The organism is Acetobacter sacchari (genome assembly GCF_017377715.1).
GTDB lineage: Bacteria > Pseudomonadota > Alphaproteobacteria > Acetobacterales > Acetobacteraceae > Acetobacter > Acetobacter sacchari.
Genome location: NZ_JAFVMF010000007.1, coordinates 1 through 57,671, shown reverse-complemented (window position 1 = coordinate 57,671; position 57,671 = coordinate 1). Strand labels below are relative to the sequence as shown.

The following is a 57,671-nucleotide window of genomic DNA, read 5'->3' as shown; positions in this document are numbered from 1 at the left end:
ACGCACCAGCACCTGACCGTTCACCATCGTCAGCGCCGCACGCACCGGCGAGCAGAACAGCAACGCCGCGAGCGGATCGCACTGCGCCCCCGCGTGCTCGATCCCCGAGATATCGAACGCCGCGAGGTCCGCCGCCATACCGGGCTCAATCGTCCCGACGTCATCGCGGCCAAGCACCCGAGCCCCTCCCCGCGTCGCGATCTCCAGCACCTCGCGCGCACCCAGCAACGGCCCGTTCGTCTGATCCAGCACGCGGCCCAGCAGCATCGCCTGTCGCGCCTCGCCCAGCATGTGGCCGCCGTCGTTCGACGCCGAACCGTCAACGCCTAGCGCCACCGGCACTCCCGCCGCGCGCATCCTGCGCACCGGCGCAATGCCCGAGCCCAGACGCATGTTCGAGCAGGGGCAATGCGCGACGCCTGTTCGCGTCGCCGCAAACCTCGAAATGCCGTCCTGATCGAGTTTCACGCAATGCGCGTGCCACACGCCCTCGCCAAGCCAGCCGAGATCTTCCGCGTAACGGGCAGGCGTCTTTCCGAATTTCTCCAGGCTGTAGGAGACGTCGCTATCGTTCTCGGCGAGATGCGTGTGCAGGGTCGTGCCTGTGGCGCGGGCGAGCAACGCCGCGTCGCGCATCAGCCCCTCACTGACCGAAAACGGCGAACACGGCGCGACGACAACCCGTCGCATCGAGAAGCGCGAGGCGTCATGCCACCGCTCGATCACGCGTTGCGTATCGGCCAGAATCGAACGCTCGTTCTCGACCAGCGCGTCCGGCGGCAGGCCCCCGTCGCTTTCGCCAACGCTCATGGAGCCGCGCGCGGCGTGGAAGCGCATGCCCATCTCCTCGGCTGCCTCGATCTGGTCGTCCAAGCAAGCGCCATTGGGAAACAGATAGAGATGATCGCTGCTGGTCGTGCAGCCCGACAGCAGAAGTTCCGCCATTGCTGTGCGTGTAGAGGCCCGGATCATCTCCGGCGTCAGACGCGCCCAGATCGGATACAGCGCACGCAGCCAGCCGAACAGCGACACGTCCTGCGCCTCCGGCACGGCGCGGGTCAGAGTCTGGTACATGTGGTGGTGGGTGTTGATCAGGCCGGGCAGCAGCACGTGCCCGGCGAGATCGATGCGCTCCGACGCCTCGGGCTCCGGGTCCGTGGCGGCTCCCACTGCCGTAATCTGATTGTCCGTGACCAGAACCCAGCCGCCGGGCAACTCCCGGCGCTGGCCGTCCATGGTCGCCACATAGGCGTTAGAAAGCAGGACGGTTTTCGTCACGACGGGGCCTCCGCAGGCTGCTTGCTTTTTCTACCGGAACGCAGGCCCGCGTCGCTCGAGACGAAAAGGCTGTTTCAGCGCCGTCCTGCCGGAGCCGATGCGGGCGTGCTGTGCACCGCGGGCGGCGGCAGAAGCGACTGCACGAAATACAGCGTCCCGTTCGACTGCGGCGCGCCTGTGACCCACAGCCGCGTCACGACGCCCGCTCCGTTGGACAGCACGATCTGACCGCTCGACGCCTCGACCGTAGCAACGATGGAGGCGCCGCCAATGGTCGGCAGCGCAAACGCACCGTTCGGCGAATGCGCGATCTCCTGTGCGATCTTCACCGCGGGCCAATTCCCCTCGACGATCGTGTAGGACAGAAGCGCCTTCAGGGCCGGAGCGTTCGCCGGAGCCAGAATTCCGCCCGGGAACTGTGTGGAATAATGTTCCAGTGGGCTGTTCGGGATGGCGAACACCGTGAATGGCCCATTGCGCTGCAGGAGCCTGAACAGATCCGCGTCCTGCAGGGCCTTGCGATAATCAGCCAGTTCGATGGCGGCCATCAGCGATTCGGAGATCGGACGGTCGCAGTAGATCGGCGTTTCAGGGTCCGGATACGCGATCGCGCTGTCTGGCGCGGCGCCTTTGGGGGCGTAGGTTCTGGCGCCGGACACCGTGGGGGCCATGAAGGAGCAGGTGCCGGTGGGCTTCGTATAAGGGTCCTGCCTCGCGGAACTTTCGCATCCTCCAAGTGACAGAGCCGTTCCGAGGACGAGCCCCGCCACGCCGAACCGTCCAGCCAGACCTGGCAGCATCCCGTTCCTCACGTTTTCAATCATTGATATTCAACCGCATCACAACCGACACGGCTCACGCCGAGTGTATTCGCGCCCGGTTTCGAAGACGTAAAGCCGTCTCCGGAGCGAAAGTCGCACATGGCGTCCAGTTTCAAACCGCAGACCTAGCAACCATCGCCGCGCATCGTCCAACCGGACACTACGCCGTTGGCGAGTTCAAAAGTCGTCTGGCAGGAGCTGTTGTAGTAGCTGGGCGGCATTCCGCCGCCGCCGCCCCAACCGCCGCCCCAGCCATTACCCCAGCCGCCCATGCCGCCGCCCCAGCCCCAGCCGCCGCCGCCCCAACCGGGGCTACCGCCCCAGCCCCAGCCCCAGGCGCTGCCGGTTCCTGGCGAGTAACTGGTCTGGTTGTCGATGTAGGCGAGGAAGGTGTGGCCAGATGCCTGGAAGGTTCGCGTCGGTACGCCATAGGCGCGGATCACGTCGACCTCGGTCTTGCCGATCAGCGTATTGAGCTGGGCGCGCTGTTCGGCGCTCGGGCCGGATGAACAGGCTGTGAGGACGGCCGCCGCCGCCACTGCGCAGAGACGCTTGGATTTCATCAGCTCGCCCCTCACTGGTTGTCTATGCTCAACGCCGGCGCGCCCGTCCGGCGGAGCCGCGCCGGTAGCGGCTCTGAATTTCCTAACGACTGGCGCGCGCCTAAGTTACGCGAAATCCCTAAAGCCACAAGATATCAGCAAGTCGTGGCGCTCCGGTCGCGAGCATAACCAGCCGGTCGAAGCCGAGCGCGATGCCGGAGGTCGGCGGCATATCTGGCAGCGCGTCGAGAAGGGCTTCGTCGAGCGGCCAGTCCGGGCGTGATGGATAAAGCGACCTGCGACGCCCTCGGTCGATACCGAAGCGACGTCTCTGCTCTGTCGCATCAGTCAGCTCTTCAAAGGCGTTCGCAAGCTCGACCCCGCCTATATAAAGCTCGAAGCGCAGGGCCGCGCGCGGATCGTCAGGACAGACACGCGCCAGCGCCGCCTGACTTACCGGCCAGTGGGTCAGAAAGGTCGGACGGTCACGCCCGATGACAGGCTCCACACGTTCGAGAAGCAGACGGAAAAACAGATCCTCCCACGTCTCCCTGTCCCGCAGGACGCAACCGGCCTGCGCCGCAAGCCCCGCCGCATCCTCGGCCGTTTCGAGCACGTCGGCGCCGACATACTGATGAAACGCCTCCGCGACCGTCAGCCTCTCGAATGGCAAGTCGATGGGAATGTCCCGACCGCCCCGATGGATCGTCAGCGGCAGAGCGAGGCGCGTCAGCGCCTCCGTCTCATCCATTAGCGAAGCGAGAGAGGCCCCCGGCCGATACCATTCCAGCATGGTGAACTCGGCCGCGTGCAGATCGCTTCCTTCGCCATTCCGCCATACGCGAGCGAGCTGAAAGACCGGCAGCCCTGTCGCCGCGACGATGCGTTTCATCGCAAATTCGGGGCTGGTGTGGAGGAACAGATCCTCCACGCCGCCGTCCGGAAACTCACGCCGCGTAGCGAACGGGTATAGATGCGTCTCCTCGCCCGGCGCCGGAACGGCATAGGGCGTCTCGACCTCCAGATATCCGCGCCCATCGAAGAACGCCCGGACCGCGCGCACCAGCAGGGCGCGCCTGCGGAGCAGAGGAAGGCGCTCGGCGATCCTGTCCGGGGCTGTTCGCGCTCCGACCGCGGCTGGAGACCGTCCCTTCTGGCCTGCGCCGCCGCTTTCCATGACTAGCCCCCCTGCTCTCCGGCGCTCGCAATAATTACGCGACGCCACCGATCCCACTCAGGTTTTCCTTGCGCCAGATGCCCCCGGCCCACGTCGACCCACGGCCGCACGCCTCGTATCTCCTTACGCCAGAACGACCGAAAGCAGACTAGTGAAAGACGCCTGCTGCGCAGGCGCAGGTCTCGAAACCGCCCCTTATCGCCGCAGCCTCAAGCGACCGCAACGCCGCCTTTCGTCCGCGCGGTTGCGCGCGCGGGGCCGGGAACGGTAAAGACCGCTCATGCCCGAGGCCTCCATATCTCCCGACGCCCGTCACGAGGCGCCGACGCAGTCGCACGCCCGCAACGCCGCCCGCGCGCAACGGACGTTGCGCACACCGGGGGACCTGCTCGAATCGGGGCTGATCGACCGCGACGCCCTCGCGGACGTAACCCGAGTGTCCCAACGCTACGCCACCGCCATTCCGGACACCTTTCGCGCCCTGATCGAGCGTCCGGACGATCCGATCGGCCTGCAGGTCATACCGCACGCCGACGAACTGATTCTGTCTCCCGACGAGGACGCCGATCCTATCGCCGACGACGCGCTGTCGCCTGTGCCGGGCATCGTGCGACGTTACGCCGACCGAGCGTTGCTCAAGCCGCTTCTGGTGTGTCCGCTTTACTGCCGGTTCTGCTTCCGCCGGGAACATGTCGGCCCGGATGGCGGCCTGCTCGGCGACGAAGATCTGGATCGCGCTCTTGGCTGGCTGTCCGATCACGCCGAAATCCGCGAAGTGATTCTGACCGGCGGCGATCCGCTGATGCTGTCTCCACGGCGCCTCTCGACCATCATGGCGCGACTGAACGCAATTCCGCACATCACCACCATACGCATTCACAGCCGCGTTCCCCTCGCCGCGCCCGAACGGATCAACGGCGAGTTGCTTGACGCGCTGGAGACCGACCGCGCGCTTTGGCTGGCGCTGCACGCCAATCACGCCCGCGAATTCACGCAGGCTGGCGACGTCGCCATACGCACGATCATCCGCCGAGGCGTTCCCGTGCTCGGTCAGTCCGTGTTGCTGCGCGGAGTCAACGACAGCAGCATGGCGTTGGAAGGCCTGTTCCGAGCCATGGTCGAGCGGCGCGTCAAGCCTTACTACCTCCACCAGCTGGACCGGGCGCCCGGCACCGCGCGGTTTCATGTGCCCATCGAGGAAGGACGTGCGTTGCTCGCATCGCTGCGTGGTCGCGTGACGGGTCTCGCATGGCCCACTTACGTCCTCGATATCCCGGGCGGCCATGGCAAGGCGCCGCTCGGGCCGGATTATGTCGACCTCGAATCCGGCGTGATCGTCGATCCGTCCGGGCAGACTCACGCTCTGGGAGCGGCGTGAGAGGGATCTGGCGACCTGCATGTGTAAGCGCCCTGCGGCCAATAGCGCTCATGCTTGACTGAAACCCGGAGTAGATTGAAAATCGATACTCATATTCTATAAACATCCATAAATATAAATTTTTATACAAATATTATTAATGATACAATTCCGTTTCCCCCTTCCCAATGTTCAATAATGTGCCCAAGAGCAGTCCCTGCCCTCTTTGACGCTTTATCTCTCCAGGATTTTAAATGACGAAAGTCGCTGCCGTCCTTTTCGTAAAAAACGAAGTGGAGGACATCGTCTGGTGGCTCGCATGGCACTTCGCCATCGGTTTCGATACCGTATTCGTCTACGACGACGACTCAACCGACGGAACACGTGAACTCGTGCAAGCGGCGGCGTGGTCGGTGGACGTCCGCTGCCGCAAAGCCCTTCCGGCGCTGCGCTTCAATCAACGCCAGAATTTGACGTATATGGCCGCACTGGAAGAGGTGCGCGCCGAATTCGACTGAGTCGCCTTCCTCGACGCCGACGAATATCTCGACATCAAATCAGGCGAGAACGTTCACGATTTCCTCGCCCGTTATCCGGACGTTGACGGAATCGCCATCAACTGGACCTGCTTCGGCAGCGGCGGCCACGTCCTCAAACCGTCAACGCCGAACGTATTTGAAAGCTACCTGAGTCATTCGACCGAGGATCTGGAAGAGAACAGTATCGTCAAATCCTTCATTCGCCCGAAAGCCACGGCGACCGAATACATGAACCCCCATCGCTTTCATGTGCGCGGTCGTTACGTGCTTCCTTCCGGCGAAGACGTGGAGTGGTCGGGCGAATATCCCGAACGCATTGCCGGACGCCCGGACTGGAGCGTCGCAACGGTCCGCCATTACATCGTCCGCAGTGCTGAGCACTACGTAAGGAAGGTGGCGCGACGCAGCGATCTGCGAGAAGCTCGGGTCAATATCGGACTCTTCGTCTATCACGACACAAACAACGTGTTCTCCCCGGGCCTCGACGCACGACACTGGCGAATGTTCCAGATCGTCCACAGCGTGCAGAACTCTCTCGCACGACGCGCCCTCGCCCTCGTCTTCCCGCACCGCATGACGGATCAGGCAGTCGTCGCGACCTCGTCTCTCTCGCCCGCCTTCCGTCAATTGGAGTTGCATACCGGCGAGGGAATGCAACTGTGCTACGACGCCCGCACCGGAAGCATCGTCCAGACGCGATCCCCCAAAGCGGAAACAGGTCTGGTCACACTCTCCGCCCTCATCGTCGAAGCGCAGCCAGACGTTGTCTATCTGGTCGCAACGGAGCCTGTCGTCTCCCTGCACCTTACCCGCGATTGCCGCGTTTCTTCGGTTCTGTCATTCAGGCTTTCGCATGGTGAACAAGGCGATATCGGATTGCGCAGCCCGCATTCCGGCAAGGCTGTCTGCTGCCTGCCGCCAAAGCCCGGCCAATCCATATCGTCACATGTGGAGCTTGATCGCGAAGCCATTTTGGGGTGGGAGGGCTTCAGGTTCATCAAGCGCGCAACGCCGCCCACAGTGCTTGCACTCATCGTGGCGGACATTGCCCAGAGACAGGCGCGGGGCGAAGATATTCCGCACTATGCGGACGCTGGCGAGAAGTTCGTCGCCGACGCCTATGTCGCGACGATTTCAGCCTTGGACAGAACAGCCATAGACGCATGGCGCGCGGCCCACGGCGTCCCGGATGTTCCCTGGCTGGACAACGCACAACCCCATACACTGTAATCGCCAAAGAGTGGCATTTAAGGGGCCATGCCGTCTGCGGCGCGACGCCCTGGGCGACGCAGATTCGATCACCGTACGCGGAGACCGGCGATTACGGAAAAAGGTCGGAGGCTGCGTCAGAGCAAGCCTCCTTGATGGGACCCCGTAAGCAACCCTCTCCACCGTCTCCGGATCTTTGAGACCCAGCCACGATGGAGCAGCTACGCGGGAAAAAGATCCACCCGCGTCTCGACGCTTACAATTTTACATATGTGTCGACGTCGTATCCGCCCCTGGCCCGGGCGACGACTGGACGCCCGGTTGAGCCGCCGAGCCCATGTTTCCAGGCTGCGCCGAGTGCTCGACGTCGTAGGCGGTCGCCTTCTGAGCGTACGACCCTTTCACGCCCGGATGCTCCTGATCGTACAGAGCGGCCTTCGCCTTCGCTTCCTTGCGGTATTTGTGACGGACATACATGCCGGTCACGCAGCCGCCGACGGCCCCGAGCACGCCGTGATTAGCCAGATGACCGCCAACAGCGCCCGCCGCGCCATATTTGATGCAGCCGCCGGGTTCGGCGTTGGCGACGGAAAGTGAACCCGCCATCATGGTTACGGCGAGAGTCGCCGTCAGAACTTTACGCATCGATATAATCCTAAACTGCCAGGACGCCGTGACCCGGCGCATGCGCATCATGCCGCCGAATTGTGGCGACAGCCAGTACAGCGGGAAGCGAGCCATCGTCGCGCAGTCTTGACGCTCCCCTCCCGGTGCGGCCATGAGCTAAGCCAGTTTCGCCAGCCCCCCCGAACGGACGCGACCGCCGCGCCCGAGAACCGTCTACGCCGGAGCCTGAATCCATGCAGCTTTCCCGCCGCGTCCTTCTCGCCGCCAGTCTGTCCGCGCCCGCAGCTACGCTTGCGCCACGATTCGCACTGGCCGACGCCGTCGATCCGCGCATGGCCCAACGCTCGTTCGGCTCCGCGAACGCCAAGGTCGTGGTGGAGGAATGGTTCTCCCTGACCTGTACTCACTGCGCGCGCTTCGCGATGGACGTGTTCCCCGACATCCGTAAGAAGCTGATCGACGCGGGCCGCATCCGCTATGTCTTCTGCGATTTCCCGCTCGATCGCGTGGCGTTGATGGCTGCGCAGGTCGCGCGGGCGCTGCCGCCGGAGCGTTACGAAGCGTTCGTTCTCTCTCTCTTGTCCAACCAGGATCGCTGGGCGTTCGTTCAGGATGGCAACCCCGAGGACCAGCTTCGCAAGATGTCGGCGCTCGCCGGGATGTCGGCCGATAATTTCGACCGCGTCGTCAACGACGTCACCCTGCAAAACGCCATCCTCGCCGAGCAGAACCGGGCCGAAGCCGCGTACAAGATCGACAGCACGCCGACCTTCCGCTTCAACGACGACGTGTACCGTCAGGGCGAGCTGACCTATGACGCGTTCGCCCAGAAAGTCGCCGACGCCGAAAAGGCCGTCGGCGTCCACGCGGCGCAGTAAGGCTCGCGCGCCCCTTGAACGCTCCCCGCACGTCGCGCTCGCCCGCCCTGCGCACCGCCGCATTCCAGCTTTGTGGCGGACGGTGATTTCCATCCATGAGCGCGCGTTTCGTCCAGCTCCGCATTGCGGGATTCAAGAGTTTCGCTGAACCGATCAGCGTCGATATCCTTCCCGGCCTGACCGGGATCGTCGGCCCGAACGGGTGCGGCAAATCAAACGTCGTGGAAGCCCTGCGCTGGGCGATGGGCGAAACCTCCGCCCGCTCCCTGCGCGGCGGAGAAATGGACGACCTGATCTTCGCAGGCACCGCCAATCGCCCGGCCCGCAATCTGGCCGAAGTCACGCTGACGCTCGAAAACGCCAAGGGACTTGGCCCCGGAGCGTTCGCTGACGTGGACGACCTGCAGGTCACCCGCCGCGCCGAACGCGGCTCAGGCAGCGATTATCGCCTGAACGGCAAAACCATCCGTGGCCGGGACGTACAGACGCTTTTCGCGGACCTCGCCTCCGGCGCACGATCGTCGGCTATGGTCAGTCAGGGCCGCGTCGCCATGCTGGTCGGCGCGCGCCCGGAAGAACGCCGCACTATCCTCGAAGAAGCGGCGGGCATCACCGGCCTGCACGCCCGCCGCCATGAAGCCGAACTGAAGCTGCGCGCGACCGAGACGAATCTCACCCGTGCAGAGGATCTCCGAACCCAGCTTGAATCCCGCCTCGAAGGGTTGACCGGACAGTCGGAGCAAGCAGCCCGTTATCGGGATATTTCGGCGTCGCTGCGCGAATCAGAAACCTCGTTGCTCGCCCTGCTCCATGCCCGCGCGCGCCAACAGGTGGAGCGCGCCATCGAAGCGACGGCCGCAGCCCGCAAGGGGCTGATCGCCGCCGAGGAAGCCGCCGAAACCTCCGTCATCGGCGACTTCGAAGCAGGAAAAGCCCTCCCCGCCCTGCGCGAAGCCGCCGACGCCGCGCGAACCGCGCTGGAGCGCCGCCGCGTCGCCGCCGAAGGCGTCGCCCGGGAAGAGGAACGCGCCGCTGAAACCGCTCGCGCCGCCGCCGAAAGACTGAAGCAGAGCCAGGCTGACCATGACGCCGCGCTGGCCCGCCACAACGACGCGCAAGAAACACTGCAGCGCCTGACCGCCGAGATCGCTGACACCGAAGCAGCCACCGCGGCTCTGCCAGAAAAGCAGGCAGACGCCGATCGAGCGACGGCGACCATGCAGACGGCGATCGCCGAAGCGTTGGACACACTTGAGCGCGCTACAGGAGAGGCTTCCGCCGCACGCGCCAGACTGGATCAGGCGCAGGCCGGGCTGCAGGTCGCCACCGTGCGCCATAACCGCCTTGTCGAGACTCGCGCGACTTTGGATAGCGATTACGAAAGTCTCAAAGCCGACCTGCCCGATGCGGGAAGTCTGACGGCGCAGGAAGAGGCTATCGCTGCGGCCATCGCCACGCTCGCCGCCCAACGCGGGGCGCTCGAAGAAGCAACCCAACGTCGCAGTGACGCGCAACTTGCACTGTCCATCGCCCGCAACGCGGCGGAAACCGCCCGCGCCCGACATGCGGAACGCAGGACTGCGCGCGACAGCGCCGCCGCGCGGTTGAAGACCCTGCAACAGGATCGGGATACGCTGGCGCGCCGCAAGGCGGAAACCGAAGCCGGATTGGTCCCGGAAGAGGCCCGCGCCGCGTTTGCCACAGCACTCGCCGAAGCGGAATCGCAACGCGCCGCCGCCGGAGCTGCGCTGGAGGCCGCCGAGGTTGAGCGCGCAGCCGCGGGCGCGGCGCTGGTCGAGGCGCGCGCTCGCGCACAGGAAGACAACACGATTCGCGCGGCGGCTGCGGACGCTCTGCGCGCCGCCGAAGCTGCGCTGCGACGAGCTGAGCAGGAGGCGGCGACCCTGTCGCGCGACTTGCAGGTCGCCATCCGCGACGAGGTTCCCGACGATGTCCTCTCCACAGCCCAGACGGCGCGTGCAGCGGAAGAGCAGCGCCTGAGCGAGATCGAGCAGACGCTGGAGGCCGCCGATCGCGCCCAGAGCGAAGCGACGACGACTGCCCGAGAGCACGACGCCGCTCTTGGCGCGCTGAAGGCTGAACAGACCCGTGTCCGTGCACAGGCCGAAGGTCTTGCCGAAGCGCTGAAGGGCGGAGAAGAACAGGACGCGGGTGGTGCGCCAGTCTCCGACCTGCTGACTGTCCCGGACGGGCTGGAAGCTGCGCTGGCGGCTGCACTCGCGGAAGGGCTCGACGCCCCGGAGGCGCTGGCCTCTCCGAACGCCCCACGCAACTGGCGCGACCTGCCGCCGCTTGCGGCTCCCCCGCCCCTTCCTCCCGAGGCCACGCCGCTCGCTGCGCTTGTCACGGCGCCGGACGTGCTGACGCGCGCCCTGTCGTTGGCGGGCCTGGTCGAAGACGCCGACGCTGAACGCCTCGCTTCAGGCCTCGCGGCAGGCCAGTGCCTGGTCACGCGCGCCGGAGCGTTGTGGAGATGGGACGGGCTGCATATGCGGGCGGGCCTGCCCAGCGCGGCCGCACTACGCCTCGCCCAGCGCCGCGTCTTGCGGGAAGCCGAGCAGCGGCTTCAGGATCTCGCCGCGTCATTGCCGGAGGCCGAACGCCTGGCCGCTGACGCCGTCCGCACGGCGCAAGACGCGTCCGACGCGGTCAAAGCCGCTCGCGCCACGCGCGCAGCCGTCGAGGCTGCGCTGGGCAAGGCCCGCTCACAGGAGGCCGACGTCGCCCGACGTCATGGCGCAGCGAAGGCGCGGCTTGACGCCGTGCGCCCACAGCATGAGCGCGCGACGCAGGCTCAGGAAGCGGCGAGACAGACGCTCGCCGAGGCGCAGCAAACTCAGGGCGCTCTGCCTGATCCGGCTGCGCTGCGTGCCGCACATGACGGCGCGCGCGAGCGCGACCAGCGCGCCGCGCAGGCCGAAACCGCACGCAGAACGGAGCGACAGCGTGCGGAGCAGGCGCTCGACGCGGCCCGCAAACGCGCACAGGAAACAGAGGCGCGGCACGGTTCGGCTGAAGCGCGCCTCGCCACCATTCTCCCGGAACTGGCTCGACTGAGCGATGAAGTCGCCACCGCCGAGGCAGCCATCGCCGCGGCGGAGAGTGCGCTTGGCGAAGCCGCTGACCCGCAGGCTGCGGCGACCGCGCTTCAGGCCGCCGAGGCCGAGACGCGTGCAGCCGACGTGGCGCTTACGGAAGCCCGCGCCGCCGCAGAAACTGCTGAAGCCTCCGGCGAAGCAGCGCGCGCGACCCACCGCGCGACGCAGGAGCTCTCCCTCGAACTCGGTGCAAGAATTTCCGCGCTCGAGCCTCGCCGCGCGGCGATGGAGCAGGAACTGCTCGAAGCGCGCGAGGCGCTTGAGGCCGCCCGCCGCGACGTCGCCACATCTGAAGCCTCGGCAGTCGATCCGGCGAACGTCGAAACTCTGCGCGAGCGGGTGACGGCCCTTCGCGCCGAAGAGCAGGCGGCGCGGGAGCTACGCGCGACACTCTTGGCGGAAGCAGGTTCGCTCGCCACGCGCGTGACCGCCCTCAAGGCGTCAATCTCTGAATGGACCGCGCGCGAAGCCTCAACCCGCACGGCCCTGAACGACGTCGAGGCGCGCGTGCAGGCGGCGTCCGGTGAGCACGCGACGGTCTCTGCCCTGCCCGCCGAAGCTCAACGTCTGCGTGAGAGCAGCGCTTCGGCGCTGGCGGAAGCCGAAGCTGTTTTTCTGGCGGCGGATTCCGCACGCGACGCCGCCGAAACCCGCATTCGCAACGCACAGGACGAGCGCCGTCGCGCCGAAGCCGCGCTGGCTGCGGCGCGCGAGGACGTGCTGCGCAGCGAAGGCAAGAGCGAACAGGCCCGAGCCATTCTCGACCAGCTGCTGGCCGAAACCCCTGAACCGCCGCTCGCCCCGGTCAGCGATCTGACCGAGTCCGCCGAAACCAGCCTTCGCCGCAAGATCGCACGCCTGACGCGTGAGCGGGAGGACATGGGGCCGGTCAACCTGCGCGCCGATATTGAAGCGCAAGAAGCCCAGACCCATATCGACACTATCCAGCGCGAACATGGTGAGCTGGAAACCGCCATCGCCCGCCTTCGCGGTTCGATCGGCGCGTTGAACAAGGAAGGCCGGGAGCGGCTGATGGCCGTATTCACGCAAGTCGACCAGCATTTCCAGTCGCTGTTCTCGCGGATGTTCGGCGGCGGGCGTGCGCATCTTGGCCTTGTGGGCAGCGACGACCCGCTTCAGGCCGGGCTTGAAATCTACGCACAGCCGCCCGGGAAGAAACTCGCCACCCTGTCGCTGTTGTCGGGCGGCGAGCAGGCGCTGACAGCTTTATCATTGATTTTTGCTGTATTCAGGTGCAATCCAGCGCCGATATGCGTGCTCGACGAGGTTGACGCGCCTCTCGACGACGCCAATGTTGGTCGTTTCTGCGCCCTGTTGGGCGACATGGCCAGTGAAGCCGGAACGCGTTTTCTTGTTGTGACACATCATCAACTCACCATGGCCCATATGGACCGTCTGTTCGGAGTAACGATGCAGGAGCGCGGCGTAAGCCGTGTGCTCTCGGTCGATCTTGAACGCGCGTCCGCCATGGCTGGAAGCCAAACACGGGAAGAGGCCCATGCCTGATCCTGACGTCCTCACACTCGACGTCGCTCCTTCGCGCTCTGTCTGCGACTGCAAGAACAGCGGCGTGGCGCGCCCGGTGGTCATGCGCCGTTGCATGCGCAAGGCCGCTATCGCGATGTGCGCCCTTGGCGTCGCCGGCGGTCTGCTCGTCTGGCGGGAATCCCGCGCTGACGCCATTCTGTCGCGCATCCATCACGGCATGCTCGTCTGCGCGAGTGGCGACGCCGCCACGGCCACGCTGGTTGGGCCGCTTACTTCGGGCGGCGCCATGTCGGCGATTCTCCCCGGCGCGGTCGCCAATGCGGCCATCCCCACGGATCTGCTGACCGGGCGCCAGTATGCGCCCGCGATGGTCAGGCTGGACGTTTTCGAATCGACCGCCGGACTGTTGACCGTCGGCGGCGGGACGCAATCGCTCTCCAGCGCGCTTTCCGCGTCCCGCAAGGGACGCAAACTGGTTATGCTCTCCCTGCATGGCGCGACCCCGAAGCATGTGGCGCAGGCCATTCGGGCCGCGGATATGCGTCATCACGTCATTCTCGCCGCGACCAACGACGCTGAAGCGCGCACCGCCATGGCCGCCGACGGCGGCATGATGATCGCTCTTCCCGTGCGCTCGGCGCGCGAGGAACAGCACGCCCGACGCCTTGTGGGCTCGCATCGGTTCGCCGCTTATCTGCCCGCCTCCGCGACGCCGGAGCTGTTCGCCCTGGCCCATCACGACGCCGAAGCGGTTATTGCCGACGGCCCGACGACGCCTGACGATCCGGCGAAATTGCAGGCGCTGCTCGACGAGCCTGTAGATATCATCGTGACAGACCAGCCTGTGCGCTTCGCCGAAACGATGACCGGCGAAGACGCAGCCAGGCAGTAAAGCCGGGCTCCAATAAACTGACGAAGACAAAAGGCCGCGCCAGCTTTCAAACGCATCGTCGCGTCGGTTGTGTTCCCTGGAGAGCCAGTTGGCTTTGCGACGGACGATCGTCAGGGCGAACGTCCTGCGGCCGGTGATACAGCTGCTCCGTTTCAGTGACCGGCACGTCGTTGACCAATGCAGTCCACAACGCCATCAGCCCGGCGTCGTCGAACTGCCAGTTCTCATTACCGTGGGACCAGAACCATTGCCCGCTGTCGTCTCGCCACTTTAGGCGAAGCGGCGCCCTTCGTGCGTCCAGACTTCCTTGATGAGGCGGCACCCCATCTCCCGCGCCCATTTGCCTGCAAGGAATCCTACGATCTGCTCGCGTGCGACAATGGACTCGGCAGGGTTCCGCCCAATGCTGTCCTCGGTGTAGGCGAGCGACACCTTGTGCGGATTCCGGCTAATCCGCGCATCCTCAGCCATACGGGCTTTAAGCGCAACCGCTTCTGCCGTGAACGGCGGTACGGGCGGTCAAGCCACTGCCTTATCGCCAAACCCGCGTCCCAGCTTGATCGCCATGGCGACGTTGCGCACTGTCCGGCGCAAGCTAGAGCGAGCTTCCGCCAGAGCGTCGCCAAGCGATCCGGGCCTTTGCATCGTCGAGAAAACGGCGTCGATGCCCGCCGCGTAGACGTCGTCGACGCCCGCGCCGAGAGACCCGGCTATTGCGATCACCGGTTTGCCGGCCTGCTGAGCCACCCGCGCAACGCCAGCGGGCGTCTTGCCACGCACCGTCTGGCCGTCGATCCGTCCCTCGCCGGTAATGACCAGATCCACGTCCGCGACGATCTCCGCGACGCCGAGCGCCTCCATCACGATTTCGACGCCGGGGCGCATGCGCGCGTCAAGAAAAGCCAGCGCCGCAGCGCCCATGCCACCCGCCGCGCCCGCGCCGGGAACGGACGCCACATCGCGCCCCAGATCGGCTGCGATACGCACGGCGTAATGGCTCAGCGCCGCATCCAGAACGCCTACCATTGCCGGAGTCGCGCCCTTCTGCGGTCCGAAGATCGCCGATGCGCCATGCTCGCCAGTCAGGGGATTGTCTACGTCGCACGCCACATCGACGCGCGTCTCCGCCAGACGCGGATCCAGCTCATCGAGACTTATCCGCGCAAGCCGCGCAAGCGCCGCGCCGCCCGCTTCAACCTCACGCCCCGAATCGTCAAGGAGCGACGCTCCCAGCGCCTGCGCGAAGCCGGCTCCGCCGTCATTCGTGGCGCTGCCGCCAAGGCCAAGGATGATATGCCGACACCCGGCGTCGAGCGCCGCGCGAAACAGTTCGCCCACGCCGCGCGTCGTCGCTCGGAGTGGATCGCGGCGTTCCGACGGCAGCAGTTCAAGTCCTGCAGCCGCAGCCATCTCGATGATGGCCGTCCGGCCGTCGCCCGTGACGCCGAAGAACCCCTCTACAGGATCGCCCAGCGGACCCGTAACGCATGTCCGCACAATGCGTCCGCCGGTCGCAGCGACCAGCGCCGCAACAGTCCCTTCACCGCCGTCAGCCGCAGGCGACTTCACGCAGACGACGTCAGGCCAGACGAGACGGAACCCCGCCTCGATCTCATCGGCCACCTCCAACGCGGAGAGACTCTCCTTGAAGGAATCGCAGATGATCGCAATCTTCATCTCGTTTCGTTCCCTGCTTTACGTCCAACGAAAATCGCGCACGCCGCACGGCCAGTTCGGCCAGCCACCGGGCTGCGAAGGACGATGGCGACGCCAGCAACCATCAGCGCAGCCAGAACCACCAACGCGTCGCCCGGTCCGCCCGTAACGTGGCTGATCCATCCGACCAGATAGGGGCTGACGAACCCGGCGACCTGCCCCATCGAGTTGATCAGCGCGAGCCCCGCCGCCGCAGCCTCCGCGCCGAGAAACGAGGACGCAAGCGGCCAGAACATCGCAAGCCCGGTCAACGCGCCCGAGGCGCCCAGCGACATCCCGAGCAAAGCAACGAAACGGATCGTCGGGTCCTGCGCATGGGCGCCTCCGGTCCATGCCGCTGTCAAAAGTCCCGCAGCCGCCAGCAACATCGGCCCGGCGAGGTGCCACCGCCGCTCCTGCGTGCGATCCGCAGAGCGCCCGACGAGAAGCATTACCGCTGCGGCCACGGCGTAGGGGGCGGCGCTCAGCCAGCCGACCAGTTGCAGATCCTCACCGAAGCTCGCCCGCACAAGCGACGGCAGCCAGAAATTGATCGCGTAAACCCCGCCCTGCACGCAGAAATAGACCAGCCCCATCGCCCATATCCAGGGGCTGCGTAAGACGTCGCCAAAATTCGCTGCGCGCTGAGCGGGCGCCTGTGCGGCGGCATCGGCTGATAATCGCCCTTCCAGCGCTGCGCGGTCCATTGATGACAGCCATCGCGCGCGCTTCGCGTCATCGCTCAGGATGAAGGCCACACCGACGCCCAGCGCCACCGTCGGCGCGCCCTGCAGCAGAAAGAGCCACTGCCACGCCTGCAAGCCGCCTACACCGCCCGGCGCTCCGGCGGCCCCGCCCCCGAACGAGGCCATGATCCACCCGGAAAGCGGACCGCCCACGACGCCAGACAGCGGAATCGCCGCCATGAACAGCGCCATCACGCGTCCCCGGCGATCAGTCGGGAACCATCGCGTCAGGTAGAGCACCAGACCGGGGAAAAACCCGGCCTCCGCCGCGCCGGTCAGGAAGCGGAGGACGTAAAAGGCGGTCGCGCTGTGAACAAACGCCAGACTGGCGGACAACGCTCCCCAGACGACCATGATGATAGACAGCCAGCGCCGGGCGCCGAATTTTTGCAATGCGATGTTCGCCGGAACGCCGCAACAGACATATCCGATGAAGAAGATGCCTGCCGCCAGCCCGAACTGCTCGTCATTCAGGCCGAGAGCGTCGAGCATCTGCAGCTTGGCGAAGCCGACATTCACACGGTCGAGGTAATTGAACAGGTAACAGACGAAAATATAGGGAACGATGCGAAGGGTGACGCGGCGATACAATGCCTCGGCGTTGTCGCCAAAGCCCGTCGCCCGGTCTGCGCCGGTGGTCATGGTCGCTTTTCCAGCTCTTTGTTCTTGAGGCGCGAAGCACGCCTTGGGGTACGAAGGCCACGCCCGAAATGGTGTGGCGAAGCTGCACGTTAGGACCAAAAACCCCCGTCCGGCCAGTCACCTCGACTGACTGAGGCTAAACCGACTTTGGCGCGGCCCAGACCGATCAAGGCGATCCTCATGGGCGGCCGGCGGGCAAATCGGCGACGAGCGAACAGAATAGACGGAACGCAAGCTGGCCAACGCTCCGATGGGTAAGCAAGCGACTGACTTAGCGGGCTGGGCTGGCGTTACCCGCCAGCCCAAACAGCTTTTTCAGGACGGCATCATTGTGCCGGTTTCGACGAAGCGCTGGTGCCAGGACAGGGCTTCGTTCAGAAGATGCGGCGTGTGCTTGCCGTAGGAGTCCTTCTTCGAACGCTCGAAGTAGTCACGCAGGGCAGGTTTGTAATCCGGGTGCGCGCAGTTCTCGATCACCGCTTCCGCACGCTGGACCGGGCCGAGACCGCGCATATCCGCGAGCCCCTGCTCCGTCACGATGATCTGACTGTCTTGCATGATGTGATCGACATGGGCTGCGAACGGCACGATCGCGGAAATCTTGCCTTCCTTCGCCGTCGACGTGGACAGGAAGATGGACAGGAAGGAGTTACGCGCGAAATCGCCCGAACCGCCGATGCCGTTCATCATCCGCGTGCCCATGACGCGCGTGGAGTTCACGTTGCCGTAGATGTCGGCCTCGATCATGCCGTTCATCGCGATACAGGCCAGACGGCGAATGACTTCGGCGTTGTTGCTCACGTCCTGCTGGCGAAGGATGATCTTCGTGCGGAAGAAGTCGATGCGATCGTTGATCTCGTTAACCGCGTCGGGGCTCAGCGAGAAGGACGTCGCGGACGCGATCTTCATCTTTCCGCTGTCGAGCATCTTCAGCATGCCGTCCTGAATGACTTCTGAATAGCCCATCAGGTTCTCGAACGGACCATCGTTCAGGCCTTCCAGCACCGCGTTCGCGACGTTGCCGACGCCTGACTGAAGCGGCAGCAGCGACGGAGGCAGACGGCCTTTCTTCACTTCATGCTTGAGGAACTCGAGCAGGTGACCGGCGATCGCCTTCGCATTGTCGTCCGGCGCAGCGAACGGCGCGTTCCGGTCCGGGTCATTGGTGCGAATGATGGCCGCGATCTTTTCCGGATCGACCTTCAGCGCACCTTCGCCGATGCGCTGGTCTGCAGTCGTGATCGGAATGATGTCACGCGGCGGCGGCGCGCTGACATTGCCGCGCCAGATGTCGTGCATGCCTTCCAGGCCAGCAGGCTGCCACTCGTTGACCTCGATGATCACTTTCTTGGCGAGGTCGAGGAAGGTCTGCGAATTACCGACCGACGAGCTCGGTACGATGCCGCCGTCTTCCGTGATCGCCGTCGCCTCGACGATGGCGAAATCAAACTCGCCGTAATTGCCCTGAATCGAGCGTGGCGCGACCTGACCCAGATGGGTGTCGAAATACTCGGTCTCGCCCGAGTTGATGTTGTTGCGCATCGCGGCGTCGGTGTTGAACGGCGAACGGAACGAAACGCCGTGCACCTTGGCAAGCGCGCCGTCCATCTGCGGGCCTGTGGAGGCTCCCGTCACCAGACGCACCTTGAACTCTTCGCCCTTCTCGTGCGCTGCGGCGATACGTTCGGCCAGAGCGCCCGGCACGGCTTTCGGATATCCTGCGCCGGTAAAGCCGCTGGTTCCCAGCGTAGCGCCATTGCCAATCAGTTCGGCTGCGGCTGCGGCAGGTTTTTCTTTGGCGCGCAGCGCCTGGCTGCGGATGCGATCAGTCATGAAAGGCGGTCCCGTCCCACATCGTTTGTCCAGCCGCCGGCGCGCACGCTCGACAAGCTTGCGAAGTCACCAGCCGGGACACTCTGCCGAGCCCCGCCAATGCCCCTGTCACCTGCCGACGCGCGCATTCCGCTACGACCGTCGAGCTAACACTTAGTCGCAATTCGGCTCAGTATGCGCGTCACATGGTTGTGCGCACTCTGACGGGAGCGTGAGCTTCCACAGATCGCTACGCATTCCCTCGGGCGGTTAGCTGGCGACGCAATCAATTTTTGAGCGCCTCGCCATCTTCCGTCGAGGCATATCGAGCCCAATTTAAAAGGATGTCGGGGCGGAAGCATGCTGTCTGTCCGCCGCAGCCGGATAAATAACCCGCGAACCGTCTTTAGGGGCTGCCGTTGGAATAATACCGGCTTATATCCATAGGCTAGGAGGCGGTGGGCAAACGATGAGTGAAAGCAGTTCATTCGCGCGACTAATCGCCGGCCGCCCCGTGCGGGTGGTGGGGGACGTGCACGGCGATATAGCCGCCTTCCGCCATGCGACGGCGACGGATCGGTTCGTCGTGCAGCTTGGCGATCTGGTGGATTACGGCCCCGACAGTGCTGGCGCGCTGAGGCTCATGGCGTCCGTTATAGAGGAGCGTCGGGGCGTCTTCGTGCTCGGCAATCATGATCGCAAGCTGGGCCGGGCTCTGCTCGGGCGTAAACTGCGGCGCGATCCTGTCGTCGAAGCCACTCTCGCCCAAATCACCCGCCCTGAAAACGCGGACGTGCTGGATATCGTCGTCCCAATGCTGTCCGCTGCGCCCACATGGTTGCGGCTTGGCCGCCGCGTCTTCGTACACGGCGCCTTCCACACACGCATGCTCGTCGAGGATGCGCCCGGCGGTCTCGACGGCGTCACGCCGGTCCTCTCACGCGCGATGTTCGGAGAAGTGGTGGGACGCACTCAGGCGGACGGCTACCCGGAGCGGCGCCTGAACTGGGTGGACCACATTCCCGCCGGATACACTGTCTATTGTGGCCACGACCGTCGCTCTACAGATGGACGCCCCTGGGTGAAGCACGGACGAAACGGCGGAACCGCCGTATTCGTGGATACCGGCGCTGGCAAAGGCGGGCATCTCGCGTGGATCGACCTGCCTGCGGAAGATCCCCACACCCCTGACTATCCCGCGCCGGAACCCTACTTCGACCACGGCTCTCCGCGCGATTCCCACGGCGCCGCGCCACAAGGATTCTGATGCGTGGCGCTGGGTCGTCGGCTTTGACAGAAGGCTTGTCCGCGTGATGAATGGGCAGGCGTTTCCGACCGCCTTTTCGGCACGGGAAATGCGCCGTTTTTCACGTTTCAAGAACACGGGGCAGGTGTGACCGCGACGACAAACGAGCCAACCGGCGCCGGATTTTCGGATGGGGCGGACGCCGCCGCCAGACTCGCCGAACTGCGACAGAGCATCGACAATATCGACACCGCGCTGATCTCGATCCTCGCGGAGCGGTTCCGCTGCACGCAGGCGGTCGGCGAATTGAAAGCCCGGAGCAGCATGCCGGCCGCCGACCCGGCGCGAGAAGCGCGGCAGATCGAGCGGTTACGCACGCTTGCCGCCAGTTCCCGACTGGATCCGGATTTCGCGGAGAAATTCCTGAACTTCATCATTCGTGAGGTCATACGCCACCACGAAGCCATCGCCCGAGACCGAAATCAGGGACAGGCTTTGTCTGGAGCAGGCGAGGCGCCGTGAAACCCGTCGCCCATCGTCTGCTGCTCCTGCGCCATGCCGAGGCCGCGCCGCCCGAAGGCGGCGATCTCGGACGCGACGCCGATCTGGCGCGCCCCCTGACGGCCGCAGGCCACCAGATCGCCCGGCAACGCGGCGAAAGCATGCGCCGCGCCGGGCTTATCCCGGATCTGGTGCTCTGCAGTCCGGCGCTGCGCACCAGACAGACCTATGCAGGATTGCTGCCCTTCGGGCGCAATGCCCGGCCAGAGATCAGAATCGAGCCGACGCTCTACCTCGCCGCGCCCGACGAACTGCTGGCCCGTTTACGAGCCATCCGCGACTCCGTTCATACGATCCTGCTCGTCGGCCACAATCCTGGCCTCCCGGCTCTCGCGCGTTATCTCAACGGCGTGGAGGCGGCGCTGGATTCCGATTTTGCGCTCGCGACCCTGGCCACCTTCCGCGTAGAGGCGGAGGAGCGGGAATCAATCGCGTTGGCATGGGCCGGATTGGGACCGAAGACGTCCTGGCTGGAATCGTTCTCGCAAAGTTGAGCCGAAAAACGCTCTCAGAGGCCTGCCTCGCAACAAGGTGAGCTACTGAGCGCCCGTCTTCGACTTCCTGTTTTATCTCTGATCGGGGAAAACCGGGGGGAGCGTCACCAACCGTACAACCGGTTGGTGGCAGGATCGTTGCAGGAGTATCACCATGAGCGCGTCGCAGACCGGGGTGACGGGACAACCCGCCACAATCACGCTTGGAAACAAAACAGCCGAATTGCCGGTTCTTACGGGCGTTCTTGGACCGGATGTCGTCGATATCCGCCGCATTACCGCCGATCTGGGCGTCTTCACATTCGATCCGGGTTACGGCGAGACCGCTTCCTGCGAGAGCAAGATCACGTTCATCGACGGTGATGAAGGCGTTCTCCTGCATCGCGGATATCCGATCGAGCAGCTCGCCACCGAAGCGACCTTCCCCGAGCTTGTGTATCTGCTGCTGAACGGCGAACTGCCGAACAAGGCGGAATACGCCGCGTTCGTCAGCACCCTGACCAACCACACGCTGCTGCACGAGCAGATCCGCAATTTCTTCAACGGCTATCGCCGCGACGCCCATCCGATGGCGATCCTGTGCGGCACGGTCGGCGCGCTTGCCGCGTTCTACCCTGACGCCAACGATATTTCGAAGCCGGAGAACCGCGAACTGGCCGCTATGCGCCTGATCGCGAAGATCCCGACCATCGCCGCATGGGCATACAAATACACAATTGGCGAAGCCTTCGTTTATCCGCGCAACGACCTCAGCTACGCGGAAAACTTCCTGTCGATGATGTTCGCGCGCCCCTCGGAGCCGTACACGATCAATCCGGTTCTGGCGCGCGCCATGGATCGCATCCTGATCCTGCATGCCGATCACGAGCAGAACGCCTCGACCTCCACCGTGCGTATGGCCGGATCGACGGGAGCCAACCCGTTCGCCTGTATCGCCGCGGGCGTCGCAGCTCTGTGGGGGCCCGCTCATGGCGGCGCGAACGAGGCGGTGCTGAAGATGCTCGCCCAGATCGGTTCGAAGGAGAACATCCCTGACTTCATCGAAAAGGTGAAAGACAAGAACAGCGGCGTGAAGCTGATGGGCTTCGGGCACCGCGTCTACAAGAACTTCGACCCGCGCGCGAAGATCATGCAGGCGACCTGCCACGAGGTTCTGACCGAACTTGGCATCACCGACGATCCGCTGCTGGAACTGGCGGTCGAGCTGGAAAATATCGCCCTGCATGACGAATACTTCGTCAAGCGCAAGCTCTACCCGAACGTCGATTTCTATTCAGGCATCATCCTGAAGGCGATGGGCATCCCGACCTCGATGTTCACCGTTCTCTTCGCCGTCGCGCGCACCACCGGCTGGGTCAGCCAGTGGAAGGAAATGATCGAGGAGCCCGGCCAGCGCATCAGCCGCCCTCGTCAGCTCTATCTTGGCGCTGGACGTCGGGATTACGTCCCTGTCGAGAAGCGCGGCTGATCGTTGCCCCTGCCCGTCCGCCCTAAAAGGCTGGCGGGACCGCTTTTCAGACAAGGCGCGCCGGTTACGGGCGCGCCTTTCGCGTTTATGGCGCATGTTCTGGAGGCGGCCATCTTACTTTGGAACATGCGAAGGGCCTACACACCTCCATAAAGTCCATTCGGGCTCAGTTGGTCCGGGCATAGCTTTCCTTGGCGCGCTCGTTGCTGGCGGATGGAGATGCTTCACTAAAAAGGCAGCTGAGCACCGCCGTTGAACTGGCGTCTTTTGACGGCGCCCCGCCCTGACCCCTGACCCCTGACCCCCAGCAGGCGAACTCCATTCGCTCCATCGCCTGACAAGTCGGGCGCCAAGAGAACGCGCCATCTTCGTGTGGTCCAGCGAAAGCCGTAGAAAGTCCGCCCCGCTCACCCTACGGGAGCCCCAGTGCGTAATCGGCAAAAAAAGCGCGACGGGCCGAAGCCCGCCGCGCCAAAGCGCTCCCAAAAGGGACTCGCCGATCAGGGGCAGTCGCACCCGTTGGTCTGGCCCGGAGCCTGCCGGACGATATGGTGGTCTATCCACTCTGACACCAGACGGCGGGCCTCGTTCACCGAAGCCTCGGGATGGTGGATACGATAGAGGGTCGTACAGGCATTGAACGCCGAGACCTCATTAATTCCCACCACTTTCAGCTCCTGATAGGCGGTGATCACTGCGCGCTCGCACTTGCGGGCAATCCGGCTGGTTTCAACGACCACGGAGCGAGTCCTTAAACTGAGAATTAATTGCAACTTACGTCAGTTTAATGGAAATGCTTCGTCGGGCGCAAGTCTCTTGAAGTATGGCAACCGCGTGCCGCGTGCATGCCCGGCGCGCTCAGAGCCCAAAGCGCTGACGAAGAAACGCCGCAGCTCGCCCGGCTTCGTCCAGCGGTTGCCTGGGCCAAGGCGAAAATCCTTCGTCCAGCACCCGCACATAATCGGCGGCTATCAAATTTTTGACGATTGCGTTACGGGTGCCAAACAGCCCCGGCGCTTCCCCGACGAACACGGGAAGATCGCTTGCCGCCGCATCGACAAGCGTCGCGGGCCTCCCGCAGAACACGACCACGGCGTCGGAGCAGGCCATGAAGCCCAGCGTCGGATCGTCGTCCGGCTCCCCATGCCGCCAGACGAGATTGAAGCAGGAACCAAGTCCTGCGACGAACGAGTCGGCGACCTCCCGCGAGACCCCATCCGCGACGGAAAGGAGGACCGAGCCATAATGGTCCTGCACCATGAGAGCGAGGCGCCGCGCGCTTTCATTAGCCAGCGACGGGGTCATATGCGCGCCTGAATCCAGAACGGCGGCGATCCTCGGTTCCGGCAAATGGTCGAGGCGCTCGCTCCAGAGACGGCGAGCCCGGTCGAACAGCATCGGCGACACCGGAGTCAGCGGGCCAAAGACCGACATCACGCGATCATCCCGCAGGTCGCGCGGGCGAACGGACGGCACGATCGTCATATCGAAGGGCCTGCCGCGCGTGACCCGCGCGAACTGGCTTGCGCAATGGACGACCGGCGCGTCGAAACGCCTCCCCAGGGTGAGGCCGGCCAGACCGCCATTGACCCCTGACGTCAGAATGAGATGCGGCGGCTGTCCATCCGCTTCGGCCGTGGCCACATCGCGCACGCGCCGAAAAGAGTTGCCGAGCCTTCCCGCCAGAGCGTGAGCCTGCCCCACCTGCCCCGCGCGAACGGTTTCGATCACCCAGATTGCGGCGTCGGGCGCAATATGTCTGGCCATGGCGGTCGGGCGGCTCGCCCTGGCTGAACCCTCTTTCTCCATCTCATCGGCGCTCCCGATCGCCAGCCTTACCCCTTTGAGCCGCGTTTCAAGGGCGCGGCGATGGATTTTCCGCCCATCTCCGTCTATGCCACGACGACGTCGGCAGGCGCGCGAGGATAGAGGGGCATGGGAAACATGATCGGACAGGAATCGGTTCTGGGCAATGACGCATCGGCTTGGGATCGCGACGCCGCTCTCACGACTGCGCGTCTTCTTCTTGAAATCAAGGCAGTCAATTTCCGACCCGAGGATCCTTATACACTAACCTCCGGCTGGAAATCCCCAGTCTACATCGATTGCCGCCGCATCATCTTCTTCCCGCGCGCCCGCGCCAAAATCGTCGAGCTGGGCGTCGAGAAAATCGGTCGCCATGTCGGCTACGAAAGCATCGACGCGGTGGTCGGCGGAGAAACGGCGGGAATTCCGTTCGCCGCATGGTTCGCCGACCGCATGATGACGCCTATGGCGTATGTCCGCAAAAAGCCGAAAGGTTTCGGGCGCAACGCCCAGATCGAGGGCGACGTGCCCGAAGGCATGCGCACCCTGCTGGTCGAAGATCTGACGACCGACGGCGCATCGAAGATCGGCTTCGCCAAGGCGCTTCGCGACGCCGGGGCGATCGTCCATCACACCTTCGTGGTCTTCTTCTACGGCGTGTTCCCCGGCGCCCATCGCACGTTGTCCGACATGGGCATCACGCTGCATTCGCTGTGCACCTGGTGGGACGTGCTGGAGGCTTGCGCCGAGCGTCCGTATTTCTCGGAAGAAGCCGCTACCGAAGTCCGGCGCTTCCTCGAAGATCCGTGCGCGTGGTCCGCGAAGCACGGCGGCGTCGGCAGCCTTGAGGAAGCCCTCGCGCTGAAGACTGCGCGCGACTCCTGACGTCACGGCGGCGCGCCCCGGCGCGCCGGTCTCAACCCTCGACGCCGCGCGACGCCATGGACGAACCTTCCATCTCCCTGCCCGACGATTTTTCGCGCTTTCGCGTGCTGGCGTTCGATTCCGGCATCGGGGGGCTCGGGATCGTCGCGGCCCTCCGCCACCGCCTGCCGGGCGCACGGATCGACTACCTCGCCGATAACGCCCTGTTTCCCTATGGAGAACAGGAAGACGAAACGCTGATCCGCCATATCGTGGCGCTTCTGAGCGACGCCGTGCGGCGCCTGAACCCCGACGTCGTAGTCGTCGCGTGCAACACCGCAAGCACGCTCGCGCTTGCCAGCCTGCGCGCCGCCTGCCCCACCATCCCGTTCGTCGGCTGCGTGCCGCCGATACGCTGGGCGGCGCGGTTGAGCCAAACCCGCGTCATCGGCCTTCTGGCGACACGCGCCACTGTGCGCAGACCCTACGTCGCCGCCCTGCGGGAGCAATACGCCCCGGACTGTGTTCTGATCGCGCACGGCGCGCGCCACCTTGCGGACATGGCCGAGCGGACGTTTCGGGGCGAAGCCGCCGACCCGGCTGTCATCGCCCGCGAACTGCGCGGCCTGTTCGAACAACAGAACGGAGACCGGATCGACGCAGTCGGCATAGGGTGCACGCACTACACGTTTTTGCTCGACGCCTTGCGGCAGGCGGCGCCGCCAGAGGTGACGTGGCTGGATCCTGCGGACGCTGTCGCCAGACGCACCGCTACGGTCCTGACAACCGAGTGCAGATCAGATGGCGCGAAACCAGAAGGCGGCGCTGAAGACGTGGGAGGAACAGGCCGGGCATGGTTCACCGCTCAGCCCGAGCGCCCCTCGTCGCTGACTCGCGGTCTCGCCAGCTGCGGCTATGCGGCAGTAGAAATCTGGCCTGCTCGGGACACGCGGGTTCGCTCCGAAAAGACCGAGAGCGAATCTCGGCCAAATGGGATCGTTTGAGGCGGTGCAGATGCTCGATTGAATAGGGATTCGAGCATTTCCTTTGAACCCATGCTCAGTGGAGGAATGCTGGAACCGCGGCCGTTTGCGTTGTTTCGCGGATGTGAAGCCAGTCTATTGGCGTGGCTGGGCCTTTTTCCGACTGGTTGATGTTCCATGACGGCGTTCAGTCTGACAGAAACGCTCGATTAAGCGCGGACTTCCGCACGGATCACGCGAAGCGCCTGACCGACAAGTACTCCTGAACCGACAAATCGCTAATTCGTGGGTGAATTAACCGCTGAACGGCGGCGAGCGCGCAAAGCCGCGCACGGCGACGAAGAATTGAGCCGCCTGGGCAAGAGTTGCGCTCGCCCTCTCCGCTTTCACCGAAGCAGATCAATTCGCCAGCGACTGCCGCCGCATGATCGATGGGTGATCGTCAGGAGCGTCCGAGCGAAATGCACTGCGGCATATCGCCCGTGAAATATCCAACAGCCAGACGACGGCGCCTGACTGTGAATCGGATTATCTGGAGCGAACGGCCGTATAGCGCGCGACGGCCACCAACAGGCCCGCCAGCTTATCGTCGCCGCCCGAGATACGGGCGCCTTCGAGCGCCTGACACGCCTTCTCCGCGTAATCGCGCGCGCGCGCCATCGTCACACCGATCGCGTCCGTTTTCGCGATAAGGTCGAGCGCCCGGTCGAGATCGGCGTCGACCTGCGACTCGTTGTCCTCGATCGTCTTGACCCAGAAAGCGCGCTCTTCTTCATTTCCAGCGTGATAGGCCGCCAGCACCGGAAGCGTGACCTTGCCTTCGCGGAAATCGTCGCCGACGGCCTTGCCCAGCACCGCCTGATCGGCCGCATAGTCCAGAGCGTCATCGACGAGTTGAAACGCCATGCCGAGATTGGCGCCGTAATCGCGCAAGGCTGCGCGCGCGTGCTCGTCCGCGCCAGCCACGACGGCGCCGGTTTCGCACGCGGCGGCGAACAGGGCCGCCGTCTTGCCATAAATGACCTGCAGATAGCGATCGACCGTGGTGGAAAGGTCGTTCTGGGTGGTCATCTGCATGACCTCGCCCTCTGCGAGAGTCGCCGACGCGGCAGAGAGAATCGCCATAACCGGTAGAGAACCGTCGGCGGTCAGAATCTGGAACGCGCGGGCGAACAGGAAATCTCCGACCAGAACCGAAGCCTTGTTGCCAAAGACCGCGTTGGCGCTGGCGAGGCCGCGCCGGAGCTGGCTGTTGTCGACGACGTCGTCATGCAGCAACGTCGCCGTGTGGATGAACTCCACACAGGCGGCGACGCCTACATGACGCATATCGTCGCCCTGAACGTCGTACCCGGCCAGACGGGCCGCAGCCAGCACCAGCAGAGGACGCAGCCGCTTGCCGCCAGCTGCGACCAGATGCGCAGCCAGTTGCGGAATCAAGGGGACTTCACTCTGCATCCGCGCGACGATCTCGCGGTTGCAAGCTTTCATATCCTCGGCAAGATAGTCGGCCAGCGCCCTCAGCGCCGTCTCTCCGTCATGGACGCCCTCTTGAGCAGTCGCCTCTTCTTCGCCAGAATTCATTGTATGTTTCGCGTCCTTTCCTTCTGTCGACGCGATCCCGGAGCCGGACTGGGTATCGACGGCGGGACTTCCGGCGCGATCAGTCGCAGAAGGATTGGCTGCAGCGCGCAAACGATTTTCTCCCGATGCAGGACGCCCGTTGGTGCAACCATATGAGCGGCGGTCAATGGACGGTCAAGCTGTGACCTCTTCGCCTTACCCCTCCGCCGGACCGCATCTGGCGCAGCGCGGCGAGCCGAACGCAGGCTCAGCCTCCGACGTGGGTCACGAGGCCTTCCCGGATGAAATATCCGATGGAACGCTCCTCGGCGGACGCGTGATCTATCGACAGTTCCGCCACGGCTATCGCACCGGGCTTGAACCTGTCCTGATGGCGGCGCTGACTCCCGCGCGGAATGGAGAGCGCGTTATCGAGGCGGGATGCGGCGCTGGCGCCGGGCTTTTATGTCTGACCGAGCGGATTCCCGACCTGACTGGCGTAGGTGTGGAAATCGATCCCGGCACTGCCGCCCTCGCCACCGCCAATTTTACCGCCAATGGTCGCTCGCGCCTGACGGCTATCGAAGAAGACATCCTCGCGTCGAGCCTGCCTGAACGCCTCGGCGCGATGGGGACGACCCGGTTCGACCATGCGCTCGCCAATCCGCCATGGTGGCGGCCCGACGCCACGGCGTCGTCCGAAACCCGTAGGGATCAGGCCCGACGAAGGCGACCCGACACGATTCCCGCCTGGGTGAACGCCCTCGCCCGTCTGTTGAAACCAAAGGGCTCGCTGACGCTCGCCCTGCCCGCCGAATTGCTGGCCCCCGCTCTGGCGGCGTGCGAGGCGCATGGAATAGGCAGCGTCGAGATCATCCCGTTATGGCCGGAGGCGGGAAAGGAAGCAAAGCTGACCCTTCTTCGCGGGCGGCTGGACGGGCGCGCGGGATCGCGGATGCTCGCTGGCCTCACGCTTCATCTTCCCGGCGGCGAGTTCACCGCTGACGCGCAGGCTGTTCTGCGCGAGGGACATGGATTGTATCAGGCGTCTTTCCGAACAACCGCCCGCACGGCGAGCGCCGCTGCAGTCGCACCCCAGCTGGCCTCAGCCACTTCTGAAAGAGATGAGACGGTCCGGAGCTGACGGCATGCTCAGTTACACGCGCCACGAATAACTGTCCTGCGTTGACATCAGTCTCGGGCGGGAGCCTCGTAACCGACGAGCGGCGACGCGCAAGCGCCGCAGGCTTCAGGTGAACGCCCTGAACACAGTCGCCCGCTACGGGCGGCTGCAGAAGATGCTCAAGGACCGCAAAAATGGCGAAAGCACAGACATCAAAGTCAAAGCCGGCCGCAGCGAAGGCGGCTCAAATTCATCACTTTCTGGGCACGCCCTCCGATCTTGGCGCTGAAAACGTCGAGAATATCTCGGCTTCTTTACGCGCATTGCTCGCAGACGTGTTCGCGCTCTACCTCAAGACGAAGAATTTTCACTGGCACATGAGCGGTCGCCATTTTCGCGACTACCACCTGTTGCTTGATGAGCAGAGCGATCAGATTTTCGCAATGACTGACCCGATCGCCGAGCGTGCGCGCAAGATCGGCGGGACCACGCTTCACTCCATCAGCGAAATATCGAAACTTCAGCGTATTTCTGACAACAATGCTGAATACGTTGATGCGCAGGATATGCTCGCAGAGCTGTGTCAGGACAACAAGCTGCTCACCACCGAAATGCGCGCCGTGCATGAACTGACCAGCGATGCTGGCGATTGCGCGACAACCAGCCTGCTGGAGAACTGGATCGACGAGACCGAGCGCCGCACATGGTTCCTCTTCGAAGCCTCGCGCAACACATCAGGGGCGAACGACTGACGTCCGGTGGCCGTATCCCGCTGCGCTTGCGCGGATACGGCCTGCCCCGCAGAGCGTCGCGCGGGTTCTCTATAGCGCTACGGCTCGCAACTGACAGAACCTTCAGGTCGGCCGACCGAACGCCTTCAGTTTCAGTTTGTCCTCACGCGCCGCGCCGCCCGGCATTTTCGGATCAAGCTCCAGAGCGCGCCGCCACGCTTTCAGCGCCGCCTGCCCGTCTCCGCGTTGTTCTTCGGTCGCCGCCAGAAGTTGCCAGGCGCCGACATCATCCGGGTCGTGTTGTAGCGCCACACCAAGATCGCCGATGGCGCCGTCGGTGTCGCCCGTGGCGAGACGCGCTTGCGCCCGCAGACGCCAGAGGATTTCAGCGTCCCCCTGCAACGCCAGCGCTGCACCAAGATCCTCGATGGCGTCTCCAGGCTTCTCTTGAGACAGTTCCCGATTGGCCCGCCGCAGCAACAGCATCGTGGCAGGCGCGAGGCCGTGGCTACGCATCTCTTCCAGTTGCGCCGCTATCGCCGTCGCCTCGGATTCGTCGTGCGCCTGCGCGAGAGCCTTCACCAACGCATCGCGACGGTCCGACGCCTTCGCAGACGGAGTCGCCGGTTTACCCGGCGGAGCGGGCGCATCCGTATGACCGCTGGCGTGCGGGGTCGGCGCAGGCGTCTGGGCTGCGGCATACCCGCACCACATTGTCAGCAGCAAGGCTGGCAGAAGCGCGCGCCCCGCCAGAGTCCGGGCCTCAGAACGCGAAAACCCGCCATACGGCTCTTTCAGGAGAGCCACATGGCGGGTCGACGTAATCCTGATCACCAAGGAAAAGGAAACCGGTATCAGCCCTGACGAGCCTTCATACGCGGGTTCTTCTTGTTGATGACGTAGACGCGCCCACGACGACGAACGACGCGGCAGTCCTTGTCGCGGATTTTCGCCGACTTGAGGCTGTTCCTGATCTTCATAACGGGTCTCTTTAATCAGCACGCCGTGAGGCGTCGTGAAACGGAAAGTGGAGCGACATAAGCAGCCCCCGCGCCAAAGTCAAACCCTGACTGCGGCCGAGCGCGCTTTTTTAGCGTGTAGCCGCCGGATAACAACGGCTATACGGCGGCCTCAAGCCCTTCTGCGGCGGTCGTCACAACCAGATCCCCCTCGGCCGAAACAGGCGTATCGCCGGGGGCTAGCGCACGCAACGCCTGGGCAAGCGCGTGGTAATCGGCTGCTCGGGGCGACTTGGCGCGCCAGCCGACGCCGATTGTCCGCCAGGCCTGCCCGCCTTCAATGGAACGCGCGACGACGCCCGTGCCATTCAAAACACCCGAATCGACCGCCATGCGCGGCAGCAACCCGACCCCCAGACCCTGCCCGATCATTCGCGCCAGAGTATGCAGGGAGGACGCCGTGTGCGCAGTCTCGCTCTCCTCGCCACTCCAGCTTCCGCCCTGACGACACACGTCGACAGTCTGCTCCCGAAGGCAATGCCCGTCCTCCAGCAGCACCATGTGCTCAGATTGCAGCCGGTCCAGCGGAACGTCCGCCATATTGATCGCGAACGGGTGTCCCGACGCCGCAGCAACCACGAACGGGTCGCGCCAGATCGGAATTGTCTCCAACCCGTCGCACATGCACGGCATGGCGAGAAGCAGGACGTCCAGCCGTCCCTTCGACAGCTTTTCCAGTAACCGCTCGGTCACGTCCTCGGTCAGCACGAGCTTCATGCCCGGGAACCGCTCCCGCAGGAGCGGGACGAGGCGGGGCAGCAGAAATGGCCCGATCGTCGGGATCACGCCCATGCGCATCGGGCCGTGCATGGGCGCACGCGCGGCCTGCGCAATCAGGGGAATCGCCTCCAGTGCGTCCAGCGCCACTCGTGCGCGACGGGCGACCTCGTCTCCCAGCGGGGTGAAGACCACACGCTTGCCGACATCTCTGTCGAGCAGCTGCGCGTCCATCTGACGTTCCAGCGCAAGCAATCCGGCGGAAAGGGTGGATTGCGTCACGGAACAGGCCGCCGCGGCGCGCCCGAAATGCCGCAGTTCCGCGAGTGCGATCAGGTATCGGAGTTGCTGGGGAGAGGGCAGCGCCTGCATGAAAACGCCTCCGGTGCGGCTCAGATATGAAAAAAGCGGTAGCAAACGAACAGAACCGGCCGCCAGACGATGACCCAGAAATCGGCTCTTACGTCTTTATGGACAAGAGTGCGCCGCACTCACTCTGTCTGGCGAGCGGAAGATGCATCCATCCTGCCTTATGACGTCAAAAGAACGGCCGGCGCGCTCGGTTGCCTAAGCTCCGGCGAAGACCTGTCGGCGCGGTGGCCGCAGCGCGCTCAATGGACCACGCCTTCGCACCAAGGCGGAAGCTTTCGAAAACACCGAAGCATCGGACGCAGGGACAAGCAGTTAGTACACCACAATGACGACACCGCGTCATCATCGAATATTTCAATCATCCTGAGATAAATTATTCATTGGCATGATCAGACAATCGCCGCCATAGATACGTCCAGAGCGCGGCGCCGTCCGGCGACGCGCCATGTGCCACTTCAAGCGCGAGGAGCGTTTCATGCTTACCGTAGGCGACAAGTTCCCCTCATTCGACCTGGCCTCCGTCCCCGGCGGTCCGGAAGGCCTGAAAGGCAATTTCGTTCAGATTTCCGACACGTCGGACGCTGGCAAGTGGAAAGTCGTGTTTTTCTGGCCGAAAGACTTCACCTTCGTCTGCCCGACCGAGATCGTGGCGTTCGGCAAGCTCCACAAGGAATTCGCCGACCGTGACGCAGTGGTCTACGGCGTGTCGATCGACAGCGAGTTCGTTCACCTAAACTGGCGCCTCCACCACGAGGACCTGAACAAGCTCGAGATTCCGATGCTCGCCGACATCAAGCGTGAGCTTTCGGAGCAGACCGGCGTTCTGGCGAAGGACGCGGGGGTCGCCCTGCGCGCCACGTTCGTCGTCGATCCGCAGGGCATCATCCGCCATGTGTCGGTCAACGACCTGTCGGTCGGCCGTAACCCGCAGGAAATCGTCCGCATTCTGGACGCGCTGCAGAGCGACGAGCTCTGCCCGTGCAACTGGAAGCAGGGCGACGACTTCCTGAAGGTCTGATTCCGCAAGGAAGACGACCGGCGACGAAGGGTCCCCCCGTCCTTCGTCGCCAACGCGCCGGCGCCCGCCCTGCGGCGTTGGCTACGGCGCGCCGAAGCGCCCTTGCCAGATCGGACGACCGGCGTCCGATGCGGCAAGGGCGATCAAACCCCTTCCCGTTACCTGTCGGCGCATACGCCGCCATCCGCCGCTATTCGGCAGGAGACCATCATGTCATTCGAAGCACTCAAGGACCGGATTCCCGATTACGCCAAGGACCTGCGTCTCAACCTCGGGACGCTCGCCAACGACGCCACGCTCTCCGCACAGCAACTGGCCGGCACGTTCGTGGCCAGCGCCATCGCCTCGCGCAACGACGAGTTCACGAAGGCGGTGATCGAGGAATTCGGCGCGAAGCTATCGCCTGAAGCACTGGCCGCGGCGAAATCCGCCGCCGCCATCATGGGCATGAACAACATCTATTACCGCTTCACCCATTTCATGGGCGGCGATTACGAAAACCTCCCGGCGAAGCTGCGGATGAGCGTGATCGGCAAGCCGGGCGTGGACAAGGTTGATTTCGAGCTCTGGTCGCTGGCCGTGTCCGCGATCAACGGGTGCGAAATGTGCGTGCGCAGCCACGAACGCGCCGTGCGCGAAGGCGGCCTGACCAGCGAGCAGGTTCAGACGGCCGCGCGCATCGCTGCGGTCGTGCACGCGGTGGCGGTCACTTTGGAAGCTTCCGCCGCCGCTGACGCCTGACGCCAGCACTCTCCGACAAGAGCGCCGCTATTTGGGCGGCGTTCCATCGACGGGAATGTCGTCGTTGCGGATGTACACGCGCCGATACCGGTAGGATATCATCACCGAGTTATGGCGCAGGAAATCGGCGCCCAATAAGGCGGTTGAGACCTCCATTGGAGCGATCATAAAAGTCGGGTTGGAGAAAATTTCTTTCCCAACTTGCAATGTCTGGAATTTATGGCGCCAGCCGTGTACCGCGTTCTGGTCCACACCGATTAACGACACCGCGCGATCAGCCGCCAGCATCGATTTCGTCACGCCCGCGCGCGCCGCGTCTTCGGGCAGAATCGTCGTGCCGGCCGCCCCGCTGTCGAGGATGGCGTCTACCGGCGCGCCGTTGATTTTCATGCTGATCTCGACATGGCGATCATTGTCGATAGTGAAGGGAACGGGGTCGAACTCCTTTTCCCACCGCTCTTTTTCGTCCGTACACTCATGCAGGCGATACAGATTGACTGTCAGATGGGGCAGTTCCAGCGCCACTGTGTAGTTGGAAAGAAAATCAGCTCCAAACAGACCCACAATCGGCACGCCCCCGATCGAGCCAAACTTCTGATCGGTCTGGATCATCTGGACGTTCCGCGCCGTCGCGGTTCCCATCCCGAGTTCCGCGATCGACATAACAGGGAACCTTGACATACCCCCTATCCCGGAACCCAGAGTCGTGGCTCCGGTATATGCCACATCGAACGCCCTGACGGACGAAGACACGCCCGACATGCCTGCGCCACTGTCGACAATCATGGCTGCGGGCTTGCCGTTGATCGTCACTTTTACGATCGGAACGCCTCTCGTGTTCAGAACCTGAAGCGGTCCGAGCCGCTCCACGCTGCACCCTTCGCCGCCATCCTCGCAGGCAGCCAGCCCGATGGCGACGCAACATAACGCCGTTCTGAAGAGAATCTTACGAATACGCGTTAAAGTTTCATCAGGGGAAACGTAAGCGCCGGTCTGGCCTGACTTCAAAACGCGTCTCCTGCGGCTTCCGAGGTTTCGGGCGTTGATCACCCAAATCCCGCATTGATAAGTTACACTTTGAAATAATCAATACGCACTGACAACCCCCTGGAACACGGCGACGCCACTATGAGACAAAAATAAGACGCTCTGGCGGCGTAATGAAAACCGTGTGATGCTGCTTCGGTTTTCAAAGTTTGGGACGGCCGCGCCGATGCAGACCGATTTACGCTCACACGGACTTTGGGAACGCACCGCGCCTCCCGCGCCCTACGCCGAGGCGCTGTATTCCACGATAGACACCGACGTCGTCATCATCGGCGCGGGTTACACAGGTCTGTCCGCCGCGCTGCATCTGGCGCAGGCGGGTTATGCGCCAGTGGTGGTCGAAGCCGCACAGATCGGTTTCGGCGGATCGGGGCGCAACGTCGGGCTGGTCAACGCCGGAATGTGGGTGAAACCTGAAGATTTCCCCGGCGTTCTGGGGCCGATCTACGGCCAGCGGCTCCTCACGATGCTCGGACAAGCGCCGGATCTGGTGTTCGACCTGATCTCGACGCACGCCATCGCCTGCGAGGCGACGCGCGTCGGCACATTGCATTGCGCGCCGGACGAGCGGGGGTTGTCCGATCTGGCGGAGCGGACGCGTCAGTGGGCGCGGTGGGGGGCACCGGTCAGCCTTCTCAACGCACAGGAGACGGCGCGGCTGATCGGGTCCTGCGACTACAAGGGCGCCTTGCTCGACCGGCGCGCGGGGACGGTGCAGCCTCTGGCCTATGCGCGCGGTCTCGCCGACGCCGCAATTGGCGCGGGCGCACGGATTTTCGTGAACTCTCCTGTCACCGGGATGATGCAATCGGGAGACCGGCACATCATAGACACGCCACGCGGACAGGTTCGCGCGGCGAAAGTCATCGTCGCGACCAACGCCTACAGCACCGGTCCATTCGCCGCGATCTCGGACTCTCTGGCGCCGTTGCCCTACTTCAACGTCGCAACCGCGCCTCTATCGCCGTCAATACGCGCCCGCATCCTGCCCGAAGGCCACGGAGCCTGGGACACGCGATCCGTGCTCAGTTCCTTTCGCATGGACGCCGCAGGGCGCCTCGTCTTCGGCAGCGTAGGCGGCCTGGGACGGTGGGACGCGGCTGTCCATCGCGACTGGGCGCGCCGCGAGGTGACTCGCCTGTACCCTCATCTCGCAGGCGTGGATTTCGAAACGGAGTGGTCCGGCTCCATCGGCGTGACCGCAACGCGGTTGCCGCGCCTGCACCGTCTGGCACCGGGCGTCGTCGCGATGGCCGGATACAACGGACGCGGCATTGCGCCGGGCACGACCTTCGGGCGCGTCCTTGCGGACATGACGGCCGGCCATACGCCAGACAGCGAACTTCCTTTGCCGGTCATGAATCTTCCGGAACCGGACGTGCTACGCGGATTGCGGGGGCTGGCCTATGCGGCAGGCTCCGGTCTCAGACATTTCGCTGGAGCCCGGCGTGCCCGGTAGGGCGCACTCCGTTTCGGCGCGATGTTTGAGCGGCGAAAGTCGGGCGCGGGGAGACCGCTGTCTTGAACCATCCGACTGAACCGGCGTGCGCCTACGCTTCTTGCGGACCTTATCCATAACGAGAGCTAAAACATCAGGGGTCGCCTCGCATCTCGGCCGCGGACTCTCATTTGCCCAGAAATATTCTGGCAAGATAGGCGACGCAGCCGGACTTAAACATTCCGGCCACCCAGCGTCCGTCACACTGCAACCACGCGCCAGACGCCGCCTGTGATGACGGCTCTGGACACAGTCGTCCCGTTTTCGTTTTGTCACGGGGAAACCCGGAGGAAAAACCATGTCCGACATCGCCTCGCTCGACCTCGCCACACAGACGCGCGATCTGCTCTCCGGCCTCGGGGTTGATGAGCGACGCCTCTCCGCGCAGGGCGCAGCGATCCCCGTCCGGTCTCCGGTCAACGGACAGATGCTCGGACATGTAGCCTCAGCTACAGCTGAAGAAACGAACGCCACAATCGAGCGCGCGCACGCCGCTTTCCTCGCATGGCGTCGCATTCCCGCGCCCCGGCGCGGCGAGCTTGTTCGACTGCTCGGCGAGGAACTGCGCGCCAACAAGGACGCTTTGGGACGGCTGGTCTCGATCGAGGTCGGCAAGTCGCCGTCCGAAGGGCTGGGCGAAGTGCAGGAAATGATCGACATCTGCGACTTCGCGGTCGGTCTGTCACGGCAACTCTGCGGCCTGACCATCGCTACGGAGCGCGCGGAGCATCGGATGATGGAGACATGGCATCCGATCGGCGTGGTCGGGATCATCTCCGCCTTCAACTTCCCTGTTGCGGTCTGGGCCTGGAATGCGGCGTTGGCTTTGGTCTGCGGCGATTCTGTCGTCTGGAAACCTTCGGAGAAGACGCCGCTGACCGCCATCGCGACGGACGCGATTCTCCGTCGCGCGATCAAGCGTTTCAACGCCAGCGGCGACGCAGCGCCGGACGGGTTGGCGGAGCTTGCGGTCGGCGGGCGGGAGACCGGCGCGGCGCTGGTGGCCCATCCGAGAGTCCCGCTGGTCTCGGCCACGGGGTCGACCGAAATGGGGCGCATCGTTGGACGTGAACTGGCGAGCCGCTTCGGACGGGCGATTCTCGAACTGGGCGGCAACAACGCGGCGATCGTCACGCCGTCCGCCGACCTCGATCTGGCGCTACGCGGAGTAGCCTTCGCGGCGATGGGCACGGCCGGGCAACGCTGCACCACGCTGCGCCGTCTGTTCGTCCATAGCAGCGTCTATGACGCTTTCGTGCCGCGGCTGAAGGCCGCGTTCTCTTCGGTCAGCGTTGGCAGCCCGCTGGATGGGCATCTTGTGGGGCCGTTGATCGACCACGCGGCACTGGAGCGTATGCAGGAGGCGCTGGCGGCGGCCATGGAGTTCGGCGCGACGGTGCATGGCGGAGAGCGGGTCGACGTCGGCGCCCCGCAGGCGTTCTACGCACGCCCCGCGCTGGTGGAGACGCCGGTGCACGACGGCCCTGTGCTGGACGAGACGTTCGCGCCGATTCTCTATGTATTGTCATACGACGATCTTGAAGACGCCATCGCGTTGCAGAACGACGTTCCGCAAGGTCTTTCCTCCGCCATCTTCACAACCGACCTGCGCGAGGCGGAGTTGTTCCTCAGCGCGCGCGGGTCGGATTGCGGCATCGCCAACGTGAATATCGGCACGTCAGGCGCGGAGATCGGCGGCGCGTTCGGCGGAGAGAAAGCGACCGGCGGCGGGCGGGAATCCGGTTCCGATTCGTGGAAAGGCTATATGCGGCGCGCGACCAACACGATCAATTACGGTCGTGACCTGCCGCTGGCGCAGGGCGTCACGTTCGACGTCGGCTAAGGCCGGTCATTCAGAACTCTCTGTCGGCGGAGCGCGGCGTGGCGCCTCGATTTCACTTACAGAGACGATTTTCGCAGACGGCGGCGCGACGTTTCCCGCGCCGCCTGCTGGCGTCGTTGAGGTAAACTCTCGGTTTTCACCCCTTCGTCCGGGCGTCGCGCTTTCCGATGCCTCGTCTGTCTATCGACGCGTTTCCGCCTGTCGTTTGAAGCACGGATTACCCCAGCGCCGATCCCTTTTCGCACCAGGAACACAAACACCGTGGATATACTCGACGCCGCTCAAACCGCCGCCCTTCTTCCATGGACTCCGTTGATCGAGACACTGGAGGCGACGATGCTGGATTACGCGGCGGGCAAAATCCTCTGCCCTGAACGGCAGACGCTTATGCCTCCGGGCCGTGAGGGCGTCATGCTGTCCATGCCCAGCGCGGCGGCCGACGTATTCTGCCACAAGCTGGTCACCGTCTATCCCGGCAACGCCGCACATAATCTGCCTGCGATTCACGGCGTAGTGACCTGCGGCGACGCCCGCGACGGCCGCACGATTTTGAGCCTCGACGGCCCGACCGTCACGGCGCGCCGGACAGCCGCCGTCACCTTCGTTGCAATCCGCCGTCTGTTGCCCGCCCCTCCGCGCTCCGTTTTACTGATTGGTACGGGCGTACAGGCGCAAGCGCATGTGGAAGGTCTCTTCACCCTGTGGCCGGATATTCGCGTAACCGCGCAAGGCCGCTCGGTTGAGCGAGAGCGCGCGCTTCGCGCGGCGACAGATTCGCGCGTCGCTCTTTCCCACGAAGCCGTAGAGCGCGGCCAGCAAGACGCCACGCATGACGCGGTCGTCATAGCGACCACGGCCCGAGAGCCTGTCTATGACCTTCCTGGCCGCGCAGGCGCTCTGGTGGTGGGATTGGGCGCCTTCCGACCGGACATGGCCGAGATTGGCCCTGCGACGCTTGAGAGCAGTGCGCTCTACGTGGACGACCCGCACGGCGCGCCTTCGGAAGCCGGAGACCTGATTCAGGCCGGGATCGACTGGAATCGCGTCCGTCCCCTCGCCTCTGCGCTTGCCGCCCCACCCGATTCCCGTGTGCCGGTCGTGTGCAAAACAGTCGGATGCGCCGCGTGGGATCTCGCGGCATGTCGCACGGCGCTTGGTTTTTCCGGCGCCCAGTAAGGGGGCGACCATGTTTCGGCGGCGTGTTGGAAAAATTTTTCCGACAGGTGTTGCCAGCGTCGAAATCCCCGCTATAAGTCGCGCCAACACGACGCCTCACCGAGGCGCTCGTTGAAAAAAGCGGGTGTAGCTCAGTTGGTTAGAGCGCCGGCCTGTCACGCCGGAGGTCGCGGGTTCGAGCCCCGTCACTCGCGCCACTTTCAAAAATCTATATCGATTAGAGACAGTGGCGTCATTTGACACCTGCATAAAAAATCCCGTTGCTCTTGGCGCGCGCACGTGTTCGCTGCCGCTATCGGCGCTTTCAGCACGCACATTGGAAATGATCGCCCGACCGCAGAAGCGATCGAGACAGGCTCTCTAGAGGCGCGCCGCCAGAGTCTGCCCCATTCACGGCATTTCGTGAATCTACTCCTCATCTGCATTGCTCAGCCCCGGCCCACTCGCGAATCAGGCGCGTTGCGGCCGGCAAATTCGACACAGATTCGTTTTTTAGCGAACATTCTGATCCGGTCAGGCGCTTCCTGATCGGACTGTGCTCGGCACGGAACTTCCAGAGCTACGGTTTCGAACCGTCCCTGCAGTGATCGCCTTGAGGCCGTGCGCCCCGCATGGACGAGACGCACGGCGACGATCACCCGATTTCAGGCTTCAGGCGCCTCTTCCATCGTGGCTAGCAACGAACGGAACTGAACCGCGAAGCGCGATTTATCGGCGTCGCGAAGACGCACGGTTATGAAGACTCTCTCCTCGCCGTCATCACGCTCCAGAACCTCGCCATGATCATAAAGCCACGCAATTGCGGCGCCCTCGTGAATCGGCAACCTGTAGCTGGCGACGACCATCGCGCTGGTCAGGCGCTCGTCGATGGCCTCCATCAATTCAGGCAGCCCATCGCCGGCCATGGCCGAAATCGGCACGATATCGTCCCGATACGGCAGAGCTCTGGGCTCGGCGAGCAAATCGACCTTGTTCAGCACCTCGATCACTCGCGACCGCCATTCGGCGTCCAGCATGCCGTCGCGCTCCATGCCGGTGAGCACGGAATGCACGTCCGATCGCTGCGCGGAGGAATCAGGGTGGGCGATGTCGCGTACATGCAAGATGATGTCCGCCTCCGCCACCTCCTCCAACGTAGCTCGGAACGCGGCGATCAGTTCGGTCGGCAGTTCGCTGATGAAGCCGACCGTATCCGACAGAATCACCCGCCGCCCTGACGGCAGTTCAATGCCGCGCATGGTCGGATCGAGCGTCGCGAAAAGCTGATCCCTCGCCATCACCGACGCGCCAGTAAGCGCGTTGAACAGCGTGGACTTTCCGGCGTTGGTGTAGCCCACCAGCGCCACGACCGGGAACGGCACACGTTTACGCGCGGAACGGTGCAGACCACGCGTGCGCCGCACCTGCTCAAGCTCGCGCTTCAGACGCACGATGCGGTCGCCGATCATCCGGCGATCAGCCTCGATCTGGGTTTCACCGGGACCGCCGAGGAAGCCGAAGCCGCCGCGTTGTCTCTCAAGATGGGTCCACAGGCGCACCAGCCGCGAGCGCTGGTACTCCAGATGCGCCAGTTCGACCTGCAGCGTTCCTTCCCGCGTCGCAGCGCGTGCGCCGAAAATATCCAGAATGAGCCCGGTGCGGTCGATGACCTTGCACCCGAGCGCCGTCTCCAGATTGCGTTGCTGGCCAGGGGAAAGACGTGCGTCGATCACAACGACGGCGACGCCCTTGTCCGCGACCGCTGCTTTGAGCGATTCGACCTGGCCACTGCCGAGCAACGTCGCCGGGCGACGCGCACGCAGCAGAAGCACCGCACTCAACACGACGACAAGACCGATGGAGGACGTCAGGCCGACCGCTTCGTCGAGCCGCGCTTCAGCGGCCCGAACGTCCTGATCTCTGTCTGGACGCTCCCACGGAAGAATGACGGCCGCCCGGGTGGCGGCCGGAGTGGTGTCAGTAGATGTCGTCGGCAAGGGTTTCGTCGTTCTCCACATGCGCCGCCGTGCCCGCCTGCGCCGCAATTCCGGTCGCGGTCTCCAATATGTTCACTGGCACCAGCGGCATGACCGTGCTGATGGCGTGTTTATAGACCAGCTGCGTATGGCCGTCGCGACGCAACAAAACGGTTTCTGCATCGAACCAGGTGATGACGCCCTGCAGCTTTACGCCGTTCACAAGAAAGATAGTGACTGGCGCCTTGCCGCGCCGGACATGCCCTAGAAACACATCCTGTACTGTCTGAGGTGCTGATTTTGCCACGTTGTTGTCCTGCGCTTTTCTTTTTTTTATTGTTGCGGCCGATTAATGTTGAACGCGCGGAGATTGTCGTATCCCCTTCCCCGAAACGGGCGCGCAAAATGTCAGTTTCACCATTAAAGCAGATTTACCGCCACTGGCGAGAGCGCTTTGCGATGCTTGCCCCGCGTAGCCCGCCGGGCTTCCTCACAAACACGATATATTTTTATTTAGACATGTCTCGTCCCGCGTTCCCTACGACGCGTCCGATCCGTGATCGACCAGCCGCGCCGGTTGATTTGTAACGAAAGGCGGCGGCGGAACCACCGGGTTTCCCGAAAAAAACACACCGTTGCTCCGGCCACCATAGCGGCGGGCGCAGTACTGCCCACCGGACATCGCGTTTGTCCGACCCCTCCTGCCCCCGGCCTATACTCCGGCGCGTTCGTCCGCTGTCACGCCAAGCTGTTTCAGCTTGCGGTGCAGGGCGCTGCGCTCCATGCCGACAAATCCAGCTGTCCGGCTGATGTTGCCGCCAAATCGCAAAAGCTGGGCCTGCAGATATTGTGTCTCGAACAGGTCTCGCGCCTCGCGTAGCGGCAGACTCATCACGTCGGCGTTCGAATCCAGCTTCAGAAGGGCGGGAGCGCCTTCCGCTATTGTCGAAGGCAGCATATCCGCGCGAATCGGCTCAGTCCCGTTGCCCGGCATCATGATGAGCAGGCGCTCCATCAGATTCCGTAACTCTCGCGCGTTGCCGGGCCATTCATAAGCCTGCAACGCCGCAATGGCGTCCATGCTCAGTTCCCGCACCGGCAATCCCGCCGATTCGGCCGCGCGCGTGAGAAACAGCCGCGCGAGATCCGGAATGTCCTCGCGCCGTTCGCGCAGGCTGGGCACACGCACCGGCACAACGGCGAGCCTGTAAAACAGATCCTCACGGAATCGGCTCGCCGCGATCTCCACATGCAGATCGCGATTGGTGGTGGAGATCACCCGCACGTCGACACGTACGCGCGTAGCCCCGCCAATCCGTTCGAAACTTTGATCCTGGAGCGCGCGGACGATCTTGCCCTGCGTCTCGATCGGCATGTCCGAGATTTCGTCGAGCAGCAGCGTGCCGCCATGCGCACGTTCCAAAACGCCGATGCGTCGCGGCGCTCCCTCCGGACCTTCCAGGCCGAACAGCTCCTCTTCGAATCGGCTCGGCGCCAGGGTGGCGCAGTTTAGCGCAATGAACGGGCCTTCCGCGCGACGCGACCGCGCGTGAATCATGCGCGCCGCCACTTCCTTTCCCGCGCCGGGAGAACCTGTGATCAGCACGCGCGATCCCGTCGGGGCGACGCGTTCGACCTGCGTGCGAACGGCGGCGATAGCAGCGCTTTCACCGAACAGCGTGGTTTCCGGTCCGGCGCGAAGACGCAGTTCCGCGTTTTCACGCGCCAGACGAGACGCCTCGATCGCGCGACGCGTCACCACGAGCAGTCGGTCCGATTGGAAAGGCTTTTCGATGAAATCGTACGCGCCGTGCTGAAGAGCCGCGACGGCCGTCTCGATCGTACCGTGCCCGGAAATCATTACGACTGGAACGGAGGGATCCTCCGCATGCATGGTCTTGAGAATATCAAGGCCGTCCAGCTTCGATCCCTGCAACCAGATATCCTGAATCACCAGCGCAGGGCGACGGGCGCGGAAAGCCGCGAGCGCCGCCTCCGAATCACCAGCTACCCGGGTCTCGTATCCTTCGTCATGCAGCACGCCTTCGATGAGCATGCGGATATCCGGCTCGTCATCAACGATCAGGACTTCATACGCCATCGTTTTCTTTCCGTGCTGAATCCTTGACGGGTAAAATCAGAACTGCCTCGCTTCCCGGGCGCCCGGGCCGATCGGAGAGTTGAACACTGCCTTCATGGTCTTCCATGATTTTCTTCACGATGGCCAGCCCCAGACCGGTTCCCTTCGGCTTGTGAGTGACATACGGCTCGGTCAGCCGATCCCGGTCCTCCCGCGGCAAGCCGACCCCGTCGTCCACTATGGCTATGCTCACGCGTCCGTCCTTCTCCGTGATTTCGACGGTGATCGCGCCGATCACGCCATCCGGATGATGAACGCGCGGAGCGTCCCCAACGTTGTCGTCTCGCCTGTCTGTGGCCAGCGCCGCAATGTTCGCCCGACCGGTCATCGATATGGCGTCAGCCGCGTTCTGCAGCAGATTGGTCAGCGCCTGTCCGATCTGCCGCCTGTCGCACGGCGCGACAAGGCCATGGTCCGGCCCGATCACTGAATAGACGATCTCCGGGTGGGCGTCGCGCTGAAGCACCAAAGCCTCCCGCACGATGCGCGACACTTCCTCCGTCGCGATTTTCGGCTGCGGCATGCGCGCAAAGGACGAAAATTCGTCCACCATACGCCCGATGTCGCCAACCTGCCTCACGATTGTGTCAGCGCATTGCTGGAACGTCTCCGGGTCGGACGTGATTTCCCGCAGAAAGCGCCGCTTCAGGCGCTCCGCAGCCAACTGGATCGGGGTCAGCGGATTTTTGATCTCATGGGCGATACGACGCGCTACGTCAGCCCACGCAGCCTTCCGCTGAGCCGCCTGCAGCGCGGTGATGTCATCAAATGTCACCACGTAGCCGCGTGTGACGCTGCCCCGCAGTTCGGCTGCGACCCGAACCAGCAGCACACGGCGGTTTCCTGTTGGCCCGATCTGCACTTCCCTCGTCAGAGCGCGGTCCGAGCCCTGACGCAGATCGTCGAGGATAGAGGCGAACTCCGGAATCGCATCCGACAGCTTTTCGCCGACCGCAAGCGTAAGATCGCGGTTGAGCAGCTCCGACGCGGCCCGGTTCGGCAGTTCGACCCGCGTCAGCGCGTCGAGGCCGATCACGCCTGCCGACACGCCCGATAGCACAGCCTCCGTGAAGCGGCGCCGCTCGTTGATTTGCGCGTAGGCCGACATCAGCTCCGAACGCTGGCTCGACAGTTCGTCAGTCATTCGGTTGAACGCGCGCGACAGGCTGGTGATTTCGTCGTCGCCGCCGCCCTCTGGAACGCGGACCGCGAGATCGCCCTCGCTGATCCGGCGCGACGCGACCATCAGAAGCCCGAGGGGCCGCGCTATCTGGTTTGCAAGCGCAAGCCCCATCAACGCGGCCATCGCGAGGACCAGAAGCGCCACCAGCGCAAAGATCATCACGAACGTGAACTGAATCTTCGCGCGGTTGTTGTTCAGGCGATGGTAATCCGCGACGACGCGCTCAGTCTTGCGCATGTGGCCGACGATTTCCGGATCGACCGGACGTGTTATCACCAGCATCAATTCCGGTGTGACGCCCAGAGAGACGACCGCCCGCACCGATTTTTCATCCGGACTGTCGTAAATCGCGACATCGTTCGCCCGCGCCATCATCGTGGCGGCTGGAGGCGGAAGCGGTTCGTTGTAACCGGCATGGCTCAGCAGGCCACCTGACGCGACGACCTTGTTGGTCAGCGGGTCATAGACAACCGCCTCGGTCAGTCCTCGCACAGTCGCCTGACTGTCCAGCATTTCCCCCAGACTGGCCGGGTCGTGCATCAGGTCCCCGCCATTCCCGGACAGCTCGTTTTCCGCGCTGACAAGGTAGTTGGAGAGGGAGAAGGCGTCTGTGCGGATATTGGCGTTGTGTTCGGTCAGATATCCGCGCGACGCGAGCAACGCCTCGTTCAGCGCCGTGTTGACCCTGTCGGAAAACCATATCTGGATGCCGTAATTGAAGAACAGCGTCGCAAACACGCCGACAAGAATTGTCGGCGCAACCGCGACGAGGCCGAACAAGGCCACAAGCCGGACATGCAGCCGTGTCCCTGCCAGCCCGCTGCGCGTATCGGCGACAACGCTACGGACGCGAGAACCGAAAATAAGCGCGAGCAGGATAAGTGCAAGCGCGTTTCCGACGAACACACAGGTCTGCAACACGGGGTGATGGGCCAGCGCCGAGCCGCCCGAAAGCACCACGAACGTCGCGAATCCCAGAACCAGCGCCAGCGCGACCAGAATGACGACGACGCTGCGCAGATCGAGCGCCCAGCGCATGCGCCCAAGCAACAAGCGCCGCTCCTGCCCCTCGCCCGCCGTCAGAGCGTTCGCCGCTGACGGGGCGTTCGCACGCGCAGCCTCTGCGGATGTTTCATTCCCGCTCATCGACGAAGTCCCGGTTCAGTGGGTGCACAGAGCCACACGCATGTGGCGCGCGGCGTGTCGTCGCGCCTCAATCGGCCTCCCTCGCGATCGGCCCCTTCATCACGGGAATATTCAGATCGCGGATCTTCTTGCGCAGGGTGTTGCGGTTAAGACCGAGCATCGCCGCCGCCTTGATCTGATTTCCCCGCGTCGCGGCGAGCGTCATCTGAATCAATGGCCGTTCGACCTCGGCGATCACCCTGTCGTACACATCCTGCAAGGGAGCGCCGTCGTTACCTGCGGCGAAGTAACGACGGATATGGCGGCTCACCGCATCGGAGAGCGTCTCGTCATCCGAGAGGGCGGCCTGATGGCTGGCCGCACGAGAGTCCTCGCGCACGCTTTCCGACAGCTCATGGTCGATCAACGCGCCGGTGATGGTCTCCTGCGGATACAGCGCGGTGACGCGCCGCATCAGGTTCTCAAGCTCGCGCACGTTGCCGGGCCAGCGCCATGCCTGAAGCCGCGCCACGGCGTCTTCGGACAGTTGCTTGGGAAGCTGACCGCCCTCCGAACAACGCTCCAGAAAATGCTGTGCGAGCAGCGGAATGTCCTCCACCCGCTCCCGCAGGGGCGGCAGGCGGATCGGCACGACATTGAGGCGGTAGAACAGGTCTTCGCGGAAAGCGCCCGCCCGGATCATCTGATTGAGGTCGCGGTGCGTCGCAGCCACGATCCGGACGTTCGCCTTGATGGGGCTGCGGCCTCCCGCCGAAGTGAACTCGCCGTCTTGCAACACCCGCAGCAGTCGCGTCTGCGCCTCCAGCGGCATGTCGCCAATCTCGTCGAGGAACAGCGTCCCTCCGGCCGCCTGCTCGAAGCGGCCCGGATTGCGCGCCGTGGCGCCATTGAATGCCCCGCGTTCATGGCCGAACAATTCACTCTCGATCAGGTCACGCGGGATCGCCGCCATGTTCACTGCTACGAAAGGCCCAGTGCGACGCCGCCCGTAGTCGTGCAGCGCCCGAGCCACAAGCTCCTTGCCCGTGCCGCTCTCGCCGTTGATCATCACTGTCAGGTCGGACGTCGTGAGGCGGGCAATGATGCGATAGATATCCTGCATCGCCATGGAGCGGCCGATCAGCGGCATCCCGTCGTCGCCTTGCGGCGGGACGCTCAGGCCCGATGCAGGCGCAGGCGTGGCCAGGGCGCGCTCGACGACGGAAAGAAGCTCCGTGAGATCGAACGGTTTTGGCAGATATTCGAAGGCGCCGCGCTGCGTGGCCTTCACTGCGGTCACCAGCGTGGATTGCGCGCTCATCACCAGCACCCGCAGGTCGGGACGGGCGCGACGGATGCGCGGAATGAGGTCGAGACCATTCTCGTCCGGCATGACGACGTCGGTGATGACCAGATCGCCCTCGCCGTCCTCCACCCATTGCCACAGCGCGCTCGCGCTGGCGGTGGAACGCACCTGATATCCAGCCCGCCCGAGGGCCTGACTGAGAACCGTGCGGATCGACCGGTCATCGTCGGCGATCAGGATCGTGGGCAAAGTCATGGGAACGGAATATCTCTCGAAAACAGAATAACCCGCATGCATGCGGGAAATGAAGAGAAGCCGGTTTCGGCTCGCGCAGGCACTACAGCAAGCAGCGCCCGATCTCCAGACGCCGCTTCGTCGGACCGCAGTTTATGCAACCGCGCCGGTTTCCTCGGTCACCACCGGCAAATGCAGACTGACCTCCGTGCATCCCGGGCGGCTTTCGACCTCGATAATGCCGCCGTGGTCGTTGACGATCTTTCCGGCCAGCGCCAGCCCCAGACCAGATCCCGCGGCCTTGGTGGTCAGAAACGGCTCGAACAGATGCGGGCGCACGGTTTCCGATATGCCCGGCCCGGTGTCCCTGATTGTAACGAGCAGCGGGAGGTGCCGCCGCTGCCCTGTTCCTGGCACAGCCAGACGAATGCCCTGCCTGTACGCGGTGGCCAGGGTGATCGTCCCGCCCCCGCCAGCGCCGGTAATCGCTTCGGCGGCGTTTTTCACAAGATTGAGCAGGACCTGAACCAGTTCGTCTCGATTTCCCCAGACCGGCGGCAAGGACGGATCATATGATTCGACGATGGGAACGCCGCTGGCGACGCCGTTCTCCGCAAGCGTCCGCACATGTTCCAGAACGCGGTGTATGTTGACCGGCCGTCTTCCGACCGGTTTTTCGTTGAAAATCTCCATCCGCTCCACCAGCGAGCGGATACGGTCGGCCTCGTCGCGAATAAGCACCGCAAGTTCCCGGTCCGTCTCTCCAACGGAGCCCTCCAGCAACTGCGCCGCGCCACGAATGCCCGACAGCGGATTTTTCACTTCGTGCGCAAGAATCGCCGCCATGCCAGCCACGCTTCGCGCGGCGGAACGAAACGTAAGCTGTCGGTCCAGCGCTTTCGCCGCAGATTCATCCTGAAAGACCAGCAGCACCTGCCCGGGGAAGTCCGGCACGTCCGATCCCTGAACGCTGACGCCGTCATGCTGGAAACGCGGCGTGCTCAGAACCAGTCCGTGCTCCGTCACCGAGCCGCCGATCTCTCGCACCTGCCTCAACAACAGAAAAAGCGGATGGTCAGGAGGCACCAGATCGGAGAGCGGTTCGCGCTTCAGCTGAGCCCGCGACCGGGCGAAAAACATCTCGGCGGCGCTGTTGACGGTCAGGATCGCGTCCCCAGCGCCAATCAGCATCACGGGCGCGGGCAGACAATCCAGCAGCAGGGCGGCCTCAGGAATTCTCTCCTGAGCGACGGCGCCGGAGGCCCCGTCACGCGAGACGCTGCGCGGAGCCAGATGGTTCATGCCGCGCACAACGCTTCCGTCCGTTCATCCACTTCTCCGCCATCCGCGGAGGCAGCGTCGAGCACACGCGATTTCCGGACTTCCCGCATTGCGCCAGCGGCGATCTGCCTGTCGTAAAACGCGTTGATCGCGGCGATGACCTCCTCGACGTCATCCATGCGGTTCACCGCCGAACGAAAGCCGGCGGAATCCGGAAGTCCGGCGGAGTACCAGGACACGTGCTTGCGGGCCAGACGCATGCCGGGCCCCCGCCCGAAATGCGCGAGCATGGCGTCGTAGTGCTCGAGAACAATGGCCCGCTCCGTCGGCAGATCGGGATCTGCTGGCGTCACGCCCGTTCTCAACGCCTGCGCCACCTGCGCCAGAAACCATGGTCGTCCGTAGCAACCACGACCGATCATCACGCCATCGGCCCCCGAACGCGCCAGAGCCTCACGCGCGTCCTCCACCGTAAGAATGTCGCCGTTGACGATAACCGGAATCCGAACGGCGTCCTTGACGTTGCGGATGAAGCCCCAGTCCGCGACGCCGTTGTAAAACTGCTGACGTGTGCGACCATGCACCGTCACCATGCGTATTCCCGCCTCCTGCGCGATACGCGCGAGCCTCGGGGCGTTCAGGTGGTCGTGGTCCCAGCCCATGCGCATTTTTAGCGTCACCGGCGTGCCGACTGCCCTCACCGTCGCCTCCAGCAGGCGGCCGGCCGCCACTTCGTCACGCATCAGGGCCGATCCGGCCATTTGCCCGACCGCCACCTTCTTCACGGGGCAACCGAAATTGATGTCGATGATATTGGCGCCCCGACCGACAGCGATGCGCGCCGCCTCCGCCATCGCATCAGGATCGCATCCTGCGAGCTGAATCGAGTTCAACCCCTCCGGCCCGGCGACTTCGGCCATACGAAGAGTCGCCTCATTCTCCCGCACCATTGCCCACGAAGCGATCATTTCGGAGACCACGAGCCCTGCGCCCAGGCGCCGCGCGAGACGCCGAAAAGGGACGTCCGTCACGCCAGCCATCGGCGCGAGAATGACCGGCGTCTCCAGAATCACCCCGCCAAGATCAATCGGCGACAAACCTGCCGCGCGTTCGCCCGTGTTTTGAATGCTGCCTACCATTTGAGCAATATAGTGCCCGACCCAGTGCAGCGCAATCGGCGTTTCAACCCGTCACCACGCACAGGCGACGCGGTAGCGGCCGTTCTCCGCGCTCAACCATGCTTTTCGGCGGCTCCGCCGTTCAGGACCACGTTGCGTTTTCGTGGTGCTCGTCGGACTTCGTTGCCGGTTCGTTAAGCAGCGCCACCGCAGCTTCTCCCGGAGGACTGTCTTCGTCGAAATCCTGCTCCAGATGAACGATAGCCGGAATTGCATCGTCTTCCGTCCGGGAACGCAGCTTTTCCAGATTCTCCCGGATGACCGGAAACTCCTCGACCAGCCTGACAAAGCGGGCGGCGCTGATGGTCAACATATGGCTGAACTGCAGGGTGCGCACGGTGCCAGGCATCGGTCGCGCCTCCAGCGCCTCCACCCCGCCGATCAAATCGCCCGCGCCATAGCGCAGATCGCTCTCCGCGACGTGCATTTCAGCCAGACCCGCGCTGATGAAGAACACCGAACGCGTCTTGCGCCCACGTCGGATGATCTTCTCGCCCGGAGAGGTGAACCGGAGCGAAGTGGTCATCGCCAGGTCGTGGATGACAGATGCTGGCAGCCCATCGAACACAGTAGCCCGGCGCAGCCGATCTTCGATATTGTTCTTCAGGTTGAACGTCATACGGTTGCCAAGGCGCTGCTTTCGCAGTTCCACGTCCCGATTCAGTTCCCGGTACAGTTCGTCGCTGATCAACGATTCCGAGTGCAGTTCGTCGAACTCGACGCTCTCCAGCCGCAGGACGATCTGCCGGAAAATCCGGTTCTCCAGCGCCTCGGAGTAGCCAGGATAGTGAAGACGCAGGGTCGTCAACGCCTCATCCAGCATCTTGCGTTGCCGGAGCAGCGTCTCGCCTACGATTTCGCTGATGCGGCTGCCCAGCGTCGGCTCAAGACGGTCTCGCATGAAACGCATTAACGAGATCGCCACGAGATGGATGACCATCAGCATCTCGAAACGCTCGGCCATGCATTCCATCAACGGCCGGTCGTAATGGAAACGGTTATGGATCTCCTGCGCAATGCGAAAGCGCAGCGAGGGGCTCAGCCGCCGCCGAAGCGCCCGAACGTAACCGAAGCGCCCTTCCAGCCGTGCGCCGTCGCCCATGGCTTCCGACGTGCGCAAAAGGTTCTCCATCACGCGTCGCGACAGACCCTGTATCTTGAACAGATCGAGCAGGATCGACCGTTCCTGATTCGCGAGCGTGATCAGGGCCAGCGTCACCCTCTGTCGGTCGCCGAGCGCAGTGTCGAACGTGTTGGTGGATTGCTCCTCCGCTCCCCGCTTTTCCAGCGAGGACACGACCGACCCTGTCGCGTCAGGAGAAAACCCGAGCTCTTCGCCGGTCTCCTTCGCCTGCTCGGCGACTTTGCCCAGCGCGATGCCCAGAACCTGATGGCGCATCGCCTGATCAATCGGGGAAAGCTGATCCAGTCTGAAGAAGATTACGAGTGAACGAAGGGTGGTGCCGTTAACCAGCAGAGTGATGAGCACAAAGCCCGTGGCGATGATACCGACGAAATGGGCCACGGGCGTCGATACGCGCGGATTTTCAGTGACCGCCAGCGCCAGCGCCAGCGTGATCGCGCCGCGCAGGCCGCCCCACACCATCGTCACCTTGAACGGCGTCGGGACAGGCGGAGCCAATCTGGTCATCGCCAGAAGCGGCAGCATGCCGAATACGACGGAAGCGCGCGCCACAAGGCCAGCGCAACTCGCGATCAAGATCAGCACGACGTCCCAGCGCGTCATGCCGATCAGCAGACGCGGAACGAGCATCGAGGCGAGCACGAAGACGAGCGACCCGGCCCAGAACACAAGCTGCTGCCACAGCTCGTTCAGGAACCGCCATGTTTGCGGGCGGAAGGTCGAAGGACCATAAACCGACAGCGTGAGACCGGCGGACGCGGTCGCGACCACGCCTGATACGCCAAGCACCTCGTCGCACAGAATGTAGACGATGTAGGGCAACGCCACAGTCAGCGTCGTCTCTGCAGCAGGGGCATTTCCCAAGGCGGTGATCATGTAGAGCATGAGCCGCGCGCCCACGATGCCCACGATCGTGGCGCCTGCAAACGACACCACGAACGAAAACGCCGCGCCGCCGAGATGAATGGCGTGGTGCGACGTGACGGCGGCAAGCAGGATCGAGAAAATGGAGATCGCGGCCGCGTCGTTGAGCAGGGCCTCGCCCTCCACAAGTCGGGTCAGTCGCGACGCCGCGCCGATGTCGCGGAAGATGCCCGCGACTGCAGACGGATCGGTGGTCGCCACGATCGCGCCGAGGAGCAGACAGACAATCAACGGCATCTGCGCGAATGGCATGAGCGCCAGACCGATGGTGGCGGTCGACACCGCGACGGCCACGACAGCGAGCAGCAGCACCGTGGCGGTTTCGTCCGCGAGGCGCCGCACATCGATCACCATCGCGCCCTGAAAAACCAGCACCGGCAGGAAGATAAGCAGGAACACCTCGCTACTGACCGGAAAGTCGAGCAACGTCTCCGCAACGCCATTGATGGCGTTGCTGGCGACGCCTGAAAGCGAATCGGTGTACGTCGTACGGAGCACCAGATCAGCGCCACCGCCGATCACAATGCCCACCACCGCGAGCAAGACGGTTTCCGAGACTTCCAGTCTGCGGGCCAGCGGCTGCACGGCGCTGACGATCACCAGAAGAAGCGCGATCGCAAGCAGCACCGCCGCCAGACCAGTCACCTCCATACCGCCCTCCCTGGATTCACCCGATCCGCTCTCCGCCTCCCGGACCCGACGGCCGCACCGTCACGTCCCGCCGCGCCCAAAAAAACAGCGGCTCACGATCACACAGAGGGGACCGCAGCCGCGCAGTCAACGCGCGAAGTGTTCTTACTCGCATAAAGTAAACGAGATTTAAGGCGGCGATATGGTTACTTCGCCGCCTCGTGGCGAATTATCAGCCTTCCTGCTCTTTGAACGGGCCTTCCCACGCGACAGTCGCGAGCGGAGCACGTCCGGACGGCGTCTCACGCGGCCGCAGGCCTTCGGGAAGCAACTCGGCCGGCCCCTGTCGCCCGATTGCGACGGCCGCGTGGATCTTGAATTCCTCCGGCGCCGAGAGCCCTTTCTTCGCCGCCTCCGCGTCAAAACCGCTCATCGCGTGCGTGGCCCATCCCAGATGATTAGCCTGCAGATGCAGCAGCATCGAAGCCGCTCCGGCGTCAAATTCATGCGTGGTCGCCGGAACGGTCTCCCCCGAAGGCGAAAGCATGACGGTGCGGGACGCAATGTAGACGAGGGCGGATGCGTTCGAAGCCCAGGACTGGTTGAACGGGATCAGCCATGACAGAAACGTCTCCCACTCGGGCGTCCCCTTGCGGGCTACCAGAAAGCGCCAGGGCTGCGAATTATAGGCGGAGGGCGCCCAGCGCGCGGCCTCGATGATGGACGACAGCTCGTCCCAGGAAATCGGCGCGTCAGTGAATGCGCGGGGCGACCAGCGGTCGAGCACAATGCCAAGGGTCGAGGGGCTGGAGACCCGGTTTTGCGAAGTCGTCATGATTCAGGTGTGCCTTCCTGCGGATGAGACATAAGACGGCGGCGGTGCAGAAACCGCATCAGCCGGGGCCGCAGCTATGGAGCGGGCCGATAGCGCGACGCCTGTCACCGGGGCGACGGCGGCGGCAACGTCGGGCGACCCGCGCCACGATAATACAACGATCCGTCATAACCTACCCCGCCGCGCTTCACCGAAGTCGTTTCCGGGACACCTGCCGTCCCCGCCGCCTGAGGCCGCCCCTGCGGCTGCGGCGTCGCGGCCGTTGCAATCGACGCGCCCCGCAGCGTCACCGGGCGAGCTGCGGGCGCGGGCTGGTCTCTTCGATAATACGGTCCCGCATAGGCCGCGCCTATCTGGGCGGCGTTGAGGCCGTCAACTTCGCTATCGCCAGTGCCATCGGCGTAAGCCGGACTTGGAGACAGGCTGCTCGAAGGCGGAGCAGCGTGCGCGACAGCCGTCACTGACAAGATAGCTGCCCCGAACGCGACCCGGATCGTCCGGCGCCAGTTCGCAGGCCGTGCTTCGCGATATAATTGGCTAACGCGCATGGCAGGATCTTCCCTCGGGGCGGCCGCCAAAGCGGTGACCGTCGCCCTGCCCTACCATAGCGCCTCAGAGGCCGACGGTCTTCACCGCTTGCGGAGGCATGCCTGCCCCAGCGCCTTCGGCCTCCACAAACGCAAAACGCGCCGCTTTCGCGGCGCGCTTCGTAAATCGCGGCTACCCGCGCCGGATCGACGCAGATTACTGCGAGGACGCTCCGGTCGAGTTCGCGATCCCCTGCTGCGCCGAGCTGGCGCCGCGAGACATATCGTGCCCGACCGAGCTGACGTCCTTGCCGGCGCCCGCCACCGTGTTGCAAGCGGCAAGAGAGAGCAGCGCAGCGCCGATCGCAACCACGCGCGTCAGCTTAACGTCCGATTTGCTGCGGTTAACTGAGGATACCGTTACCATTGGGTCGACACTCCATAAAACAGTCGTCTGCCGCGATAACGTAGATGAGCCCGAGAAAGTTTCACTACAGAGATAACAGTTCGCAATTACAGTCCCCGCGGACGCTGGCGGGCTGCTCCCCACTCGGATAAGCTGCGCCAATGCACGGTATTTTCATATCAACGCCAAGTTGGGCGCGCGAGCGGGTATGACGACGCGCCAGCCCGACACGCCTCATGACGCGGCGCCTCAGCCGACTGAAAACCCGCCAGCTCGGAAGCCACGGCTCACGCCTGCAGCCGAAGCCGCTCTGCAGGAGCGGAAAGCCGCTGAGGCCAACGCCTTGCGCGCTAATCTGCTTCGGCGTAAGGCGCAAGCCCGCGCCCGTGCGGCCGACGAAGCGTCGCGCGACCAGCCCGCCCGTATCGACACGCCTGCCCCGGAGACAGATTCATGCCCATAATGCCCGACACCTGGATCCGCGAGCGGGCGTTAAACGACGGCATGATCGAGCCTTTCGTCGAAAGCCAGAAGCGGGAGGGCGTGATCTCCTACGGCCTGTCGTCTTATGGATATGACGCGCGGGTCGCGGACGAATTCCGCATCTTCACAGACGTCAACGGCGCCATCGTCGATCCGAAGGCCTTCACCGAAGACAGTTTCGTGTCCCGCAAAGGTCCGGTCTGCGTCATTCCGCCGAACAGTTTCGCTCTGGCGCACACCATTGAACGGTTCCGCATTCCGCGTGACACTCTGGTCGTCTGCCTCGGCAAATCCACTTACGCCCGGTGCGGCATCATTGTGAACGTGACGCCGCTGGAGCCTGAATGGGAAGGCCAGGTGACGATCGAGATCAGCAACACGACGCCGCTTCCCGCCCGTATCTACGCCAATGAGGGTATCTGCCAGTTCCTGTTCTTCCAGGGCGCGTCGCCATGCGAAGTCAGCTACGCGGATCGCGCGGGCAAGTATATGGGACAACACGGCGTCACGACACCGAGGCTCTGAACGATGGACCGTTTCATCATCCGCGGCGGAAGGCCGCTTCGTGGCGAGATCGTCATTGGCGGCGCGAAAAACGCCGGTCTGAAGCTTATGGTGGCCGGGCTGCTGACCGCCGAACGGCTGGTGCTGACCAACGTGCCGCGCATCGCCGACATCGCGACCATGCGCGATCTGCTGATCCAGCACGGCGTCGCGGTTGAAGACGTCAACGGCGACGGCAGCGCCTACGCCGTCGGCGGCGAGATCACCAGCACAGAAGCGCCTTACGACATCGTTTCGAAAATGCGCGCCTCGATTCTGGTTCTCGGTCCGCTGCTCGCCCGTTGTCGGGAAGCGCGCGTGTCCCTGCCCGGCGGCTGCGCCATCGGCACGCGCCCGGTCGACATGCATCTGAAGGGACTGGAAGCTCTGGGCGCAGAGATCCGGCTTGAGAACGGCTACATCAACGCCCGCGCGCCCAAGGGTCTGATGGGCGAGCGGATCATTCTTCCGTTCGCCTCGGTCGGCGCGACCGAAAACCTGCTGATGGCGGCGACGCTCGCCAAAGGGCGCACCGAAATCGTCAATGCGGCGCGCGAACCGGAAATCGGCGACCTTGTGGCCTGCCTGAACAAGATGGGCGCGCGGATCAGCGGCTCGGGCAGCGGCACGCTCGTGATCGACGGCGTAGAGGCTCTGCAGGGCGCCGAGCACCGGATCATGCCCGACCGCATCGAATGCGGCACCTACGCCTGCGCTGCTGGCATTACGGGCGGCGACGTTCGGCTGGTGGGCGGCAGGCTGGACGATTTGGGCGCCGTGGTGCGCACGCTTGAAGAAGCGGGCGTCGAAGTGACCGAAGACGAGAAGGGGCTGCGGGTGCGCCGCACGGGGGCGCTGCGCGGCGTCGACATCATGACCGAGCCCTACCCCGGCTTCCCGACCGACATGCAGGCGCAGTTCATGGCGCTGCTGTCAGTCGCCGAGGGCGCGTCGATGGTCACTGAGACCATCTTCGAAAATCGTTTCATGCATGTGCCGGAACTGAACCGCATGGGCGCGCGAATTAATGTCCACGGCTCGTCCGCCATCATCCGCGGCGTGCACGCCCTGTCTGGCGCGCCGGTCATGGCGACCGACCTGCGCGCGTCATTCTCGCTCATCCTCGCAGGCCTCGCCGCACATGGCGAGACGATCCTGAGTCGCGTCTACCATCTTGATCGCGGATACGAGGCCGTGGAGCGGAAGCTCGCGGCATGCGGCGCGAATATCGAGCGCGTTCGGGAGTAGCGGACGCGCATAGTCGGGCGGTGCTTTCGATCCCGCCCCCTCCGGCGGCCCGCTCCTGTCGACACTTTTTCGGAACGCCTTTTCGATGGACCGCCAAACCAGCGTCTGGCCAACGGCGCTGACGTCAACAGGGAAACCAGCCAAGCCACAGCTCTCGATGTCGCGGTCACGAGCCTCCCCCGTTAGCTACGGCACATCGGTCCAGACGCTCAGTACGATTGAAGCACGAAGATTAGTTCCCTGATCGGGGAGACGACGCAGTGACACGATCACGAACCCGCCGCCAGATGCTCATCGGCGCTAGCACGGGATTGATGTTTGGCGGGATGCCTCTGCCGGCTCTGTCCCGCGCCAGAGCCGGCGACGCCGTTGGAACATGGCCATTATGGGAAGGGGCGCCGCCCGGCGGCGGCGGTCCCACAGGCCCCGAACAGGTTTCGGCGCACGGCGCAATCACCAACGTCTCCACGCCCACGCTGACGATCTGGCGTCCGGAACGCCCCAACGGCGCGGCGATGCTGGTGGCGGGCGGCGGAGGGTACCAGCGGATTCAGATGCAGAAGGAAGCCGAAGCCGCCGCACGCTGGCTGATTGGCTTGGGCGTGACCGCCTTCACCCTTGCCTATCGCCTTCCCATGGAAGGCTGGGGCGCAGGCCGCCTCGCACCGTTTCAGGACGCGCAGCGGGCCGTGCGTATGATGCGCCACAGCGCCCCCGCACTCGGCCTCGACCCGCACCGGATTGGCGGCGTCGGATTTTCGGCTGGCGGCCATCTTCTCGGCATGACAAGCGCCCGGTCTCACGAGGCGATTTACGCCTCAGCAGACGCAATCGACGTCGCCAGTTCTGCTCTCGATCTGAACCTGCTGCTCTACCCTATTGTGACGCTGAAGCCTCCTTATGATCGGACGTCCACCCGTCGGGTGCTGATCGGCGCCCATCCTACACCTGAAGATAGCGCCATGTGGTCTCTGGAGACTCATATCCATCGCGGCCTCAGGCCATTCTTTCTGGCTCAGGCCGCAGACGACCAGATTTCAAATCCTGCGAACACCGCCATTTTGGAATTGGCGTGCCACCAGACGAGCATCAGCGCGGCGCGCCATCTTTTTCCGACGGGAGGGCATGGCTTTGGCATGGGGATTCCGGGGACGGAGACCATAATGTGGCCAGGATTGGCTGAAAACTGGATGCGGAAGACGGGCTTCATCGCCTGAGGGCGAGAATCGTTCTCTGCAACGATTTTACTGCGCTTTCCAACGTGACGATGTTTTTGGGCATCGCTCCACCGCGCTCAGTTATGCGATTGGCTATTCGTCGATCTCAACGCAAGATTTCTTCACCCCGCCCCCGCCCTTGAGCCTTGAGCCTTGAGCCTTGAGCCTTGAGCCTTGAGCCTTGAGCCTTGAGCCTTGA

General features: G+C 64.0%; 50 protein-coding genes, 1 tRNA gene and 1 pseudogene (1 of these 52 running past the window's edge). 25 read left to right on the top strand and 27 right to left on the bottom strand.

Annotated elements, in window-relative coordinates; all coding sequences use genetic code 11:
• The 4 genes from J2D73_RS07630 to epmA form a co-directional block, all read right to left on the bottom strand.
• Window positions 1-1,278, bottom strand: the 5' portion of a protein-coding gene (locus J2D73_RS07630; protein WP_207881011.1) for an 8-oxoguanine deaminase. The gene continues 81 nt to the left of window position 1, outside the view; only the first 1,278 of its 1,359 coding nucleotides appear in the window; the start codon lies at window positions 1,276-1,278; the stop codon falls past the left edge of the window.
• A gap of 74 nt (window positions 1,279-1,352) precedes the next feature.
• Entirely contained in the window at window positions 1,353-2,102 is a 750-nt protein-coding gene (locus J2D73_RS07625; RefSeq protein WP_207881010.1) for a fasciclin domain-containing protein, read from the bottom strand.
• A gap of 122 nt (window positions 2,103-2,224) precedes the next feature.
• The gene (locus J2D73_RS07620) at window positions 2,225-2,662 is read right to left on the bottom strand and encodes a hypothetical protein (protein WP_207881009.1); all 438 of its coding nucleotides are present in this window, start codon (window positions 2,660-2,662) and stop codon (window positions 2,225-2,227) included.
• A gap of 118 nt (window positions 2,663-2,780) precedes the next feature.
• Window positions 2,781-3,818, bottom strand: a complete 1,038-nt coding sequence (epmA, locus tag J2D73_RS07615; protein WP_207881134.1) for an EF-P lysine aminoacylase EpmA — start codon at window positions 3,816-3,818, stop codon at window positions 2,781-2,783.
• A 280-nt stretch (window positions 3,819-4,098) separates the two neighbouring features.
• Here epmA and J2D73_RS07610 point away from each other — a divergent pair, with 280 nt between their 5' ends.
• The 3 genes from J2D73_RS07610 to J2D73_RS07600 all read left to right on the top strand — a co-directional run bounded on the left by J2D73_RS07610 (window position 4,099) and on the right by J2D73_RS07600 (window position 6,944).
• The gene (locus J2D73_RS07610; protein ID WP_207881008.1) at window positions 4,099-5,196 is read left to right on the top strand and encodes a lysine-2,3-aminomutase-like protein; all 1,098 of its coding nucleotides are present in this window, start codon (window positions 4,099-4,101) and stop codon (window positions 5,194-5,196) included.
• A 233-nt stretch (window positions 5,197-5,429) separates the two neighbouring features.
• Complete coding sequence (locus J2D73_RS07605) at window positions 5,430-5,693, top strand: glycosyltransferase family 2 protein (protein WP_207881007.1); 264 nt, start codon at window positions 5,430-5,432, stop codon at window positions 5,691-5,693.
• 249 nt (window positions 5,694-5,942) lie between these two features.
• Window positions 5,943-6,944 (top strand): hypothetical protein, encoded by a 1,002-nt coding sequence (locus J2D73_RS07600; protein ID WP_207881006.1) that lies wholly within the window; start codon window positions 5,943-5,945, stop codon window positions 6,942-6,944.
• Window positions 6,945-7,187: 243 nt separating this feature from the next.
• Here J2D73_RS07600 and J2D73_RS07595 read toward each other — a convergent pair whose 3' ends face one another.
• Window positions 7,188-7,568: a hypothetical protein gene (locus tag J2D73_RS07595; RefSeq protein ID WP_207881005.1), complete on the bottom strand. Its 381-nt coding sequence runs from the start codon at window positions 7,566-7,568 to the stop codon at window positions 7,188-7,190.
• A 215-nt stretch (window positions 7,569-7,783) separates the two neighbouring features.
• On the opposite strand from J2D73_RS07595, the gene J2D73_RS07590 reads away from it, so the two are divergent.
• From J2D73_RS07590 to J2D73_RS07580, 3 genes are all read left to right on the top strand, one after another.
• Complete coding sequence (locus J2D73_RS07590; protein WP_207881004.1) at window positions 7,784-8,428, top strand: thioredoxin domain-containing protein; 645 nt, start codon at window positions 7,784-7,786, stop codon at window positions 8,426-8,428.
• Window positions 8,429-8,523: 95 nt separating this feature from the next.
• Window positions 8,524-13,074, top strand: coding sequence for an AAA family ATPase (locus J2D73_RS07585; RefSeq protein WP_207881003.1), 4,551 nt, complete (start codon window positions 8,524-8,526; stop codon window positions 13,072-13,074).
• Complete coding sequence (locus J2D73_RS07580; protein ID WP_207881002.1) at window positions 13,067-13,948, top strand: PI-PLC domain-containing protein; 882 nt, start codon at window positions 13,067-13,069, stop codon at window positions 13,946-13,948. Before J2D73_RS07585 ends, J2D73_RS07580 begins: the two co-directional genes overlap by 8 nt.
• 46 nt (window positions 13,949-13,994) lie before the next feature.
• Here the strand turns inward: J2D73_RS07580 and J2D73_RS07575 are convergent.
• The 4 genes and pseudogenes from J2D73_RS07575 to J2D73_RS07560 form a co-directional block, all read right to left on the bottom strand.
• A pseudogene (locus J2D73_RS07575) lies at window positions 13,995-14,419 on the bottom strand (DUF1348 family protein).
• 48 nt (window positions 14,420-14,467) lie between these two features.
• Entirely contained in the window at window positions 14,468-15,625 is a 1,158-nt protein-coding gene (locus J2D73_RS07570) for a glycerate kinase (protein ID WP_207881001.1), read from the bottom strand.
• Complete coding sequence (locus J2D73_RS07565) at window positions 15,622-17,031, bottom strand: MFS transporter (RefSeq protein WP_207881000.1); 1,410 nt, start codon at window positions 17,029-17,031, stop codon at window positions 15,622-15,624. Before J2D73_RS07565 ends, J2D73_RS07570 begins: the two co-directional genes overlap by 4 nt.
• Before the next feature lie 315 nt (window positions 17,032-17,346).
• Window positions 17,347-18,864 carry an acetyl-CoA hydrolase/transferase family protein gene (locus tag J2D73_RS07560; RefSeq protein ID WP_207880999.1) on the bottom strand — a complete coding sequence of 506 codons (1,518 nt, stop codon included), beginning with the start codon at window positions 18,862-18,864 and terminating at the stop codon, window positions 17,347-17,349.
• A gap of 448 nt (window positions 18,865-19,312) precedes the next feature.
• On the opposite strand from J2D73_RS07560, the gene J2D73_RS07555 reads away from it, so the two are divergent.
• The 4 genes from J2D73_RS07555 to gltA all read left to right on the top strand — a co-directional run bounded on the left by J2D73_RS07555 (window position 19,313) and on the right by gltA (window position 22,612).
• A complete protein-coding gene (locus J2D73_RS07555) occupies window positions 19,313-20,110 on the top strand; it encodes a metallophosphoesterase (RefSeq protein WP_207880998.1) in 798 nt (265 codons plus the stop codon).
• A gap of 126 nt (window positions 20,111-20,236) precedes the next feature.
• Window positions 20,237-20,611, top strand: coding sequence for a chorismate mutase (locus J2D73_RS07550; protein WP_207880997.1), 375 nt, complete (start codon window positions 20,237-20,239; stop codon window positions 20,609-20,611).
• Complete coding sequence (locus tag J2D73_RS07545; protein ID WP_341535048.1) at window positions 20,608-21,144, top strand: SixA phosphatase family protein; 537 nt, start codon at window positions 20,608-20,610, stop codon at window positions 21,142-21,144. The genes J2D73_RS07550 and J2D73_RS07545 overlap by 4 nt, the downstream gene beginning before the upstream one ends.
• A gap of 154 nt (window positions 21,145-21,298) precedes the next feature.
• Window positions 21,299-22,612 (top strand): citrate synthase, encoded by a 1,314-nt coding sequence (gltA, locus tag J2D73_RS07540; RefSeq protein ID WP_207880996.1) that lies wholly within the window; start codon window positions 21,299-21,301, stop codon window positions 22,610-22,612.
• A 500-nt stretch (window positions 22,613-23,112) separates the two neighbouring features.
• Here the strand turns inward: gltA and J2D73_RS07535 are convergent, their stop codons facing one another.
• Both J2D73_RS07535 and J2D73_RS07530 read right to left on the bottom strand, forming a co-directional pair.
• The gene (locus tag J2D73_RS07535; protein ID WP_026396699.1) at window positions 23,113-23,352 is read right to left on the bottom strand and encodes a hypothetical protein; all 240 of its coding nucleotides are present in this window, start codon (window positions 23,350-23,352) and stop codon (window positions 23,113-23,115) included.
• 118 nt (window positions 23,353-23,470) lie between these two features.
• Entirely contained in the window at window positions 23,471-24,421 is a 951-nt protein-coding gene (locus tag J2D73_RS07530) for an ELM1/GtrOC1 family putative glycosyltransferase (RefSeq protein ID WP_207880995.1), read from the bottom strand.
• A 126-nt stretch (window positions 24,422-24,547) separates the two neighbouring features.
• Between J2D73_RS07530 and J2D73_RS07525 the strand changes: the two genes are divergently transcribed.
• Together J2D73_RS07525 and J2D73_RS07520 are read left to right on the top strand one after the other, a co-directional pair.
• The gene (locus J2D73_RS07525) at window positions 24,548-25,303 is read left to right on the top strand and encodes an orotate phosphoribosyltransferase (protein ID WP_207880994.1); all 756 of its coding nucleotides are present in this window, start codon (window positions 24,548-24,550) and stop codon (window positions 25,301-25,303) included.
• Between the two features lie 56 nt (window positions 25,304-25,359).
• Complete coding sequence (locus J2D73_RS07520; RefSeq protein WP_207880993.1) at window positions 25,360-26,286, top strand: glutamate racemase; 927 nt, start codon at window positions 25,360-25,362, stop codon at window positions 26,284-26,286.
• A 507-nt stretch (window positions 26,287-26,793) separates the two neighbouring features.
• Here J2D73_RS07520 and J2D73_RS07515 read toward each other — a convergent pair.
• Complete coding sequence (locus J2D73_RS07515) at window positions 26,794-27,849, bottom strand: polyprenyl synthetase family protein (protein WP_207881132.1); 1,056 nt, start codon at window positions 27,847-27,849, stop codon at window positions 26,794-26,796.
• A 166-nt stretch (window positions 27,850-28,015) separates the two neighbouring features.
• On the opposite strand from J2D73_RS07515, the gene J2D73_RS07510 reads away from it, so the two are divergent.
• Both J2D73_RS07510 and J2D73_RS07505 read left to right on the top strand, forming a co-directional pair.
• Window positions 28,016-28,972, top strand: coding sequence for a tRNA1(Val) (adenine(37)-N6)-methyltransferase (locus tag J2D73_RS07510; protein WP_243429765.1), 957 nt, complete (start codon window positions 28,016-28,018; stop codon window positions 28,970-28,972).
• Window positions 28,973-29,145: 173 nt separating this feature from the next.
• Window positions 29,146-29,703, top strand: coding sequence for a Dps family protein (locus J2D73_RS07505; RefSeq protein ID WP_207880992.1), 558 nt, complete (start codon window positions 29,146-29,148; stop codon window positions 29,701-29,703).
• A 102-nt stretch (window positions 29,704-29,805) separates the two neighbouring features.
• Here the strand turns inward: J2D73_RS07505 and J2D73_RS07500 are convergent, their stop codons facing one another.
• The 3 genes from J2D73_RS07500 to J2D73_RS07490 form a co-directional block, all read right to left on the bottom strand.
• Window positions 29,806-30,516, bottom strand: coding sequence for a tetratricopeptide repeat protein (locus J2D73_RS07500; protein ID WP_341535054.1), 711 nt, complete (start codon window positions 30,514-30,516; stop codon window positions 29,806-29,808).
• Window positions 30,517-30,536: 20 nt separating this feature from the next.
• Window positions 30,537-30,662: a type B 50S ribosomal protein L36 gene (gene ykgO, locus J2D73_RS07495; RefSeq protein WP_025886195.1), complete on the bottom strand. Its 126-nt coding sequence runs from the start codon at window positions 30,660-30,662 to the stop codon at window positions 30,537-30,539.
• Window positions 30,663-30,800: 138 nt separating this feature from the next.
• A complete protein-coding gene (locus tag J2D73_RS07490) occupies window positions 30,801-31,790 on the bottom strand; it encodes a hydrogen peroxide-inducible genes activator (protein ID WP_207880991.1) in 990 nt (329 codons plus the stop codon).
• 475 nt (window positions 31,791-32,265) lie between these two features.
• Between J2D73_RS07490 and J2D73_RS07485 the strand changes: the two genes are divergently transcribed.
• Both J2D73_RS07485 and J2D73_RS07480 read left to right on the top strand, forming a co-directional pair.
• Window positions 32,266-32,808, top strand: a complete 543-nt coding sequence (locus tag J2D73_RS07485; protein ID WP_207880990.1) for a peroxiredoxin — start codon at window positions 32,266-32,268, stop codon at window positions 32,806-32,808.
• A 210-nt stretch (window positions 32,809-33,018) separates the two neighbouring features.
• The gene (locus J2D73_RS07480; RefSeq protein WP_207880989.1) at window positions 33,019-33,549 is read left to right on the top strand and encodes a carboxymuconolactone decarboxylase family protein; all 531 of its coding nucleotides are present in this window, start codon (window positions 33,019-33,021) and stop codon (window positions 33,547-33,549) included.
• A 27-nt stretch (window positions 33,550-33,576) separates the two neighbouring features.
• Here J2D73_RS07480 and J2D73_RS07475 read toward each other — a convergent pair whose 3' ends face one another.
• On the bottom strand, window positions 33,577-34,311 hold the full coding sequence (locus tag J2D73_RS07475; RefSeq protein ID WP_243429774.1) for a retropepsin-like aspartic protease family protein: 735 nt from the start codon (window positions 34,309-34,311) through the stop codon (window positions 33,577-33,579).
• Here J2D73_RS07475 and J2D73_RS20710 point away from each other — a divergent pair.
• The 5 genes from J2D73_RS20710 to J2D73_RS07455 all read left to right on the top strand — a co-directional run bounded on the left by J2D73_RS20710 (window position 34,256) and on the right by J2D73_RS07455 (window position 39,310).
• Window positions 34,256-34,399, top strand: coding sequence for a hypothetical protein (locus tag J2D73_RS20710; protein WP_243429792.1), 144 nt, complete (start codon window positions 34,256-34,258; stop codon window positions 34,397-34,399). The two genes, J2D73_RS07475 and J2D73_RS20710, sit on opposite strands and share 56 nt — an antisense overlap.
• Window positions 34,400-34,762: 363 nt before the next feature.
• Entirely contained in the window at window positions 34,763-36,055 is a 1,293-nt protein-coding gene (locus J2D73_RS07470; protein WP_207880987.1) for an NAD(P)/FAD-dependent oxidoreductase, read from the top strand.
• Between the two features lie 337 nt (window positions 36,056-36,392).
• Complete coding sequence (gene amaB / locus J2D73_RS07465; protein ID WP_207880986.1) at window positions 36,393-37,937, top strand: L-piperidine-6-carboxylate dehydrogenase; 1,545 nt, start codon at window positions 36,393-36,395, stop codon at window positions 37,935-37,937.
• 261 nt (window positions 37,938-38,198) lie between these two features.
• Window positions 38,199-39,113: a delta(1)-pyrroline-2-carboxylate reductase family protein gene (locus tag J2D73_RS07460; RefSeq protein WP_341535047.1), complete on the top strand. Its 915-nt coding sequence runs from the start codon at window positions 38,199-38,201 to the stop codon at window positions 39,111-39,113.
• A gap of 120 nt (window positions 39,114-39,233) precedes the next feature.
• Window positions 39,234-39,310: transfer RNA gene (locus tag J2D73_RS07455), tRNA-Asp, on the top strand.
• Between the two features lie 447 nt (window positions 39,311-39,757).
• Here the strand turns inward: J2D73_RS07455 and hflX are convergent.
• The 11 genes from hflX to J2D73_RS07400 form a co-directional block, all read right to left on the bottom strand.
• Window positions 39,758-41,089: a GTPase HflX gene (gene hflX, locus J2D73_RS07450; protein WP_243429763.1), complete on the bottom strand. Its 1,332-nt coding sequence runs from the start codon at window positions 41,087-41,089 to the stop codon at window positions 39,758-39,760.
• A complete protein-coding gene (gene hfq, locus J2D73_RS07445; RefSeq protein ID WP_207880984.1) occupies window positions 41,070-41,375 on the bottom strand; it encodes an RNA chaperone Hfq in 306 nt (101 codons plus the stop codon). The genes hflX and hfq overlap by 20 nt, the downstream gene beginning before the upstream one ends.
• Before the next feature lie 405 nt (window positions 41,376-41,780).
• On the bottom strand, window positions 41,781-43,169 hold the full coding sequence (gene ntrX / locus J2D73_RS07440; RefSeq protein ID WP_207880983.1) for a nitrogen assimilation response regulator NtrX: 1,389 nt from the start codon (window positions 43,167-43,169) through the stop codon (window positions 41,781-41,783).
• Window positions 43,159-45,429: a sensor histidine kinase NtrY-like gene (locus J2D73_RS07435; protein WP_207881129.1), complete on the bottom strand. Its 2,271-nt coding sequence runs from the start codon at window positions 45,427-45,429 to the stop codon at window positions 43,159-43,161. The genes ntrX and J2D73_RS07435 overlap by 11 nt, the downstream gene beginning before the upstream one ends.
• A 175-nt stretch (window positions 45,430-45,604) precedes the next feature.
• Window positions 45,605-47,077: a nitrogen regulation protein NR(I) gene (gene ntrC / locus J2D73_RS07430; RefSeq protein WP_207880982.1), complete on the bottom strand. Its 1,473-nt coding sequence runs from the start codon at window positions 47,075-47,077 to the stop codon at window positions 45,605-45,607.
• 132 nt (window positions 47,078-47,209) lie between these two features.
• The gene (locus J2D73_RS07425) at window positions 47,210-48,247 is read right to left on the bottom strand and encodes a two-component system sensor histidine kinase NtrB (RefSeq protein ID WP_243429772.1); all 1,038 of its coding nucleotides are present in this window, start codon (window positions 48,245-48,247) and stop codon (window positions 47,210-47,212) included.
• Window positions 48,248-48,354: 107 nt separating this feature from the next.
• On the bottom strand, window positions 48,355-49,476 hold the full coding sequence (gene dusB / locus J2D73_RS07420) for a tRNA dihydrouridine synthase DusB (protein WP_207880980.1): 1,122 nt from the start codon (window positions 49,474-49,476) through the stop codon (window positions 48,355-48,357).
• Window positions 49,477-49,597: 121 nt separating this feature from the next.
• Window positions 49,598-52,234: a cation:proton antiporter gene (locus tag J2D73_RS07415; RefSeq protein ID WP_207880979.1), complete on the bottom strand. Its 2,637-nt coding sequence runs from the start codon at window positions 52,232-52,234 to the stop codon at window positions 49,598-49,600.
• Window positions 52,235-52,445: 211 nt separating this feature from the next.
• A complete protein-coding gene (locus J2D73_RS07410; protein WP_207880977.1) occupies window positions 52,446-53,048 on the bottom strand; it encodes a nitroreductase family protein in 603 nt (200 codons plus the stop codon).
• Between the two features lie 104 nt (window positions 53,049-53,152).
• Window positions 53,153-53,596 carry a hypothetical protein gene (locus J2D73_RS07405; protein ID WP_207880975.1) on the bottom strand — a complete coding sequence of 148 codons (444 nt, stop codon included), beginning with the start codon at window positions 53,594-53,596 and terminating at the stop codon, window positions 53,153-53,155.
• A 196-nt stretch (window positions 53,597-53,792) separates the two neighbouring features.
• Window positions 53,793-54,002, bottom strand: a complete 210-nt coding sequence (locus J2D73_RS07400) for an entericidin A/B family lipoprotein (RefSeq protein ID WP_207880973.1) — start codon at window positions 54,000-54,002, stop codon at window positions 53,793-53,795.
• 187 nt (window positions 54,003-54,189) lie between these two features.
• On the opposite strand from J2D73_RS07400, the gene J2D73_RS07395 reads away from it, so the two are divergent.
• The 4 genes from J2D73_RS07395 to J2D73_RS07380 all read left to right on the top strand — a co-directional run bounded on the left by J2D73_RS07395 (window position 54,190) and on the right by J2D73_RS07380 (window position 57,472).
• A complete protein-coding gene (locus J2D73_RS07395; RefSeq protein ID WP_207880971.1) occupies window positions 54,190-54,444 on the top strand; it encodes a hypothetical protein in 255 nt (84 codons plus the stop codon).
• Window positions 54,435-54,989 (top strand): dCTP deaminase, encoded by a 555-nt coding sequence (gene dcd, locus J2D73_RS07390; RefSeq protein ID WP_207880969.1) that lies wholly within the window; start codon window positions 54,435-54,437, stop codon window positions 54,987-54,989. The genes J2D73_RS07395 and dcd overlap by 10 nt, the downstream gene beginning before the upstream one ends.
• 3 nt (window positions 54,990-54,992) lie before the next feature.
• A complete protein-coding gene (murA, locus tag J2D73_RS07385; RefSeq protein WP_207880967.1) occupies window positions 54,993-56,255 on the top strand; it encodes a UDP-N-acetylglucosamine 1-carboxyvinyltransferase in 1,263 nt (420 codons plus the stop codon).
• Window positions 56,256-56,515: 260 nt separating this feature from the next.
• Window positions 56,516-57,472: an alpha/beta hydrolase gene (locus J2D73_RS07380; RefSeq protein WP_341535046.1), complete on the top strand. Its 957-nt coding sequence runs from the start codon at window positions 56,516-56,518 to the stop codon at window positions 57,470-57,472.
• Window positions 57,473-57,671 lie beyond the last annotated feature (199 nt).

Bases quoted from the DNA above. Each gene is read 5' to 3' on its own strand.
- J2D73_RS07625 (WP_207881010.1), bottom strand. From the start codon at position 2,102: ATGATTGAAAACGTGAGGAACGGGATGCTGCCAGGTCTGGCTGGACGG.
- J2D73_RS07620 (WP_207881009.1), bottom strand. From the start codon at position 2,662: ATGAAATCCAAGCGTCTCTGCGCAGTGGCGGCGGCGGCCGTCCTCACA.
- epmA (WP_207881134.1), bottom strand. From the start codon at position 3,818: ATGGAAAGCGGCGGCGCAGGCCAGAAGGGACGGTCTCCAGCCGCGGTC.
- J2D73_RS07610 (WP_207881008.1), top strand. From the start codon at position 4,099: ATGCCCGAGGCCTCCATATCTCCCGACGCCCGTCACGAGGCGCCGACG.
- J2D73_RS07605 (WP_207881007.1), top strand. From the start codon at position 5,430: ATGACGAAAGTCGCTGCCGTCCTTTTCGTAAAAAACGAAGTGGAGGAC.
- J2D73_RS07600 (WP_207881006.1), top strand. From the start codon at position 5,943: ATGAACCCCCATCGCTTTCATGTGCGCGGTCGTTACGTGCTTCCTTCC.
- J2D73_RS07595 (WP_207881005.1), bottom strand. From the start codon at position 7,568: ATGCGTAAAGTTCTGACGGCGACTCTCGCCGTAACCATGATGGCGGGT.
- J2D73_RS07590 (WP_207881004.1), top strand. From the start codon at position 7,784: ATGCAGCTTTCCCGCCGCGTCCTTCTCGCCGCCAGTCTGTCCGCGCCC.
- J2D73_RS07585 (WP_207881003.1), top strand. From the start codon at position 8,524: ATGAGCGCGCGTTTCGTCCAGCTCCGCATTGCGGGATTCAAGAGTTTC.
- J2D73_RS07580 (WP_207881002.1), top strand. From the start codon at position 13,067: ATGCCTGATCCTGACGTCCTCACACTCGACGTCGCTCCTTCGCGCTCT.
- J2D73_RS07570 (WP_207881001.1), bottom strand. From the start codon at position 15,625: ATGAAGATTGCGATCATCTGCGATTCCTTCAAGGAGAGTCTCTCCGCG.
- J2D73_RS07565 (WP_207881000.1), bottom strand. From the start codon at position 17,031: ATGACCACCGGCGCAGACCGGGCGACGGGCTTTGGCGACAACGCCGAG.
- J2D73_RS07560 (WP_207880999.1), bottom strand. From the start codon at position 18,864: ATGACTGATCGCATCCGCAGCCAGGCGCTGCGCGCCAAAGAAAAACCT.
- J2D73_RS07555 (WP_207880998.1), top strand. From the start codon at position 19,313: ATGAGTGAAAGCAGTTCATTCGCGCGACTAATCGCCGGCCGCCCCGTG.
- gltA (WP_207880996.1), top strand. From the start codon at position 21,299: ATGAGCGCGTCGCAGACCGGGGTGACGGGACAACCCGCCACAATCACG.
- J2D73_RS07530 (WP_207880995.1), bottom strand. From the start codon at position 24,421: ATGGAGAAAGAGGGTTCAGCCAGGGCGAGCCGCCCGACCGCCATGGCC.
- J2D73_RS07525 (WP_207880994.1), top strand. From the start codon at position 24,548: ATGGGAAACATGATCGGACAGGAATCGGTTCTGGGCAATGACGCATCG.
- J2D73_RS07520 (WP_207880993.1), top strand. From the start codon at position 25,360: ATGGACGAACCTTCCATCTCCCTGCCCGACGATTTTTCGCGCTTTCGC.
- J2D73_RS07515 (WP_207881132.1), bottom strand. From the start codon at position 27,849: ATGAATTCTGGCGAAGAAGAGGCGACTGCTCAAGAGGGCGTCCATGAC.
- J2D73_RS07510 (WP_243429765.1), top strand. From the start codon at position 28,016: ATGGACGGTCAAGCTGTGACCTCTTCGCCTTACCCCTCCGCCGGACCG.
- J2D73_RS07505 (WP_207880992.1), top strand. From the start codon at position 29,146: ATGGCGAAAGCACAGACATCAAAGTCAAAGCCGGCCGCAGCGAAGGCG.
- ykgO (WP_025886195.1), bottom strand. From the start codon at position 30,662: ATGAAGATCAGGAACAGCCTCAAGTCGGCGAAAATCCGCGACAAGGAC.
- J2D73_RS07490 (WP_207880991.1), bottom strand. From the start codon at position 31,790: ATGCAGGCGCTGCCCTCTCCCCAGCAACTCCGATACCTGATCGCACTC.
- J2D73_RS07485 (WP_207880990.1), top strand. From the start codon at position 32,266: ATGCTTACCGTAGGCGACAAGTTCCCCTCATTCGACCTGGCCTCCGTC.
- J2D73_RS07480 (WP_207880989.1), top strand. From the start codon at position 33,019: ATGTCATTCGAAGCACTCAAGGACCGGATTCCCGATTACGCCAAGGAC.
- J2D73_RS07475 (WP_243429774.1), bottom strand. From the start codon at position 34,311: ATGTCGGGCGTGTCTTCGTCCGTCAGGGCGTTCGATGTGGCATATACC.
- J2D73_RS07470 (WP_207880987.1), top strand. From the start codon at position 34,763: ATGCAGACCGATTTACGCTCACACGGACTTTGGGAACGCACCGCGCCT.
- amaB (WP_207880986.1), top strand. From the start codon at position 36,393: ATGTCCGACATCGCCTCGCTCGACCTCGCCACACAGACGCGCGATCTG.
- ntrX (WP_207880983.1), bottom strand. From the start codon at position 43,169: ATGGCGTATGAAGTCCTGATCGTTGATGACGAGCCGGATATCCGCATG.
- J2D73_RS07435 (WP_207881129.1), bottom strand. From the start codon at position 45,429: ATGCGCTGGGCGCTCGATCTGCGCAGCGTCGTCGTCATTCTGGTCGCG.
- ntrC (WP_207880982.1), bottom strand. From the start codon at position 47,077: ATGACTTTGCCCACGATCCTGATCGCCGACGATGACCGGTCGATCCGC.
- J2D73_RS07425 (WP_243429772.1), bottom strand. From the start codon at position 48,247: ATGCTGATTGGCGCTGGGGACGCGATCCTGACCGTCAACAGCGCCGCC.
- dusB (WP_207880980.1), bottom strand. From the start codon at position 49,476: ATGGTAGGCAGCATTCAAAACACGGGCGAACGCGCGGCAGGTTTGTCG.
- J2D73_RS07415 (WP_207880979.1), bottom strand. From the start codon at position 52,234: ATGGAGGTGACTGGTCTGGCGGCGGTGCTGCTTGCGATCGCGCTTCTT.
- J2D73_RS07410 (WP_207880977.1), bottom strand. From the start codon at position 53,048: ATGACGACTTCGCAAAACCGGGTCTCCAGCCCCTCGACCCTTGGCATT.
- J2D73_RS07405 (WP_207880975.1), bottom strand. From the start codon at position 53,596: ATGCGCGTTAGCCAATTATATCGCGAAGCACGGCCTGCGAACTGGCGC.
- J2D73_RS07400 (WP_207880973.1), bottom strand. From the start codon at position 54,002: ATGGTAACGGTATCCTCAGTTAACCGCAGCAAATCGGACGTTAAGCTG.
- J2D73_RS07395 (WP_207880971.1), top strand. From the start codon at position 54,190: ATGACGACGCGCCAGCCCGACACGCCTCATGACGCGGCGCCTCAGCCG.
- dcd (WP_207880969.1), top strand. From the start codon at position 54,435: ATGCCCATAATGCCCGACACCTGGATCCGCGAGCGGGCGTTAAACGAC.
- murA (WP_207880967.1), top strand. From the start codon at position 54,993: ATGGACCGTTTCATCATCCGCGGCGGAAGGCCGCTTCGTGGCGAGATC.